The 56,357-nt window shown below is 67.4% G+C and carries 48 protein-coding genes and 1 pseudogene (1 of these 49 running past the window's edge); 25 read left to right on the top strand and 24 right to left on the bottom strand.

Translation table 11 applies throughout. The annotated features are described in order from the left end of the window. The 3 genes in view from MLE18_RS06455 to MLE18_RS18085 are tightly spaced (each overlapping or abutting the next) and all read left to right on the top strand, a layout consistent with a single transcriptional unit that may run on beyond the window. Positions 1-153, top strand: the 3' portion of a protein-coding gene (locus MLE18_RS06455; protein ID WP_243368444.1) for a response regulator. Its footprint begins 231 nt before the window's first position; the window shows 153 of its 384 coding nt (coding positions 232-384); its start codon lies off the left edge, out of view; the stop codon is at positions 151-153. After that, entirely contained in the window at positions 150-887 is a 738-nt protein-coding gene (locus tag MLE18_RS06450) for a metallophosphoesterase family protein (protein WP_243368442.1), read from the top strand. Before MLE18_RS06455 ends, MLE18_RS06450 begins: the two co-directional genes overlap by 4 nt. After that, the gene (locus MLE18_RS18085) at positions 884-2,245 is read left to right on the top strand and encodes a protein kinase domain-containing protein (RefSeq protein WP_243368439.1); all 1,362 of its coding nucleotides are present in this window, start codon (positions 884-886) and stop codon (positions 2,243-2,245) included. The genes MLE18_RS06450 and MLE18_RS18085 overlap by 4 nt, the downstream gene beginning before the upstream one ends. A gap of 136 nt (positions 2,246-2,381) precedes the next feature. On the opposite strand, the pseudogene MLE18_RS06440 reads toward MLE18_RS18085, so the two are convergent. From MLE18_RS06440 to MLE18_RS06420, 5 genes and pseudogenes are all read right to left on the bottom strand, one after another. Next, positions 2,382-2,561 (bottom strand): annotated as a pseudogene (locus MLE18_RS06440) (SU10 major capsid protein); the annotation flags it as partial. A 934-nt stretch (positions 2,562-3,495) separates the two neighbouring features. Continuing rightward, the gene (locus MLE18_RS06435) at positions 3,496-3,912 is read right to left on the bottom strand and encodes a hypothetical protein (protein ID WP_243368435.1); all 417 of its coding nucleotides are present in this window, start codon (positions 3,910-3,912) and stop codon (positions 3,496-3,498) included. 12 nt (positions 3,913-3,924) lie between these two features. Further along, positions 3,925-4,308, bottom strand: a complete 384-nt coding sequence (locus MLE18_RS06430; RefSeq protein ID WP_243368433.1) for a hypothetical protein — start codon at positions 4,306-4,308, stop codon at positions 3,925-3,927. Positions 4,309-4,359: 51 nt separating this feature from the next. Next, entirely contained in the window at positions 4,360-5,316 is a 957-nt protein-coding gene (locus MLE18_RS06425) for an SU10 major capsid protein (protein ID WP_243368431.1), read from the bottom strand. A 31-nt stretch (positions 5,317-5,347) separates the two neighbouring features. Beyond that, positions 5,348-6,271 carry a hypothetical protein gene (locus tag MLE18_RS06420; RefSeq protein WP_243368429.1) on the bottom strand — a complete coding sequence of 308 codons (924 nt, stop codon included), beginning with the start codon at positions 6,269-6,271 and terminating at the stop codon, positions 5,348-5,350. A 176-nt stretch (positions 6,272-6,447) separates the two neighbouring features. Between MLE18_RS06420 and MLE18_RS06415 the strand changes: the two genes are divergently transcribed. Then, positions 6,448-7,440 carry a hypothetical protein gene (locus tag MLE18_RS06415; protein WP_243368427.1) on the top strand — a complete coding sequence of 331 codons (993 nt, stop codon included), beginning with the start codon at positions 6,448-6,450 and terminating at the stop codon, positions 7,438-7,440. 72 nt (positions 7,441-7,512) lie between these two features. On the opposite strand, the gene MLE18_RS06410 is transcribed toward MLE18_RS06415, so the two are convergent. The 6 genes from MLE18_RS06410 to MLE18_RS06385 all read right to left on the bottom strand — a co-directional run bounded on the left by MLE18_RS06410 (position 7,513) and on the right by MLE18_RS06385 (position 12,813). Beyond that, entirely contained in the window at positions 7,513-7,905 is a 393-nt protein-coding gene (locus MLE18_RS06410) for a hypothetical protein (protein ID WP_243368425.1), read from the bottom strand. Positions 7,906-9,430: 1,525 nt separating this feature from the next. After that, positions 9,431-10,048 (bottom strand): hypothetical protein, encoded by a 618-nt coding sequence (locus MLE18_RS06405; RefSeq protein ID WP_243368423.1) that lies wholly within the window; start codon positions 10,046-10,048, stop codon positions 9,431-9,433. Between the two features lie 357 nt (positions 10,049-10,405). Next, positions 10,406-10,939: a YbhB/YbcL family Raf kinase inhibitor-like protein gene (locus tag MLE18_RS06400; protein ID WP_243368421.1), complete on the bottom strand. Its 534-nt coding sequence runs from the start codon at positions 10,937-10,939 to the stop codon at positions 10,406-10,408. A 52-nt stretch (positions 10,940-10,991) separates the two neighbouring features. After that, entirely contained in the window at positions 10,992-11,852 is an 861-nt protein-coding gene (gene folD / locus MLE18_RS06395) for a bifunctional methylenetetrahydrofolate dehydrogenase/methenyltetrahydrofolate cyclohydrolase FolD (RefSeq protein WP_243368419.1), read from the bottom strand. Between the two features lie 163 nt (positions 11,853-12,015). After that, positions 12,016-12,381 (bottom strand): Hsp20/alpha crystallin family protein, encoded by a 366-nt coding sequence (locus MLE18_RS06390; protein ID WP_243368418.1) that lies wholly within the window; start codon positions 12,379-12,381, stop codon positions 12,016-12,018. A 15-nt stretch (positions 12,382-12,396) separates the two neighbouring features. After that, a complete protein-coding gene (locus tag MLE18_RS06385; RefSeq protein ID WP_243311937.1) occupies positions 12,397-12,813 on the bottom strand; it encodes an Hsp20/alpha crystallin family protein in 417 nt (138 codons plus the stop codon). Positions 12,814-12,972: 159 nt separating this feature from the next. On the opposite strand from MLE18_RS06385, the gene MLE18_RS06380 reads away from it, so the two are divergent. Both MLE18_RS06380 and htpG read left to right on the top strand, forming a co-directional pair. After that, positions 12,973-13,188 (top strand): FmdB family zinc ribbon protein, encoded by a 216-nt coding sequence (locus tag MLE18_RS06380; RefSeq protein ID WP_243368416.1) that lies wholly within the window; start codon positions 12,973-12,975, stop codon positions 13,186-13,188. A gap of 78 nt (positions 13,189-13,266) precedes the next feature. Next, the gene (gene htpG, locus MLE18_RS06375) at positions 13,267-15,168 is read left to right on the top strand and encodes a molecular chaperone HtpG (protein ID WP_243368414.1); all 1,902 of its coding nucleotides are present in this window, start codon (positions 13,267-13,269) and stop codon (positions 15,166-15,168) included. A 58-nt stretch (positions 15,169-15,226) separates the two neighbouring features. Here the strand turns inward: htpG and MLE18_RS06370 are convergent, their stop codons facing one another. Genes MLE18_RS06370 through chrA form a run of 3 tightly spaced genes read right to left on the bottom strand, consistent with a single transcriptional unit; the run spans position 15,227 to position 18,361 of the window. After that, positions 15,227-16,006, bottom strand: a complete 780-nt coding sequence (locus MLE18_RS06370; protein ID WP_243368412.1) for a hypothetical protein — start codon at positions 16,004-16,006, stop codon at positions 15,227-15,229. Positions 16,007-16,030: 24 nt separating this feature from the next. Then, positions 16,031-17,200, bottom strand: a complete 1,170-nt coding sequence (locus MLE18_RS06365) for a chromate transporter (RefSeq protein ID WP_243368410.1) — start codon at positions 17,198-17,200, stop codon at positions 16,031-16,033. Positions 17,201-17,212: 12 nt separating this feature from the next. Beyond that, positions 17,213-18,361: a chromate efflux transporter gene (gene chrA, locus MLE18_RS06360; RefSeq protein ID WP_243368408.1), complete on the bottom strand. Its 1,149-nt coding sequence runs from the start codon at positions 18,359-18,361 to the stop codon at positions 17,213-17,215. A 144-nt stretch (positions 18,362-18,505) separates the two neighbouring features. On the opposite strand from chrA, the gene MLE18_RS06355 reads away from it, so the two are divergent. The 9 genes from MLE18_RS06355 to aroC all read left to right on the top strand — a co-directional run bounded on the left by MLE18_RS06355 (position 18,506) and on the right by aroC (position 27,356). Next, positions 18,506-19,069: a flavodoxin family protein gene (locus tag MLE18_RS06355; RefSeq protein ID WP_243368406.1), complete on the top strand. Its 564-nt coding sequence runs from the start codon at positions 18,506-18,508 to the stop codon at positions 19,067-19,069. After that, the gene (locus MLE18_RS06350) at positions 19,066-19,737 is read left to right on the top strand and encodes an NAD(P)H-dependent oxidoreductase (protein ID WP_243368404.1); all 672 of its coding nucleotides are present in this window, start codon (positions 19,066-19,068) and stop codon (positions 19,735-19,737) included. Before MLE18_RS06355 ends, MLE18_RS06350 begins: the two co-directional genes overlap by 4 nt. Further along, positions 19,734-20,717: a DNA polymerase III subunit delta gene (locus tag MLE18_RS06345; protein ID WP_243368698.1), complete on the top strand. Its 984-nt coding sequence runs from the start codon at positions 19,734-19,736 to the stop codon at positions 20,715-20,717. The genes MLE18_RS06350 and MLE18_RS06345 overlap by 4 nt, the downstream gene beginning before the upstream one ends. Positions 20,718-20,819: 102 nt before the next feature. After that, positions 20,820-21,506: a RadC family protein gene (gene radC / locus MLE18_RS06340; protein ID WP_243368402.1), complete on the top strand. Its 687-nt coding sequence runs from the start codon at positions 20,820-20,822 to the stop codon at positions 21,504-21,506. Positions 21,507-21,572: 66 nt separating this feature from the next. Next, positions 21,573-24,044 carry an endopeptidase La gene (gene lon, locus MLE18_RS06335; protein ID WP_243368400.1) on the top strand — a complete coding sequence of 824 codons (2,472 nt, stop codon included), beginning with the start codon at positions 21,573-21,575 and terminating at the stop codon, positions 24,042-24,044. 115 nt (positions 24,045-24,159) lie between these two features. After that, positions 24,160-24,432 carry a type II toxin-antitoxin system Phd/YefM family antitoxin gene (locus MLE18_RS06330; RefSeq protein WP_243368398.1) on the top strand — a complete coding sequence of 91 codons (273 nt, stop codon included), beginning with the start codon at positions 24,160-24,162 and terminating at the stop codon, positions 24,430-24,432. A gap of 6 nt (positions 24,433-24,438) precedes the next feature. Continuing rightward, the gene (locus MLE18_RS06325) at positions 24,439-24,762 is read left to right on the top strand and encodes a type II toxin-antitoxin system RelE/ParE family toxin (RefSeq protein WP_243368396.1); all 324 of its coding nucleotides are present in this window, start codon (positions 24,439-24,441) and stop codon (positions 24,760-24,762) included. Between the two features lie 159 nt (positions 24,763-24,921). Next, positions 24,922-25,905, top strand: coding sequence for an MBL fold metallo-hydrolase (locus MLE18_RS06320; RefSeq protein WP_243368394.1), 984 nt, complete (start codon positions 24,922-24,924; stop codon positions 25,903-25,905). Positions 25,906-26,300: 395 nt separating this feature from the next. Beyond that, a complete protein-coding gene (aroC, locus tag MLE18_RS06315) occupies positions 26,301-27,356 on the top strand; it encodes a chorismate synthase (RefSeq protein ID WP_243368392.1) in 1,056 nt (351 codons plus the stop codon). Between the two features lie 158 nt (positions 27,357-27,514). Here the strand turns inward: aroC and MLE18_RS06310 are convergent, their stop codons facing one another. From MLE18_RS06310 to MLE18_RS06295, 4 genes are all read right to left on the bottom strand, one after another. Then, positions 27,515-27,943 carry a hypothetical protein gene (locus MLE18_RS06310; protein WP_243368390.1) on the bottom strand — a complete coding sequence of 143 codons (429 nt, stop codon included), beginning with the start codon at positions 27,941-27,943 and terminating at the stop codon, positions 27,515-27,517. 308 nt (positions 27,944-28,251) lie between these two features. After that, a complete protein-coding gene (locus MLE18_RS06305) occupies positions 28,252-28,947 on the bottom strand; it encodes a protein phosphatase CheZ (protein ID WP_243368388.1) in 696 nt (231 codons plus the stop codon). A 7-nt stretch (positions 28,948-28,954) separates the two neighbouring features. Further along, on the bottom strand, positions 28,955-29,812 hold the full coding sequence (locus MLE18_RS06300; RefSeq protein ID WP_243368386.1) for a sensor domain-containing diguanylate cyclase: 858 nt from the start codon (positions 29,810-29,812) through the stop codon (positions 28,955-28,957). A gap of 98 nt (positions 29,813-29,910) precedes the next feature. Beyond that, complete coding sequence (locus MLE18_RS06295) at positions 29,911-31,545, bottom strand: glycosyltransferase (protein ID WP_243368384.1); 1,635 nt, start codon at positions 31,543-31,545, stop codon at positions 29,911-29,913. A gap of 167 nt (positions 31,546-31,712) precedes the next feature. Between MLE18_RS06295 and amrA the strand changes: the two genes are divergently transcribed. After that, positions 31,713-32,267 (top strand): AmmeMemoRadiSam system protein A, encoded by a 555-nt coding sequence (gene amrA, locus MLE18_RS06290; RefSeq protein ID WP_243368382.1) that lies wholly within the window; start codon positions 31,713-31,715, stop codon positions 32,265-32,267. Positions 32,268-32,448: 181 nt separating this feature from the next. Here amrA and MLE18_RS06285 read toward each other — a convergent pair whose 3' ends face one another. Continuing rightward, positions 32,449-33,618 carry a DnaJ domain-containing protein gene (locus tag MLE18_RS06285; protein WP_243368380.1) on the bottom strand — a complete coding sequence of 390 codons (1,170 nt, stop codon included), beginning with the start codon at positions 33,616-33,618 and terminating at the stop codon, positions 32,449-32,451. Positions 33,619-33,906: 288 nt separating this feature from the next. Between MLE18_RS06285 and MLE18_RS06280 the strand changes: the two genes are divergently transcribed. From MLE18_RS06280 to MLE18_RS06270, 3 genes are all read left to right on the top strand, one after another. After that, on the top strand, positions 33,907-34,374 hold the full coding sequence (locus MLE18_RS06280) for a chemotaxis protein CheX (protein ID WP_243368378.1): 468 nt from the start codon (positions 33,907-33,909) through the stop codon (positions 34,372-34,374). Positions 34,375-34,384: 10 nt separating this feature from the next. Further along, positions 34,385-35,650: a putative Na+/H+ antiporter gene (locus MLE18_RS06275; protein WP_243368376.1), complete on the top strand. Its 1,266-nt coding sequence runs from the start codon at positions 34,385-34,387 to the stop codon at positions 35,648-35,650. Positions 35,651-35,728: 78 nt separating this feature from the next. Further along, entirely contained in the window at positions 35,729-37,603 is a 1,875-nt protein-coding gene (locus MLE18_RS06270; protein WP_243368374.1) for a protein-disulfide reductase DsbD family protein, read from the top strand. A 93-nt stretch (positions 37,604-37,696) separates the two neighbouring features. Here the strand turns inward: MLE18_RS06270 and MLE18_RS06265 are convergent, their stop codons facing one another. The 4 genes from MLE18_RS06265 to MLE18_RS06250 all read right to left on the bottom strand — a co-directional run bounded on the left by MLE18_RS06265 (position 37,697) and on the right by MLE18_RS06250 (position 46,640). Further along, positions 37,697-41,512, bottom strand: coding sequence for an AsmA family protein (locus tag MLE18_RS06265; protein ID WP_243368372.1), 3,816 nt, complete (start codon positions 41,510-41,512; stop codon positions 37,697-37,699). Positions 41,513-41,598: 86 nt separating this feature from the next. Further along, positions 41,599-44,217 carry a cobyric acid synthase gene (locus tag MLE18_RS06260; RefSeq protein ID WP_243368370.1) on the bottom strand — a complete coding sequence of 873 codons (2,619 nt, stop codon included), beginning with the start codon at positions 44,215-44,217 and terminating at the stop codon, positions 41,599-41,601. Continuing rightward, positions 44,214-45,116: a LysR family transcriptional regulator gene (locus tag MLE18_RS06255; protein ID WP_243368368.1), complete on the bottom strand. Its 903-nt coding sequence runs from the start codon at positions 45,114-45,116 to the stop codon at positions 44,214-44,216. Before MLE18_RS06255 ends, MLE18_RS06260 begins: the two co-directional genes overlap by 4 nt. An 84-nt stretch (positions 45,117-45,200) precedes the next feature. Beyond that, positions 45,201-46,640, bottom strand: a complete 1,440-nt coding sequence (locus MLE18_RS06250) for an aminotransferase-like domain-containing protein (RefSeq protein ID WP_243368366.1) — start codon at positions 46,638-46,640, stop codon at positions 45,201-45,203. Positions 46,641-46,746: 106 nt separating this feature from the next. Here MLE18_RS06250 and MLE18_RS06245 point away from each other — a divergent pair, with 106 nt between their 5' ends. From MLE18_RS06245 to MLE18_RS06220, 6 genes are all read left to right on the top strand, one after another. Continuing rightward, positions 46,747-47,112 carry a hypothetical protein gene (locus MLE18_RS06245; RefSeq protein WP_243368364.1) on the top strand — a complete coding sequence of 122 codons (366 nt, stop codon included), beginning with the start codon at positions 46,747-46,749 and terminating at the stop codon, positions 47,110-47,112. Between the two features lie 63 nt (positions 47,113-47,175). Further along, positions 47,176-48,210 (top strand): GGDEF domain-containing protein, encoded by a 1,035-nt coding sequence (locus MLE18_RS06240; RefSeq protein ID WP_243368362.1) that lies wholly within the window; start codon positions 47,176-47,178, stop codon positions 48,208-48,210. A gap of 59 nt (positions 48,211-48,269) precedes the next feature. Continuing rightward, positions 48,270-51,227 (top strand): FAD-dependent oxidoreductase, encoded by a 2,958-nt coding sequence (locus tag MLE18_RS06235; protein ID WP_243368360.1) that lies wholly within the window; start codon positions 48,270-48,272, stop codon positions 51,225-51,227. 24 nt (positions 51,228-51,251) lie between these two features. Beyond that, positions 51,252-52,352 (top strand): alpha/beta hydrolase, encoded by a 1,101-nt coding sequence (locus MLE18_RS06230; protein WP_243368358.1) that lies wholly within the window; start codon positions 51,252-51,254, stop codon positions 52,350-52,352. A 64-nt stretch (positions 52,353-52,416) separates the two neighbouring features. Then, the gene (gene ftsH / locus MLE18_RS06225) at positions 52,417-54,297 is read left to right on the top strand and encodes an ATP-dependent zinc metalloprotease FtsH (protein WP_243368356.1); all 1,881 of its coding nucleotides are present in this window, start codon (positions 52,417-52,419) and stop codon (positions 54,295-54,297) included. Beyond that, a complete protein-coding gene (locus MLE18_RS06220) occupies positions 54,294-54,938 on the top strand; it encodes a VTT domain-containing protein (RefSeq protein ID WP_243368354.1) in 645 nt (214 codons plus the stop codon). The genes ftsH and MLE18_RS06220 overlap by 4 nt, the downstream gene beginning before the upstream one ends. Here the strand turns inward: MLE18_RS06220 and MLE18_RS06215 are convergent. Next, complete coding sequence (locus MLE18_RS06215; RefSeq protein ID WP_243368352.1) at positions 54,922-56,157, bottom strand: MFS transporter; 1,236 nt, start codon at positions 56,155-56,157, stop codon at positions 54,922-54,924. The two genes, MLE18_RS06220 and MLE18_RS06215, sit on opposite strands and share 17 nt — an antisense overlap. Positions 56,158-56,357 lie beyond the last annotated feature (200 nt).

Below are 56,357 nucleotides of genomic sequence, written 5' to 3'. Positions count from 1 at the left end.
CCCGCATTGTTCGTTTCGGCCTGCGCCGACGAAGCCACCCGCACCCGCGCTCAGGCGGCTGGTTGCGCCGGTTTCGTGCACAAGCCGGTGGACCTCGACCAACTGGCGGACCGAGTCCGTTCCGTGCTGGAGCTGGCCGCCACCCGCCAATGATCGTCCTGTCGGACATCCACGCCAATCTGGAAGCCCTGGAGGCCGTCCTGGCCGACATCCGCGCCACCGGCGCGCAGGGGCCTATGGTTTTCCTGGGAGACATGGTGGGCTACGGGGCCGACCCCGAGGCCGTGGTCAGGCGCGTGCGCGCCCTGGGCGCGCTCGCCGTGCAGGGCAACCATGAGGCTGGCGTCAGCGACGAGGGCAGGGCGCGGCGCTTCAACCCCGTTGCCTGGGATGTGGTGCGCTGGACGCGTGAGCATCTGTCCTCCGAAAGCCGTGAATGGCTTGCTGGGCTGCCGCGCTTCCTGAGCCTCGACGGCTGCCGCCTGGTGCACGGCATGCCGCCGCAGAGCGTCGACAAGTACCTGTTTCAGACCGAAGAAGCTGACGTTCGCGCCATCATGGGGAATCTGCAGGAGCCCGTGAGCTTCGTGGGGCACACCCACCTGCTGCGGCTGGTGAGCCTCGGCCCCGGGGATGAGTATTCCAGCAAGCGGCTGGTTTGCGGCGTGCGCGTGCTGGAGCCGGGGGCGCGCCACATGGTGAACTGCGGCGCGGTTGGCCAGCCCCGCGACGGGGATTGCCACGCCAAGTACGTGGTCTACGACCCGGCAGCCAGGGAGCTTGAGGTCCGCTACGTGGCCTACGACGCCCTGGGCGCGGCCCGGAAGATCATCGCGGCAGGCCTGCCCGCCGCCTACGCCGAGCGGCTCACGGACGAACCGCTGTGAGGCGCATCGGCCGCTACGAGGTGCTCGGGCTGCTGGGGCGCGGGGGCATGGGCGCGGTGTACAAGGTGCGCGTGCCCGCGCTGGGCAAGATCCTGGCGCTCAAGCTGTTGGCCCCCACCCCCTTTCTGCGCTCCCTGGTGGACATGGACGAGCTGCGCCACCAGTTCGAGGCCGAGGCCGTGACCCTGGCCGGCCTCAACCACCCCCACATCGCCGCCGTGTGGGACTACGGCCACGCCGGGCGCAGGCCCTTCTTCCTCATGGAGTACTTCTGCCGCGACCTGGGGCAGGTCCTGGGCGAGCGCCCCGAGGTGGAGCTGCCCAGCCGCCGCCTGCCCCTGCCGCGAGCCGCCAGCTATGCCCTGCAGACCCTCGAGGGCCTGGCCCGCCTGCATCACGCGGGTATCGTGCACCGCGACATCAAGCCCTTCAATCTGCTCATCACCGACGAGGATCAGATCAAGATCACCGATTTCGGCCTCTCGCGCGTCAGGGGGGAATCCCTCTCCCGCGCGCCCGGGCTGAAGGTGGGCTCCCCCTACTACGCCGCGCCCGAGCAGGAGCGCGACCCCGCCTCGGTGAAGCCCTGCGCGGACCTCTATTCCGTGGCCGTGACCTTCTACCGCATGCTCACCGGCATCCTCCCCGAGTGGCCGCTTAAGGGCGAGGGCCTGCCCAGCCGCGCCTCGCAGGACATGGACCCGGAGTGGGACGCCTTCTTCGCCCGCGCCCTGCACCCCGACCCGGAGCGCAGGCCCGGCAGCGCCAGGGGCATGGCCGAGGAGATCGAGGCCCTGCTCGGTGAGTGGCGCTCCCGCCTGAGGCAGGCCTGCCGCCTGGAGGAAGCCGGAAGCGTGACGCCGCTGTGCCCGAGGCCCGCCGCGGGCGAAAGGCTGCGCTCAGGCCCCCTGAAGGCGTCCGGGAAGGGCGCGGGCGGCCTGCTGGGCCTGGACGAGCTCTGGCGGCCGACATGCTACGCGACGGAGGGGCTGACCCCTCTCGGCAACACCGTGCGCGACAAGGAGCACGGGCTCGTGTGGCAGCGCGGGGGCAGCCCCTATCCGCTGGATTGGGCAGGCGCGCACGAGTACGTGGCCGAACTCAACTCCCGCCGCTTCGACGGGGCGAGCACCTGGCGGCTGCCCACCGTGGCGGAGCTGGCCTCCACCATGCGCCCCCCCGCAGAATTCACCTCCCATTGCGCCGACCCGGCGTTCGAGGCGGCCATGCGGCTGCTCTGGAGCGTGGATAGGCGCGCCTATACACAGGCATGGTTCGCGGACATGGAGCTGGGCGCGTTCGCCTGGGCCGAACACACCTGCCGAAGGTGGGTGCGGGCCGTGCGGACGGCCTGTTGAGCTGCCGGGCTGCCCTGTCCGCTTCACTTCCTCCTCTTCGTCCCGTAACAGGCACCTGCCCTATGGTGATTCGATGCCATGCTGTAGGATGGTCTATGGGGCGGGCCTTGCGGCCCGCCCCAGGTTTGTCAGTCGGTTAGTCGGTCGCGCACTTCTTGCACTTGGCCGCGGACTTCTCGCCCAGCATCACGAAGGTGGCCTCCACGATGGACTGGCACTTCACGGAGTCGCCCGTGGCGGCCAGGTCCACGCACTTGAAGGGCCGCAGGAAGGCCATGGAGCAGCGGGAGAGTTGGATCGTTGACAACTTGTTTGCTGGGAAGTATTCGGTGTCGGATGGCGATTGTAGGTATGTCTATGAAAAGGAAAAAGCCAGGCAAACTGTGGATCTGGTTTTCCGATACGGTCTTTTTGAAATAGTGCAGCAGTCTGTGTCTGCAATCATGTCTTTGTTGAAGCTTCGACAGCTATGTGTACTGGAAGGGGAAATGGTATGATTAAGCAGGGGGTTAAATATTTTGGGCAACTGTTGGGGAAGATAGTGCATCTCGAGATTCTTGATATATTGTTCAAGTTGGTGTTGTCTCTGTTTAAAAAATGGTGACTAAATGTCAGCTTGATTTTGATAAATAGTCAAAATCCCCAACTGTCGTAGGCGACTGGCCTAGGTGCGTATTGACTGGTGGCAAATAATTATATAGCCAAGAGCATAAACTGTATGGAGGGCGAATGGGCCGTGTTTTGCTAAGGATATTGAAACCTGTCTCCGCTGTGGCACTAGGCGTTTTAGGGGCTTATGGAACTTTTATTGCTTTTGTGAGGGTGCTATGAGGTTAGAATTCTTACAGTACTTTTGGTTTAATGATGATGAAGAATGCATAAGGCGGTTTGTGATGGAAGTGTATTTTAATTTTTTTATCGTGTCGTTCACCATGCTGCTGTTGCCATAATACTTATTGGCTTGGATTTTGTGTTGGGATGATTCGAGGTAGCACATGAGAAAATGGCTCGCTGATTTTGTTGTTGCCTATGTTACGGCCCTAATTTTACTTTTTCTGGCGTGGTCAAGATCTGGTGGAGTATGATAATGCAAAAACAGCATCAAGTACTTACATATCTCGCAATTGCTATTGGCACGTTTCTGGGTTTGATTTCAAGGGATAGCATAGTGCAACTAGTCAACCTGATCCGGTAGGTGCTCTGATTGGTAACGAAGCGCTGGCGACACCAACGCCTCGTTACGAGTATGGTTATTCTCTGGGAGGCAACTCTGGTGTTTTAGTGTCCTCCTGGTAAAATTGTATAGCCGCAGGAGCAATGACGCCATTAGACAGCCATCCGCCGACAATCGGTATTTTGCCGGCTACAAATCCTGCTGCGCGCCCGGCCAATCCGGCCCTCATAGCGGGGGGCAGGCGGTTGAATGGGCTGTCTGCACGGCCTTCCAAAATCGTAGGGTAGGGCTCGGCTCCGATTGGAGCATGTTCCCACGGAATCTCCGGCTTAGGCGATTCGAACTTTGGGTAGCTTTGGCCTGTGCTTGAATCTGCCTGCTCCACGCTGGTCGAGGGTTGCGGCGCGGGCGTTTCCGAGGCGTCGTGGAGACGCTTCTCGTCATCCAGCCAGGAATAGTCCGAGAAATTCGGGTCGTCGATTCTTTCGCTCATCATGTTCCTCCTTTAGAGCTTCTCGTTACAGGTTGAACCGTCTCCGGCCTGCGCGCCGTCGTTGCCATCCATCTTGGTCGTCCCGCAGGAGACCACCTTCCCCCCGGTGGCCAGGGTGTTGTTGGCCGTATCGTCGCTGGCCCTGAACTCGGGCCTTTCCCGCAGCAGCCACTCCAGTTGGTCCTGGTCCATGTTCATGGCGTGGACGTTCTCCTTGAAGTCGCCGCGCGGCATGTAGAACGGGATCACCGCCTCGATGCGGCAATCCTTGAAGAAGGCGCGCTGGTCCGCCGGGAGGCTGCGCAGAAATTTGGTCAGCATGAGGATGGGCAGGTTGTTCTGGGTGGCGCTGGCTTGCAGCTCCTCCTCGCCGAGGGTGATGCGGTGTTCGATCATAGGTTGTCCTATGGGGCGGGCCTTGCGGCCCGCCCCTGGTTCGTCAGTCCGTTAGTCGGTCGCGCACTTCTTGCACTTGGAGGCGGACTTCTCGTTGTGCATCACGAAGGTGGCCTCCACGATGGACTGGCACTTCACGGAGTCGCCCGTGGCGGCCAGGTCCACGCACTTGAAGGGCCGCAGGAAGGCCATGGAGCAGCGGGACGGGTCGTAGACGTACACGCGGTCGTACTTGGTGCCGGTGTCGTCGTCCTTGGCCAGGTAGCGGTCGATGGTCACCTTCATGCGCCCGAAGGGGGTCTCCAGGACCATCACGGCCATGACCAGGGTCTGCTCCGAGGCGTTGGTGTTCACCGTGATGCGCCCGGCCTGGTTCCAGTTGGCGATCTTGCGCGCCTGCACAGGCCCCACCAGGATCACGGAGGGCTCACCCCCTGCCTCGTAGCAGGCCTGCGACATCTCCATCAGCTTGGCCTCGGAGAAGTCGTTGGTGGCGTTGTAGCTGGCGTAGCTCTTGTCGTTGGTGGTGACGAAGCCCTCCAGGCCCTTCATCTGGCGCGCGGTGCCCGCGTCGCCCGCGCTGGCGGCGGCGTTGTTCAGGGCCGCGTATTCCAGCTCCGTGTTCAGGTAGCGGAAGCTCTTGTCCATCTCGTACTGCTTCACGCGTTGGCGGCCGAGCGGGGTCACGGCGTCCAGGGTGCCGGAGATCTTGAAGGTGTCTTCGAGGATCTGGCAGTAGTTGGAGAGCCGAACCGGCGCGGTGCGGGCCGTAGCCACGGCGTCCGCGCCCTCGATGGCCTTGTTGGAGCCGGTGGGGGTCTTGAGTTCGTCCTCCAGCCATTCGTGGAGCACGTTCTTGGCCTTGCCGGTGCCGATGGAGGCGATGAAGGGGGTCTTGTGGGGCGTGACGGTCTGGATCACGTTCTCCACGTCCGAGAAGAGGGTGTCCTTCATCTCGCGCACGCCGGCGCCGGAATTGGAGTAGTAGGAAGTCAGGGAATCAGCCATTGCGTATTGTTCTCCTTGTAGAGGTTACAGGTTAGCGGCCGGAGCCGGAATTCATGGAGAGTTCGAGGTAGCGCAGCAGGTCGCCCTCGCGGGCGCGGCCGGATCTGGCGCGGGCCTTGAGTTCGGCCAGCTCGGTGGAGCGGGCGGCCCCGCCCAGGCGTTCTTCCAGGACGCCAGCGCTCTCCAGAGCGGGGGCGGCCATGCGCCCGGCCACGGCGCGGCGGATGCGCGCGCGGGGATCGAGCTGCGAAGCTTGCGGCTGGTTGTAGGGGGGCGAGGTCTGCTGGCGTTCCGTCGAAGGCATTCCGCCCTGGAAGTGCTCGCGCAGGTGCGTATAGATCTCCAGGAACGCACCGGGGGTGCGGTCGATGCTCTCCAGGAAGGCCTGCTTGACCGGGGCCGGAAGAGACTCGACGAAACTATCGATCCACGTATACAAGCGGCCGAACAGCGGGTCGTTGGCCTTGAGCACCGCCAGCATGACCTGGTTGTTCACGACCTTGCGCTGGGCGCGGCGGACCTGACGCTCCTGCCCACGGCGCTGGCGGTTGGCCACGGCGGCCTGCCACTGGGCGCGGGCCATGGGGTTCATGGGGGGCGGCCCCAGGGGGATGTCGGGCAGGCCGTCGCCGTCCAGGTCGATGCCTTCCAGGTGTTCGATCATGCCGGGGCGCGCGGCCAGTTGGGCCAAGGCGGACCTCAGGGCGTCGGGCGCGGCGGCCACGGGTTGCGTAGAGCCCTGCGGGGGCAGGTTGCGGGGCGCGGCCTGGCCGGGCTGGCCGGCATCCTGCGCCAGCGCGCGCCTGCGCAGGATCTCCTCGTCGGGAAGCTCTGATTCGCCGGGGGCGAAACCTGCGAGCTGCTCCAGGTAGCGGCGGTAGGCCAGTTCGTTGCGGGCCTGACCGTCGGCGGACGATTGCTGCCCGGCGGGGCCGGACATGGTGGGATAGGGCATTCGGGGTTCCTCCTGTGAGGGTTGTTTGTTTCCTGGCATCCCGCGCCAAGATTCCCCGAATTGTATGCAGGCGGATTTTTATTTCACCCCACATAGGGCTATGTGGGGTAAAAAGTTGAAAAAACTTTGAGGCGGCCTTCGAGCGCTCGGGTCTAGGCGGGTCAATAGGAGTACGTATGGTGTGGCGTGTCGTGCTTGGGTTGGTTTGTCTGGGATTGGTGGCGTCCCCGTCAGCAATGGCTTCTGATGCCGATGAATTGGTGCTGTTCAGGAAATATTATGTCGATTTCGTGAAGCGTACCACGCAAGATATGGAGCCGATGCTGCAAGCCTTTTATGACGCTGGGCGCGCGATCATCAACTCAAAACATAATACTGCCGATCTTGAAGCGTATGCAAAAATGTCCATAGATGTCTGGCAGCTTAGGGCGTTGGTGGAAATTGCACAGGATACGCTGCTGGCATCTGTTGTCGAGACTGGAATAGTCATTGATACTCAGGCGAAGCCAGTCGTGTATGTGGATTCGATTAATCGATTCCCGGCGCCGGTGCTTAGTCTGACGCGAAATATTACCGCAGCGTTCGCCGCGAACAAAAATGAGATCCTTTCCGCTGCGTGGGTGAAAATGCAACCCCAGGTGACCGACCTTGCGGAAGCATTCAAGGATTGGCCCGGACCCTACCTGAAAAAGCAAATGCAGCAGGGGAAGCCAGGGAAGGGCGATCTCCCGGAAGAGGTCGTGAAATTGGCGGCGCAGGTGGATAAACTGGTTGACGTAACTCTAGAATATTCTGGGAGGATAATGGACCTCCGCGGTGAGGTCGCGAAGGACAATTCTGAGTATTGTATCGTGCTGGGTCAATATGTGAGAAATTTGACCACATTGTCAGCGGCAGCTACGGATGCATTCATGTTGGTTACAACAAGGCAGCGGCTTGAAATGACCAAAGCGAAGGCCGAAGTAACCAAAGATGATCATGAGATTGTAGATCATTATCTTGAATGGCGTTTGAAGCGTTATCAAGAGGTGCTGTCGCTTTTGGAAAAGCAATGTAATTTGCTGGTCGAGGAGCAGAAGACACAATGCGTTTCGATCCTGAGCGGGTTCAGATATCTTCATAAAAAATTTGAGGGAATTGCGTTAAGCCCCGAAGTCAATAATAAATAATTGGGTGCCTCAGGCCCTTTGGCCTGAGGCACCTTGTTGATTACTGATGCAGGATGGTTTTGCCTGCTCCGATCACCTTGTTGCCCATGTCCAAGCTTCCCACGGTTTGCGAATAGGATACGGCGCCAGCCGTGCGAAATATCCAACGCCGCCCTCAAATGCTCCGCGTTGATCCTCCGAATCGAGTGGTGTGCCGGAGAACCGTTTCACTGCCATCACCACGGCCTTCGGTGCATCCAACCCCGGATGAAGAGCCTTGGTCAGGCCACTGACCACTTCCTCCACTGGGGTGTCTGCGTCCAGGCTCGGGTGGGCCTTCAGGCCGATCCCGCGAACTATCCCCTTCGCGTATCCAGAGAGCCCTTGGACAAGTGGATTCTCCATGTACTTGTCGTAGGGCATACGGCTGTTCCATCCACCTTCGCCTTCCTTGGGGGCGCGAATGATGGCGGCATAGGGGGCCATTGGCGTGTCCATCTCGCCGTTCCCTCGCGCATTGTCGCCCAGTGCGGTCTGCTGCGGGGCCGGGGTGCCCCCAGGGGGCCGAGGGTGTGGTTCACGTCGTCCGTCCAGGAGTAATCCTGGAATCCGGGGTCATCAGTTCTCTCGCTCATCTGTCTTTCCTTCCTGTGGTTGAGGTTGACCAGGGTTCTCCAGCTATGGCGGTCCGTCACTTCCAGGCGGAGCTGTGGCGCAAGATCCGGGGCGTCCAGGCCGCGCGGGACCGCCAGCGGCGGCGTTCGCTGGTAGCGCGCGCCTCGCGCTCGATGTGGACGGAGCTTCTCGAACCGGCGGCGGGCGTGCCTGGGCCTGCATCCGGAGCTTGCTCCGGGCGGCTGTCGTCTAGACTGCGATGAGAAATAGGCTGGCGAATCGGGGTGTCTCCTGTTGGATTCCGCATCTGCGAAGGCGGAAGATCCCCGAAGCCTAGTCAGGATGGATTATTTTGCACCCCACATAGGGCTATGTGGGGAGAAAGTTGGAAAAGTTGGGGGGCACGGTGCGGGTTGGCGGCGACGGCGTGAAGCCTGGCGATGGGGTGAGCTTGAAAAGGGTTGCTTGCGAGAATGTAAGTTTGTAAGCAATGTCGCATATAGGTCGCACAGTTTGTATGGAGACGTCAGCCGAAAGGCCGGAACGAGAAAAGGGGCTGGGATATGACGTGCTGGACACCCGAGTGTTTGCTGGAAACTGTAAGGAAAGAGTTTGTATTCTACATTTTTGCGTTTTTCATTTTCTGGGTGGTGCTGTACATCCAAAAATCCAAGCGTGAGGATCAACTGTATGGTGTGTCGGTCAGGTTTGTTGTATTCTGGTGTGTAGCGATTTTTGTGGGAAGAACGCTGATAACTCATATCGTTAGATAGCGTTGGTCATGCATGTGCAATTTTATAATTCATTGTTTAAGGATTGTTTGCGTGCAATTCACTGGTTTGAAAATTTGATTTGTTGTGAGGTTGTTGATGTAACATGCAGTAAAAGTCATAATGCAGACGCTGATCTGATTTGTGCTCTTGTTGGCTTTTGATTACGTGGATAGGGTGAGAAGGCCGGGCAGGAAATATTATCTTGGGTTTTTCAAGGGGGGCTTATTGCTGTTGTGCGCTGCCTTGTTCTTCTGGTTTGCTGATGATTTGAGGAGTATGTAATTTTATATTTATATGAACATTATGTAGCGTTTAAGATCTTTGTTTGTTGGTTCATGGTGCGGAGGTGTACAATGTGTTGGAGTGTTGAGTGTCTGCTTGAAACAATCAGGAGCAGCGTGTTCTCTTACTTTGCCGTGCTGCTTTGGTTGGCTGTTTGGGCGTACGTTGTGAAGGTTAGAGGAGGCTGCAGTGGGCCAAAGTGGACTTTGTGGCGCGTTGTAACTGTAGCGGTTGTGTTATTTGCTGTGATGACGCTCATCAGCCATGTTGCAAACTGGTATTGGCAAGAAAAATATGGATGGTAAAGCCGGGGCAGAGCGCGGTTGCTCTGCCCCTGAAAGTTAAAACTCGCCTCTGTTCCCGTTGGGATAGTCGGGCGCGCTCATTTCCGGGTGTCCTCCCCCTTCGATGCGGATTCTTGGTACTGGCGCAATTTGAAGCACTTTCTCGAAGGGGTTCTGAAAGGCGGCTCCGATCATTCCTCCGGCAGCAGCTGCCCCTGCGACTGTACCAGCGCCCGGTGCGAGAAGAGTGCCTAGGCCTGCCCCAATGCCCGCTGTGATGGTCGGTGCGAGCACCTCAGCCTCTATGGGGCTGAAGGGCTCAAACACCCCCCTCGCCCCCGGGGCTATCTGGTAGCTCCCGTCATCGTTCTTCCTGGGCCAGCCTTCCTCCTGCCCCGATACCGGAGCCTTCGGCCCGGCCTCAGGCCTGAACGACGGGGCGCCATTGCCCTCGTATCTGCCGGGGAACGCGATGTGCCCATCGGCATCGCGGAATCCGGCCGCACCGTCCACCAGGCCCGTCTGGCCCGCAGGAAACTGCGCTGTAACCGGCCCAAGAACATGGTTCATGTCATCCGTGAAATCGAATCCATCGCCATTTGATTGAGTTGCCTCGAAATCCATCGTGAAGCCCTCCTTGCAGGGGTTGCTGTTGTCAATTGCGTCGGCCGCCATGCCCCGAAGGCATCGCGTCATTCTGGCAATTCTATGCAGGAGGAAGAAAAAATCACCCCACATAGGGCTATGTAGGGAGAAAGTTGGAAAGGACAGTGATTCCCTGTCTAGGGCGGCGGGTACGGGCACAAGCAGGGCAGGCGCACAAGGCGGCTGTCAGGCCGATGTTTGGGAAGGCGACTGCGGGGTGGTGGACAAGCGGCGGGGTGGCGCGTGAGGCTGTGCTAGCAGGTGGTCGGGCGCGCCTCCATGCAGATACAAAGGCAAACAGCGGGTTTGCGCGGAGCAGAGGAGGGCAGGCCGACAAAAGAAAAAGGCCGGTTTCCCGGCCTTTAGTTCCCGTCAATCCCGCTCCAGCTACTTCTTGTATTTCCCCGCCAGCTTGGCCCGAGCCAGGATGTGCCCCTCCAGCGCCAGCAGGAACTCCTGGCGCGTGGCCGATTCCGGCAGGTCCAGGCTGGTGTCCAGGGCGAAGACCTCGATCATCACGTTGCGCGTGGCCCCGGCTGGCGGGCAGGGGCCGGAATAGCCCGGCTTCCCGCCCGGGAGGCTGACCTGCACGCCCTCGGGCTTCATCTGCCGGGTACGGGGCTGGTTTTCGGCGATGGTCTGTGTCGCGGGGGGGATGTTGCAGGCCATCCAGAGCGTTGCCCTGGCCTTGCCGCCGTCCATCTCGGAGGCCAGCAGGGCCAGCGTCCGCGTGCCTTCGGGCGCCCCGGAGACCTGCAGCGCGGGTGAGCGCTCGCCTCCGTCGCAACCGGTGCTGCGCGGCATCTTGTCCCCGTCCTTGAAGGCGGGGCTTAAAAGCGTGAGTGTCCGGGCCTCGGCGGCCCCGCCCCAGAGGAGCAGGGCCAGCGCGGCCAGAAGGATTTTTGCGGTCGTTCCCGCCATATGCTCCCGCCCTTTCAACTGCCCGGGCCGGCGAGTGGGGGCCTGGGCTGGTTTACGCGCCCTTGCGCATGGTGAACGCCTTCACCGTGTTGGATATGAGCATGGCTATGGTCATGGGTCCGATGCCGCCGGGGGCCGGGGTGATGGCCGAGGCCACGTCCTTCACGGCCGCGAAGTCCACGTCGCCGCAGAGGCCGGTATCCGTGCGGTTCATGCCCACGTCGATGACCACGGCTCCGGGCTTGACCATATCCTTGGTGACGAAGCGCGCCCTGCCGATGGCAGCCACCAGGATGTCCGCCTCGCGGCAGACGCCGGGCAGGTCCGGCGTGCGGGAGTGGCAGATGGTGACCGTGGCATTGGCCAGGGGCGTGGCCCGCGCCAGCATGAGCGCCATGGGCTTGCCCACGATGTTGGAGCGCCCGATGACCACGGCCCGCTTGCCCGCGCAGGAGATGCCGTAGCGCTCCAGCAGCACCATCACGCCCGCCGGGGTGCAAGGCTCCAGGCAGGGGAGGCCGATGCAGAGCTTGCCCACGTTCATGGGGTGGAAGCCGTCCACGTCCTTCTCGGGGGCCACCAGGGCCTGCACGGCCAGGATGTCCAGGTGCTTGGGCAGGGGAGCCTGCACCAGGATGCCGTCCACGCCGTCGTCGGCGTTGAGGCCGGAGACGAGCGTCTCCAGCTCGGCCTGGGTGGTTTCGGCGGGGATGCGGTGGGCGCTGGAGCGGATGCCTGCGTCGGCGCAGGCCTTTTCCTTGTTGCGAACGTATACCTGGGAGGCGGGGTCCTCGCCCACGAGCACCACGGCCAGGTGCGGGGGGCGGCCGTGCCTGGCGGCCAGGACCGCGACCTCCTGCGCCAGTTGCTGGCGGATGCTCAGTGCTGTGGCTTTCCCGTCGAGAAGCTGCATGCCGTTACCTTCCTGAATATGGATTGCGGACGCCGGACGGGAGGAATCCAGGCGGACCCGGAAAACCCGGATAAGACAATTCGCGCGCCAATGCAAATCCGGCCCCGGGCATAAAAAAAGGCCGGAGCTTTCGCCCCGGCCTTTGTGATCATGCGTTGCCCACTCAGCCCATCTGGATGTCGATCTTGCGCGGCTGGGCCTTTTCGGCCTTGGGCAGGTGCAGCTCCAGCACGCCGTTCTTGAGCGTGGCCTTGATGCGGGACTTGTCCACGATGTGCGAGAGCGTGAAGCCCCGGTAGTATTCGCCGTTGCCGAACTCCACGTGGATCAGCTTCTCGCCGTCGGGCGCCGGGTAGGCGCTGCGCCCAGAAACCTTGATCTCGTCCTCGTTGAGGTCGATCACCAGGGCCTCCTTGGAGACGCCGGGCATGTCCATGTAGATGTAGAAGCCGTCCTCGGCCTCCACGATGTCCGTTGCGGGCTTGACCCGGGGAAAGCCCTTCTCTTCGGTCTTGCGGATGTCGCTCATGGGTGTTCCTCCAGATCAGGCGATGTCGATGGAGATTTTCTTGGGCTTGGCGCCGTCGGACTTGGGGATCACGATCTCCAGGAGTCCGTCCTTCATCTTGGCGCTCACCTTGTCGCGGTCGATGGGGGACTGGATGTTCACCACGCGTTGGAACGCGCCGGTGGGGCGCTCCTGCCTGTAGTACTTGCCCTTGGCGGGCTGGCGCTCGCCCTTGATGACCAGCGAGGAGTCGGTGAGGCTCAGGTCGATCTCGGAGATGTCCATTCCCGGAATCTCGCAATGCACCAGGATGCGGTCCTGGTCTTCCGAGATGTTCAGGGGCGGGTAGGCGTAGGGCCGCTGGGAAATGGGCAGCGTGGGGGACCAAATAGCCTCGAACACGCGCTCAAGGGGCGATTGTGCGCCGAAGAAGGGGCTGAAGTCGATGACCATGCGGATTCCTCCTCAAAACGGTGTTTCGATTGTGACGATAATCACCGACGGGGGGCCGTCAAGCCTTCATTTTACCGTAAAAAAGCGGGCCTTTGCGCCTTGACAGGCCGCTTGGGCTGGTTAGTTGCTTCTGTTGACGGAATCGATCAGGAGAATCCCATGCCCATATACGAATACCAGTGCCGCGCCTGCTCCTGCAGGTTCGAGGAAATCAGGCACGCGTCCTCCAGTGAAAAGCCCGCCTGCCCGTCCTGCGCCTCCAAGGACGTGGTCAGGCTCATGAGCGCGCCCAACGTGCAGGGCCTGGGCGGGCCGGACCTCTCCGGCCCCTCGTCAGGCGGCCTGGGCGGCTGCGGCTCGGGCGGCTTTTCCTGAGCGCCCTAGGCGCCCGGCCGGTCCGGCCGGAACATCACGAATCATCACAGAACATTCCCTAAGGAGTCAGAGACAGCCATGTCCGACAATGTGATCAAGCGCGAGTTCAAGGCTGATATCGTCAAACTGCTCGATATCATCACCCACTCCGTCTACACCAACAAGGAGATCTTCCTGCGCGAGCTGGTCTCCAACGCCTCGGACGCACTCGAGAAGCTGCGCTTCCAGATGAGCCGGGGCGACCAGGTCGCCGCGCCGGACCTGCCGTTGGAGATCCGCATCGCCACCGACAAGGACAACGCCGTGCTGACCATCACGGACACCGGCCTGGGCATGAGCGAGCTGGAGCTGGTGGAGAACATCGGCTCCATCGCGCATTCCGGGTCCGAGGACTTCATCAACGCCCTGGGCGAGGACAAGTCCAAGGCCAGCTCCATCATCGGGCGTTTCGGCGTGGGCTTCTATTCGGTGTTCATGGTGGCCCGCAAGGTGGTGCTGACCACCAGCTCGGCCACCCCGGGCGAGCAGGCCTGGGTCTGGATCTCCGACGGCCTGGGCGGCTATGAGCTGATCCCCGCCGAGGGCGAGGTGGAGCGCGGAACCTCCATCGAGATCCACCTCAAGGACGACGCCAAGGAGTTCGCCGAGCCGGACGTGCTCAAGGACGTCATCAACCGGCACTCGCACTTCATCTCCTTCCCCATCCTGGTGGACGGCGAGCGCGTGAACACCGTGCCCGCCATCTGGCGTGAGCCCAAGAGCAGCGTCACCGCCGAGCAGTACAAGGAGTTCTACACCTTCCTGACCCACGACGACGAGCCCCCGCTGGAAACCATCCACATGAACGTGGACGCCCCGGTGCAGTTCTCCTCCCTGGTGTTCGTGCCCGCCAAGGCCGAGGACTACATGGGCTTCCAGAAGCTGGAGCGCGGGCTGGACCTCTACGTGCGCCGCGTGCTCATCGCCAAGGACGCCACCGAGCTGCTGCCCGAATACCTGCGCTTCTGCCGGGGCGTGGTGGACACCGAGGACCTGCCGCTCAACATCTCCCGCGAGACCTTGCAGCAGAACGCCGTGCTGCGCCGCATCGCCCAGGCCGTCACCAAGGAGATCCTCTCCCGCCTGAAGAAGAAGGCCGCCTCGGACCCCGACGGCTACGCCGCCCTCTGGAAGGAGCACTCAAAGATCTTCAAGCTGGGCTACTCCGACTACCTGAACCGCGACTCCGTGGCCGAGCTGCTGCGCTTCGACTCCTCCGCGCTGGACGGCCCCGGCAAGCTGACCTCCCTCGCGGACTACGTGAGCCGCGCCAAGGAGGGCCAGAAGACCGTGTACTACGTCTCCGGCCCCAGCCGCGAGGCCGTGGAGCTCAACCCCTACTTGGAGATGTTCACGCGCAAGGGCGTTGAGGTGCTCTACCTCTACGAGCCCATCGACGAGTTCATGCTGGAGTCGCTGCACACCTTCAAGGAGTTCACGTTCAAGTCCGCCGAGCAGGCCCAGGCCTCCGACCTGGACCCCTTCGAGGACGTGGCCCCGGCGGCCAACGCCCCGGAGCCGCTCACCACGGAGCAGTCCGGCGGCCTGGACGCCCTGCTTTCGGACATGAAGAAGATCCTGGGCGACAAGATCAAGGACGTGCGCCGCTCCACTAGGCTCAAGTCCAGCCCGTCGTGCCTGGTCTCGGCCGAGGGCGGCAGCTCCCAGATGCAGAAGATCATGCGCCTGATGAGCAAGGACGAGTCCATCCCGCCCAAGATCATGGAGGTCAACCCGGACCACCCGCTGACCCGCAACCTGCTGGACATCCACACGGCGGACCCGGCCGACCCGTTCATCGAGCAGGCCACCACGCAGCTCTATGAATCCGCGCTGCTGCTCGAGGGGTACCTCTCCGACCCGCACAAGATGGTGGGGCGCATCAACGCCATCCTGGAGCAGGCCAGCGGCTGGTACGCGGGGCTCAAGAAAAAAGGCTAGCCTTCACGTTTGGCCATGAAATGACACACCGGAGCGCCCTAGCGGGCGCTCCGGTTTTTTATTGAGGAATGATCGAGACGAGCCTGCGGTCGAATAGCTCGCTGGCTAAGGCAAAGAGACGCAGATCATGCTGATTGCGTGCAACTAGCGTTTCGAACAGTTCACCCCCTAAGCTCTTCCGTATCTGCTCTATACGGAGCTCGAGGCTGTCGGCCCTGTCGGGATTACGGTTGATATGCCCGACATTGTAATGCTCCAGCAGAGCCGTTCTGCTAAGCGAACGCTCCAGCAGATGCACGGATTCCTTAAACCGCTCAACAAGCCCGAAAAATGGAAGACCCATCAACCGGGCGGATGCGGCGTGGAAGTCGGAGGAAAGTGCACGGGCTACACTCATGTCCACATGTGACCCCGCCAGAAAAATCGTTTGAAAATCCGATATGACGCAGCCGTTTCCGGGTTCGAGACGCCAACGGACGTAATCAGCGAAATCATACCGTTTAGCGGCCAAAACACCGGGTCCGGCTCCTTGCTCCGGCTGCCCGCGCTCAAAGGAGTAGACGGAGTAGGCCCTGTCTATAGGGTGGCGAAGGATGACTATTGGGTGAAAAGTCACTCCAGGGACGCAGGGTACCGGCAGGCGGGCGTGGTGACTCGATAGGGAGAGCACTTCCGGGTTAGCGGCGATAAATGCTCCGACCGCTTCCGGGAGTAGCGTGCTCCAGGGACGTTTGCCTTCCAACTGAGCCCACCGGGGACCATGGTTGTGGCTCAACATGCTGTCGATGCTTGACCCGGCGTTTTTGAAGATGTGGTAATGAATGATCACATGGCGCATGGTTTTACCTCACCGATCATGGGCCTACAGCAGCGCCACTCCGGCCAGGAATGCGGCGCCCAGCACGATGCCGGGGTGGTTGCGCATGAGCAGGGTGGCGAGCGCGCCCGCCACCAGGGCGATGCGCAGCGTGTCCCAGCCGGGAGCCACCTGCAGCACGGAGATCATCTGCCCGCCCAGCCCCAGGCACAGGCCCGCCAGCACGGCCGAGACCCCGCCCAGGGCCTTGGGAGCCCAGCGGGAGGCGGCCACGGCCCCGCGCACAGGCTGAACGGCCACGGCCATGAGCAGCGTGGGCAGGAAGGCTCCGGCTGCGGCGGCCAGCAGCCCGGCGACGCCCAGGGCGCGCGCACCCAGCAGCAGCGCGCCCCCGGCGTAGGGGCCGGGAATGGCGTCCACCAGGGTCATGGCCTGGGAGAAATGCACGGGGTCCAGCCACTGGCGCAGACGCACCATGTCGGCGAAGAGCAGGGGGTAAAGCCCGAAGCCCCCGAGCGAGAACAGGCCCGCCTTGCCCGTCCAGAGCATGAGCCTGCCCAGGGAGGCGTCCAGAAACACGCACAGCCCGGCGGCCGCGGCCAGGGGCAGGGCGGCGGCCAGGGCCGCGCCCCAGGGGTAGGGCTTCGATTCGCAGCAGTCGGCCGCTTCGGGGTCCGCTCCGGCCGGGTCGGGCGTCAGGAGCACCCCCAGCACCGCGCCGCCCATGAGCATGGAGAAGGGCTTGAGCCCGATGAAGAAGAGCAGGCCCGCCGCCGTGGCCAGCGCCCAGGCCAGGGGCTTGCGCCCGGTGGCGGTGAAGAGCAGGTGAAGCCCGGCGTAGAGGCAGATGGCGGGGGACACGGTGAGCACCCCGCGCAGCCCGGCCGCGAACCAGGGGGCGTCCGCCATGAAGTGCCAGAGCCAGGCCAGCAGCGCGGCGCAGACGAGGCCGGGGCCGATGTAGCCCGCGCTGGCGGCCAGGGCCCCGCCCAGGCCGCGCAGGTGCATGCCCGTCGCGCACACCAGGGTGAGCCCGCGCAGGCCGGGGAGGTTGGCGCTCATGGCGGCGTGCCGGGCGAACTCAGCCCCGGACATCCAGCCGAGCTGATCCACCAGGCAATCCCTGGCGAGGGTTTCCAGGCGGCGGTGGCGGGAGCGAAGACCCAGGAGCAATGTTATCTTGAAGAGGAGGGAGAGCGTGCAGGGGGTCGTCATGAACACCTCGAATCAGAAAAGGAACAGACTCAAGCCGGCGGCGGCGAGCACGATCCAACAGACATTCACCTTCTTGGCCAGGGCGGCCAGCGAGAGAACGAGCAGCAATCCCGAAGCCCATCCCCAGTCCACGGCCTTGGCCAAGGTGTAGCTGACCGCCACGATCATGCCGCCCAGCGTGGCCAGGACCCCGGCCAGGGCGCTCCTTGCGCGCGCCGAGCCCACGATGCTGTCCCGGTAGTGGGACGCGGCGAGCACGATGATGAACGAGGCCGCGAAGATGCCCACCGAGGCGACCACCGCGCCCGGCACCCCGCGCACGATGTAGCCCATGAAGGCCGAGGCCAGAAGGCTCGGTCCGGGCGTCACCTGGGCCAGGGCCATGCCCTCGATGAAGGTGGCGCTGTCCACCCAGGCGCGGTGCTCCACCACCTCGGCATACATCACGGGGAAGACGCCAAAGCCCCCAAAGGAGAGCATATCCACCTTTATCATGGAGACCGCAAGATCGAAGAGCAGGGGGTCCACGGCCAGCAGGAATCCCATGCCCAGGGCCATGGCCAGGGCCATGTATCCCGCCAGGCGCAGGGCCCCGTTGGCCGAGCGGCCCTCGCCGAGGTCCGGCGCGGGGCCGGGGGCCAGCGCGAACAGGCCCAGCAACGCGGCCCCGAAGACGATGGGCACTACGCCCACCCCGGCCAGGAACAGGGCGGCGGCGGCCGCGGTGAAGGCCTGGTGGCGTCTGGTGGGCGCGAAGCGCTTGACGAAATCCAGGCAGGACATGAGGCAGATGGCCAGCACCACGACCTTGAGCCCGGAGCAGATGGCCTGGGAGAAATGCGAACCCCGGGTGTGGGTGTAGAACATGGACAGCCCGAGCATGAGCAGGAAGGCCGGGCAGGAGAAGCCGAGATATCCGGCGATGGCCCCGGGCAGGCCGTCGAGCTTGAGCCCGATGTAGGCCGCCAGCTGCATGAGGGTGCCGCCGGGGATGGTCTGGCAGAGGCCCAGGCCCAGGCGGAAATCCTCGCGGGTGACGAAGCCGCGCTTCTCCACCACCTCGCGGCGCATGGCCGGCATCATGGCAGGCCCGCCGTAGGCAGTGGCGCCGACAACGAAGAAGCCCTTGAATATGTCCCAAGCTTTCACGCGTGCGGCCATGATCGCTCCTTGTTTCTGAAAAGCCGTGATACGGGCATGTCCCGGAAAAGTGAACAGGGCGGACAGTATTTTGTGCGGCAGGCTCCGGTTGGATGGAAGCGATAAGGCATTGACGAACCCTGCCCAAGCGGCAACAACCTGCCCATGCGCACTATTCTCTTCGACGCGGCCCCCCCGGAGGACGACGCCTGCCGCCAGGGGCTGGACGCCCTGCGGCGCGCCCTCACGGACGAAGGCTGCTCCGTACGCACCTTCACCCTGGGCCGCATGGCCATTTCCCCGTGCAGGGGCTGCTTTGCCTGCTGGATAGGCACCCCGGGGCGCTGCCCCTTCGAGGACGCCTCCCGCGAGGCGGCGCAGGCCGTGGCCGGGGCGGACCTGCTGGCGGTCTATTCCCCCGTGGACTTCGGCTGCTGGAGCTCGGAAGCCAAGAAGGCCCTGGACCGCATGGTCTGCCTGGTGTCGCCGCATTTCGCCTTTTCCGGCCTGACGCGCCACAGGCCCCGTTACGCGTCGCTGCCCGCGCTGCTGGGGGTTGGCTGGCTGGCTGAGCCGGACCCCGAGGCCGCAGGCGTGTTCGCCCGGCTGGTGGAGCACAACGCCTACAACCTGCACGCTCCGGCCCAGCGCGCCGTGCTGCTGGAGCGCGACGATTGGAGCCGCCAGCGGCAGGTGTGCCGCAGCGCCCTGAGGGGGATGTTCCAATGAGGCGGGTGCTGCTGCTGGCGGGCAGTCCCAGGGCCGGAGGGGTCTCCCTGATGCTCGGGAGGGAACTGCTGGAGCGCATGGCCGGGCAGGGTCCCGCGATGGAGGCGCAGACCCTGCGCGTAAGCGGCCTGCTGGACGCGCAGGAGGGCAGGGCCAGGCTGCACGCGGCCTTCGCCTGGGCGGACACGGTGGTCCTGAGCGCGCCTGTGTACGTCGATTCGCCCCCGGCCCAGGTGCTCAAGGCCCTGGAGTTCCTGGCCGCCGAGCCCTGGCGGGGGGAGCAGCCCAAACGCTTCTGCGCCCTGTTCTGCTGCGGTTTCCCTGAGGCCTCGCACACCGACATCTGCCTGGACGTGAGCCGCATCTTCGCCCGCAAAGCCGGGATGGAGTGGGCCGGAGGGCTGGGCTTCGGCGGCTCGGGGGCGCTCGGGGGCGAAACCCTGGCCGCTCGCGGCAGGATGGCCGCACCGGCGGTCCGCGCCCTGGACCTGGCCGCCCGGGCTTTGGCCGACGGGCGGCCCGTGCCGATCGAGGCGCGGGAGCTGGCGGCACGGCCCCTGATCCCCAAGCCGCTCTACCTCCTCCTGGCCGAGTCGGGCTTCCTGGCCCAGGCCTGGAAGAGCCGGTCACTCACGCGCCTTGGCGCACAACCCTTCGCGGAACAATGAGCCAGCGCCCAGGATTCACCTTTCTCGTCTGCCCGGACCCGGAGATGGTCAAGCGCCGTCTGGAGCAGCTCATGGCCGCCTCCGGCGGGGGCTTCGCCCGCCAGGTCTTCTGGGGCGACGCCGACGAGTTCGACCCGGCCTGGTGGCAGGCCCTCTCCACCGTGAGCCTCTTCGCCCAGCCCAAGGCCGTGGTGCTGCGCCGGGCCGAGGGCCTCGGGGCCGACTTCTGGGAGAAGCTGGCCCGCCCGCTCTCGGGCTTCAACGAGCACGCCTGGCCCGTGATCTGCCTGGAAGGCCCGCACGACCCCAAGAAGGGGCCGTCGCTGCCCAAGGGGCTGGCCGACAGGCCCTACTGGAAGGTGGGGCAGCAGAAGGGCTGGGTCTGGATATCCCCCGGGCTCACGGAGGAGACCCTGGGCCCCCTGCTGCGCCAGTGGGCCCAGAGCCGCAACCTGCGCTTCGGCAAGGGGGCGCTCTCCGAGCTGACCCGGCTGCTGCCGCGCAACATGGCCGCCGCTTCGGCGGAGCTTGAGAAGCTGGAGCTGGCCGCCGTGGACGGCGAGATCGGGGCCGACCTGGCGGGCATGAACCAGGTGGAGGCCGACCTGGACATCTTCGGCTTCCTCAAGGCCTTGGAGGAGGGGCGCGACCCGGCCGGGGTCTGGCGCACGGTCTTCGGTCACCAGCTCTCCAGCGACGACGGCTTCCTGTTCCAGTTCCTGGCCATCCTGGCCCGCGAATACCGCCTGATGTGGCAGCTCCTGCACGACGACCCGGAGTGCAAGGCCCACCCCTACGTGCGCAAGCTCAAGGCGCCCATGGCCGGGCGGCTCGGCCCGGCCGGGCTGGCCAAGATGTGGGACCTGGCCATGGAGGCGGAGTGCTCGGTGAAGTCGGGGCGCAAATCCCCGGATCAGGCCCTTGAGATGCTTGTGGCGGAGCTGCATGTGCTGTTCGCCCGGGTCAGGGGCCGCAACTGAGCGTCCTATTCATGAAATAACCCGGGCATTGGCGGCTCGAACGGGTCAAATGCGCCCGCTACGGCCGAAAAACGCGCGAGGGGCTTGCGCATGGGCACTTCTATGCTTAAACAGAAGAATCAACCCCACTATCTGGGCCACCGCAGCCGCCTGAAGCAGCGTCTTCAAGACGGCCCGCGTGCTCTGGCCGACTACGAGATCCTTGAACTGCTGTTGGGCTACGCCAATCCCCGCCGGGACGCCAAGCCCCTGGCCAAGGCCCTGCTGGAGCGTTTCGGCTCTCTGCGGGGCGTGTACCAGGCCCGGCAGGCCGACCTGATGGAGGTCGAGGGCTTCGGCGATGGGTTGAGCGTGTTCTGGGCGCTCTGGCGGGAATTCCTGGCCCGCCTCGGGGAGCAGGACGTGCGAGAGCGCGTGCTGGTGGACGACCCCAAGGTGGTGGCGGACCTGGCCCGGGAGCGCCTGGGGCACCTGACCGGCGAGGAATTCTGGGTGCTCCTGGTGGACGCGTCCAACCGGGTGCTCGGCTGGGAGTGCGTGAGCAAGGGCACCGTGGACCAGACCCCGGTCTACCCCCGGGAGGTGCTGGCCCTGGCCCTGAACCGCCAGGCCGCCGGGCTGGTGATGGTGCACAACCATCCCAGCGGCGACCCCAAGCCCTCCAACGCCGACGTGGAGATAACCCGCCAGGTCAAGCTGGCGGCCCACGGCCTGGGGGTCAAGCTGCTCGACCACGTGATCGTGGCGGGCAAGAGGTTTTACAGTTTCAGGAAGGCATCATTGCTGTAGCGCGATTTCGGCCCTCGACGGATCGGGAATCCATCCCGGACAATCGAAGCCATCAAGGAGTGATCCATGACCACCGAACATAACGACTTCCCGCAAAACGCCGCGCCGGAGGAGCCTTCGGAGCATCCCGTCTCCGAGGAGCCCATCGTGCCCGGCCCCGAACAGGCCAAGCTGGACATCCCCGCCCTGCTGCCGGTTCTGCCCGTGCGCGACATCGTCGTTTTCAATTATATGATCCTGCCCCTCTTCGTCGGCCGCGAGAAATCCGTGGCCGCCGTGGACGCCGCGCTCAACTCCAACCGCTATATCCTCATCCTCACCCAGAAGGACGAGAAGGTCGACGAGCCCAAGCCCGAGGACCTCTACGAGACCGGCACCGTGGGCATGATCATGCGCATGCTCAAGATGCCCGACGGCAGGCTCAAGGTGCTGGTGCAGGGGCTCACCCGGGCCAAGGTGCACCGCTTCGTGAAGACCGAGCCTCACCTGGAGGCCCTGGTCACCGTGCTGGAGGAGCCCGAACACCCCGAGGTGGGCGTGGGCGAGGAGGCGCTGATGCGCGCCGCCCGTGAGCAGAGCGAGAAGATACTCTCCCTGCGCGGCATCTCCGCCACGGACATCATGAGCGTGCTCAACTCCGTGAACGAGCCGGGCCGCCTGGCGGACCTCATCGCCTCCAACCTGCGCATGCGCGTGGAGGAGGCCCAGAAGATCCTGGAAACCCTGGACCCCGTTCCCCGCCTGGAGCTGGTCAACTCCCAGCTCAACAAGGAGGTGGAGGTGGCCTCGGTGCAGGCCAAGATCCAGTCAATGGCCAAGGAAGGCATGGACAAGGCCCAGAAGGACTTCTTCCTGCGCGAGCAGATGAAGGCCATCCGCCGCGAGTTGGGCGAAGGCCAGGAGGAGGGCGAGGAGCTCGACGAGCTGCGCAAGGCCATCGCCAAGGCCGGGCTGCCCAAGGACGTCAAGGCCGAGGCCGAGAAGCAGCTCAAGCGGCTCTCCACCATGCACCAGGACTCCTCCGAGGCCTCCGTGATCCGCACCTACCTGGACTGGATCACCGAGCTGCCCTGGAAGCGCATGTCCAAGGACCGGCTGGACATCAAAGAGGCCAACCAGATCCTCCAGGACGACCACTACGGCCTGGAGAAGGTCAAGGAGCGCATCCTGGAGTACCTCTCCGTGCGCAAATTGAACCCCAAGATGAAGGGGCCCATCCTCTGCTTCGTGGGGCCTCCCGGCGTGGGCAAGACCAGCCTGGGCCGCTCCATCGCCCGGGCCCTGGGCCGCAAGTTCGTGCGCATGTCGCTTGGCGGCATGCGTGACGAGGCCGAGATCAGGGGCCACAGGCGCACCTACATCGGGGCCATGCCCGGCAGGCTGATCCAGTCCATCAAGTCGGCGGGCACCCGCAACCCGGTGATCATGCTGGACGAGATCGACAAGGTCGGCTCCGACTACCGGGGCGACCCCACCTCGGCCCTGCTGGAGGTGCTGGACCCGGAGCAGAACTTCTCCTTCCAGGACCACTACCTCGGCGTGCCTTACGACCTCTCCAAGGTGATGTTCATCTGCACGGCCAACATGCTCGACACCATCCCCGGCCCCCTGCTGGACCGCATGGAGGTGATCCGCATCCCGGGATACACCGAGCAGGAGAAGGTCAAGATCGCCCGCAAGTACATCCTGGACCGCCAGATCAAGGAGAACGGCCTCAAGCCCGCGGACGTGGAGATGAACGACGCCGTGCTGGCCAAAACCATCCGCGAGTACACGCGGGAGGCGGGCCTGCGCAACCTGGAGCGCGAGGTGGGCACCATCTGCCGCAAGCTGGCCCGGCGCAAGGCCGAAGGCGAGGAGCCGCCCTTCAAGGTCACGGCCAGGCTGCTGCCCAAGCTCCTGGGCATCCCGCGCTTCCTGGACGAGCAGACCGAGCGCGAGCTGCCCCCCGGCGTGGCCGTGGGCCTGGCCTGGACCCCCGTGGGCGGCGAGATCCTGCACATCGAGGTGACCACCATGCCCGGCAAGGGCGCCCTGATCATGACCGGCAAGCTGGGCGAAGTGATGAAGGAGTCGGCGCAGGCGGCCATGTCCTACGCGCGCTCCCGCTCGGACAAGCTGGGCATCGACCCGTCCTTCCTGGAGAAGCACGACATCCACATCCACGTGCCCGCGGGCGCCACCCCCAAGGACGGCCCCTCGGCGGGCGTGACCCTGGTCACGGCGCTCATCTCCGCACTGACCAACACCCCGGTCTGCAGCGACGTGGCCATGACCGGCGAGATCAGCCTGCGCGGGCGCGTGCTGCCCGTGGGCGGCATCAAGGAGAAGATCCTGGCCGCGGTGAGCGCGGGTATGAAGCGGGTGCTCATCCCGGCCCGCAACGAGAAGGACCTGCAGGACATCCCGGCCGAACTGCGCGGGCGCATCAAGGTGCAGCTCATCGAGATGATCGACGAGGTCTGGCCCCTGGCCTGCGCCAAGAAGCCCGAAGAGAAGGCCGAAAAGCCCGCGAAGAAGGCAGAAAAGAAGGCCTAACCCGAGATTGGCGAAGAATGATGAACGGCCCGGAAGGAGCGAACCTTCCGGGCCGTTTTCTTTTGACTCGTCCCAAATTCAGTCTTAATTTGGTCCTGCCCCCCAGGAGGCCATCATGAAACTCTCCGAAGCCGTCAAGCCAATCAGCTATTTCAAGGCCCACGCCGCCGACATCGTCCGCGAAATATCCGAGGGCGGGCAGCCCGTGGTCATCACCCAGAACGGCGAGGCCAAGGCCATGCTGGTGAACATCCAGGAATACGAGCGCCTGCAGGAGAGCCTGGCCATGCTCAAGCTCCTCTCGCAGAGTTCCCGGAGTATCGAACAGGGGCAGGTCCACCCCATGGAGCAGGTTTTCGACGAACTGCTCCAGGATTCCCAGGGCTAGCCCGGCATGGCCCAAGCGGTTCTTCTAGCGGAAGAGGCCAAGGGAGACCTCCAGGCCATTGCCGCCTTCCTCACCCGCAACGACTCGCCCGAAGCGGCCCGCGCCGTGCTCACGCGCATCCGCGAGGCCATGCGCACTCTCGCCACGCTGCCCGGCAGGGGCCACCTGCCGCCCGAACTGGAGGGCCTGGGCGGGCACCCGGTGCGGGAAATACACTCCGGCCCCTATCGTATTCTCTACGAAACGCGCGCCCAGGAAGTTTTCGTCCATGCCGTGCTCGACGCCCGGCGGGACCTGCGCGACCTCCTGCTGGAACGCCTCGTCCGCTGACCCCGCCCCTGAACAACTCACGGCCCGGAAGGATCACTCCTTCCGGGCCGTTTTTTCGTCCGGTAACGCCCAGGTGCCTGCTCGACATCGAAGATCGAAGACGGCACAGAAGGACCATGCCGGTCCTCTCCGGCCCAAACGACCACGCAGGAGGAATCCATGCCCGTCCAGGCTCGCAAACACCCGTTGAGAAACATCACCGTCCTGAGCCTGCTCTGCGCGGCCCTGGGCCTCGCCCAGTTGGCCGTCGCCGGGCCGCCCGCGCAAGTCAAAACCCAGACTCCCGGCTATTTCCGGATGATGCTCGGGGATTTCGAGGTCACGGCGTTGCTGGACGGCATGACCAAAATCCCCGTCGAATACCTCAAGGGCGTCAAGACCGAGGAGGCCCAGCGGACCCTGGAGCGGGTCTTCGCCCCGTCAGACGGCGGCATGCAGACCGCCGTGAACGCCTACCTGGTGAACACGGGCGCAAACCTGGTGCTCATGGACGCGGGCGGCGGCTCCTTCATGGGGCCCAAGGCCGGGCACCTGCTGGAGGCCATGCGCGCGGCTGGCTACTCCCCTGAACAGGTGGACGCCGTGCTGCTGACCCACGGGCACCGCGACCACCTGGGCGGCCTGGTGAACGCCCAGGGCGAGGCGGCGTTCCCCAACGCCACGCTCTTCATCGGGGCCCCCGAGGCGGCCTACTGGGTGGAAACCGACCCCGCCTCCCAGCCGCAGGACAAGCGTCCCCGCTTCGAGCTGGCCCGCAAGGCCACCGCCCCCTACAAGGCGGCCGGGAAATACAGGACCTTCGCCACCGGCGACGAGATCGTACCCGGCTTCACCGTGGTGGACCTGGCCGGACACACCCCGGGGCACTGCGGGTTCATGCTGCGTTCAAAGGGCCAGGCCATGCTGGTGTGGGGCGACGTGATCCACAGCCACGCCACCCAGTTCGCCAAGCCCGGGATAGCCCTTGAATTCGATACGGACCAGGCCAGGGCCGTGGCCGCGCGCAAGCGCGTCCTGGCGGATGCGGCACTGGAGGGCTACTGGGTGGCGGGGATGCACCTGCCCTTCCCGGGCATCGGGCATGTGCTCAAGGCTGGCGGCGGCTACGCCTGGGTGCCGGTGGAGTACGCGCCCTTGCCCTGAGCGGGACGGATGGCGGCAAAAAAGCCCGGGGGGACGAACCTTCCGGGCTGTGGGTGGCTACGATGAGGGCTTGGGGGCGGTAAGAACCCGGGCCATCTGGATGAACGCTCCCGGCGAGATGTGCGCGCAACCGCTGGAGCAAAAACGTCCATATGACCCGGGTCCGATGCCTGCGGCGCGGAGGTCGCCTCCGCAGCCCGGTGAAAATGTCTCGGATACGGGCGGTTTCTGTCTGCGTCAGGGCTTCAAGGGCCGTGACATAACCGCGAAAGGATGATATAGGTGAAATTTGGCCCTGTAAACACTCCGCACGGTGAGCTATCAATGATGTAATCTTCTCCCGTCCGCTGATTGCGCCTTGCCGCGTCCCCTGCTCTGGGGTACCTTGCCCGCCCATGAGCGGAAATACCTTCGGACGCCTCTTCAGGCTCACCACGTTCGGCGAATCCCACGGTCCTGCGCTCGGCGGCGTCATCGACGGCTGCCCCGCCGGGCTCCCACTGACTGAAGAAATGATCCAGCAGGGCCTGGACAAGCGCAGGCCCGGCCAGGGTACGCCCGGCTCCACGGCCCGCAAGGAGCCTGACGCCGTGCGGCTGCTCTCCGGCGTGTTCGAGGGCGTGACCACGGGGACGCCCATCGGGTTCGTCATCGAGAACAAGGACCAGCGCTCCAGGGACTATTCCGACATCAAGGACATTTTCCGCCCCGGACACGCGGACTTCACCTACCAGGCGAAGTACGGCGTGCGCGACTATCGCGGCGGAGGACGGGCCTCCGCCCGGGAGACCGCCGCGCGCGTTGTGGGCGGCGAGGTGGCCCGCCAACTGCTGGCCCGCCACGGGGTGCAGGTGTCATCCTACACGAAGGAACTGGGCGACATCCCGGCCCATTGCATGGACATCCCCGGCGCGCCTTCGCGGCCGTTTTACGCTCCGGACGACTATGTGGTGGACATCTGGGAGGACCGCGTGCGCCTCGTGCACGCCGAGGGCGACTCGGTGGGGGGCATCGTCTGCGTGAACGCTGTCGGCGTCCCCGCGGGGCTTGGGGAGCCCGTGTTCGACAAGCTGGACGCCCGCCTGGCCTACGCGCTCATGGGCGTTGGCGCGGTGAAAGCCGTGGAGATCGGCGAGGGCATCCAGGCCGCGCGCAACTACGGCTCCAAGAACAACGACGCCCTGACCCCGGAGGGCTTCGCCTCCAATCGGGCCGGAGGCATCCTGGGCGGCATCAGCTCCGGGCAGATGATCGTGGCCCGCTGCGCGGTGAAGCCCATCCCCTCGGTGGGCAAGGAGCAGCAGACCGTGAACACCTCCGGGGAGGCCGTCACCGTGCGCATCCCTGGCCGCCACGACGTCTGCGCCATACCGCGTATCAACCCCGTGCTTGAGGCCATGACGCTCCTGACCCTGGCCGACTTCTGGCTGCTCTCGGGGCGCGGCGTCTAGCAGACTGTTGATAAAGCCCCGCCCGCAGCGTTGCGGCGAAAAAAAGCCAACCCCTCGCGTAGGAGAACTACGCATCGGGCTTGGCTTTTTTTGCGTCCTGCCGGCGAGCTTATTGAGCAGGCTGCAAGAATCGACTCCCTCAGCGGTCAGCCGTTTGGCTACACGCCCTCTGGGGCGCGCTTCTTGGCCAGGAAATAGACCGCCATGGAGGCCAGGGCGGTGCAGAGCAGCTCCGGCCACAAGGTGATCTCGTCGCGCGCCGTGAACTCGGCCGCGCACTGCAGGAAGTAGGTCACTCCGCCGAAGGCCCAGGCCATGCGTTCGGGGGCCACCCCCTTGGCCAGGCGCAGCAGGGCCGCGCCGTAGAGCACTGGGAAGAGCAGCCACCCGGACAGGATCAGCCAGGCGCCCTGGCTGGTGGGCGGGGAGGGCAGGCGGGCGAAGGTGCCCTCCGCGAAGGGGAACAGGGTCCAGCCCAGCCAGGCGGCCGCGTAGGCGGCGGCCATGGAGCCGAAAAGGATAAAGGCCCCGACGCTGGGATCCACCGGGCGCTGCGGCACCTCGTTTCGTTCGTTCGCTTCGCTCACTTCCGTGTTTCCCTTCTCACGTCCGGGGCAGGGCAAGCCGTGGCCCATCCGGGCGTTTGTCCTGGATTATATGGGATTCCAAAGGGAGGAACTCCCTTTGGCCGCCGGAGGCGTCCCGTTTGTCTAGGCTCCAGCCCTGGAGGGGCCACAGCCGGAGCCTCTACGGCTCATCGCGTCTGAAATTTGGCGATCATAACGCCGTTCTTCCCCAATGGGAGGGCCGGTGCGGGAGGGCCTCCGGCGGCCAAAGGGCCTTCGGCCCTCTGGACTCCCTTTCCGCTTCGCGCCTTGCGCGCGGAGTCTGCCCGCTACAGGTTCAGCTGGGCCAGCAGGTCGTCCACTTCGGACTGCGACACCTTGGCCTTGGCGTCCTTCTTGAGCTGCTCCAGGGGCTGGTCCGGCTCCTTCTCCTTGGCTTTCACCAGGATGCCCGCCGAAAGATAGAGGTCCGCCACCATGTCGCGCACCTTGCCCAGCATGTCGATGACGCGCTTGATGCGCTGGCCCGTCAGGTCCTGGAAGGAGAGGCAGGTCATGATGGCCACCATGTCATTGGAGAGCTTGGCGCACAGGGCCTCGGCCTTGTCCTTGCTGGCCGGGTCGCACTGGCTCTGGCGCAGGATGGCGATCATCTCGTCCGGGACGTGCATGTTGCGCTCCACCAGCTCGATGATCTCGAAGGTGGCCTTCTCCGTGGCCTGGATCACCTGGTCGAGGCGGTGGGAGGCCTCGGCCATGAGCTCGCCCGCCTGGGCCACGTGCTCGTGGTTGCCGTTCGCAGGCGTGGGCGGGCTCTGGAAACTGGAGATTTCACGGTAGATGTCGCCAAGACGGCCCATGATCTCCTGGTTGAGGCGCTGGAAAAAATCCTCTTCGGTCATCTCGGGCTGCTGGCGCTGGGCCAGCTCCTCGCGCACGGCGTCGCGCGCGGCGTCCCTGATGGCCGGTTTCAGCGCCAGGGCCAGGCGTGCAGCCAAGGCGTCTAGTTCAGCGCCATCCAACATGTAAGCCTCACTCGAAGTAGCTGGACTCGTTGGCGAAACAATAACCGTTCTTGCCGGACTTCTTGGCCACGTACATGGCCTCGTCGGCCTGTTTGAGGAGCTCCTCGGGGACGATGCTGTCCGTGGGGGCAACGGCGATGCCCAGGCTTGCGCTCACGACCACAGTCGCCCCGCGCCAGGAAATGGGCTGGGTGACGGACTTGATGATCCGGTTGGCGGTAAGCCCCGCGTGCAAGCCGTTGCGCAACTCGCCCAGCACCATCACGAACTCGTCCCCGCCGATGCGGGCCGCCGTGTCCGCGCCGCGCACGACGTCCTGCAGGCGGGTGGCCACCGTACGCAGCACATGGTCGCCGCAGTCGTGGCCGTAGGTGTCGTTCACGGGCTTGAACCCGTCGAGATCGATGAAGATGACGGCCGCGAAATCGTTGTGGCGGGCCACCCTAGCCATGGTCTGGCGCATGCGGTCCAGCAGGAGGACCCTGTTGGGCAGCCCGGTAAGGGCGTCGTGCAGGGCCATGTGCTCGGCGTCGCCGGTCTCGGCGAAGCCGAGTCTGTGCCGCAGGAAGATGACCGTATTCCCGCCGCCCGGCAGGCACATGCCCCGCGCTTCAATCACCACCTGTTCGCCGCCCGCGGCCGTGATCTCCAGCCGCTTGAGCACCCTCGGCCCCAGTCCGGCGCCGCCGAGCAGCTGGTCCGCCCCGGACTGCCCCAGCACGTCGGCGAGGGACCGGCCCTCCGCCTGGGAGGCGCCGCAACCGAACAGGTCGCCGAAGGCGTCGTTCACGTGCAGCAGGCGGCCGGCCGAGTCGGTCAGGCAGGCCGGGTCGAAGCTCAGATCGAGAACGTCCCTGGTGGACATGACAGCTCCAGCCGGAGACATCCGGCGGAGGGATGATGGCTTATTTTCCCACCGGTCGCAATCAGGGAATGGTTATTTGCTATAACGTGTCGAAATCGTCATGTATTTTTTCCAGGTCTCGCCTCGGCCGCTTTGGCCTCCAAAATGCGCCTGACGCGCCTGGCCTTGAGGTTCAGGTCGGTCAGGAGGGCCGCCGCAGTTGCCGCCACCACGCTGCCGAGGCGCTCGGGCGGATGTTTGACCGCCAGCTTGAGCATGTTGCCCTCCCCGTTGGCCGTGGCCACCGCGTCTCGGTGGGCCAGCGACCCGGAGAGCCTGGCGTGGCGTACGCGCAGGTGGGCCTGGCAGGCCGCCAGGGAGCCGGACTGGGCGCGGCGCAGGTCGTGGTCCAGGTCGTCGTACTGGGTGGGGGAGAAGCGGATGTCGAAGTCCCCCGCCTCGAGCAGGCGTTCGGTGCGGAACAGGTGGAAGCAGCCCGTCACCGAGAGGCAGGGGCGCAGGGCGTCGAACTGGCCGAAATCCAGCTCCTGCGCGCACAGGGCCGCGAACTCGGGCCGCGTGCCCTGGCCGGGGGGGAGCAGGTTCACGTCCGCGTGCTGCACCCGGCAGGGCGCGGCCAGGTCCACCACCTTGCAGCCCCAGACACCGGCCTGGGGATAGGCGCGCACCGCGTCAGCGAAGCTGGCCTGCCAGTCGGGCGGCACCAGCGCGTCGTCGTCGAGGTAGGCCGTGAAGGCGCAGCCCGATTCCCCGGCGAGGCGCTTGAGCCAGTTGCGCGCAGCCGGTGCGCCGATGTTCACGGGCAGCTCCACAAGCTCCAGCCGCCCGGCGGAGCGGTCCCTCCAGGCTTTGAGCACTCCGGCGGTTTCGGCGGGGCTGGCGTTGTCCAGGGCCAGCACGCGCGCTCCCTCCAGGGAGGATTCGAAGAGGGCGGCCAGGGTGGCGTCCACCTCGGGGGCGCGCCCGCAGGTGTAGAGGCAAACGCAGACCCCGCCGGGGAGGGAGTCCCGGCCGGGCCGGTCCAGCCCGGTCAGGCTGTCGTGGAGCCTGAGAAGGATGCTTGAGTTCCAGGGGGCGCGCTCCAGGGCCTGCCGCCATAGTTCCTGGGCCTGGTTGTCCTCCCCTTGGAGAAAGCGGCAGGTCCCCAGTCTGAACAGGGCCGGGCGCAGCCGCGCCACGCCCTGGTAGAGCTTCGCCGCCACGGCGTGCTCGCCCGTCTGGAAGTGCATGTCCGCCCGGACGAGGGTGCGGGCCGGCTCCAGGGGCTCGGGCCAGCGGGAGTGGAGCATGCGGCCGGTCCAATCCCAGTCGGCCAGCAGGTAGGCCAGATCCAGGGCGTGCTGCCGCCAGAACAGGTTGGCGGGCTCGGCGGCCATGCGCCGCTCCAGCAGGGCGCGCAGGCCGTCGTGGTCGCGTCGCTCCGCAAGGGCCGCCAGGGCGGAGACGTCCGCCGGGGGGTGCCAGCCGGAGGCCGCGGCTCGAACGGCCTGGCGAACGCCGCGCTCCAGGAAGGGCATGCGCGAGTCCATGTCCTGGAGGAGGCGGGCCATGGCCCCGTCCAGTGGGGCGGACTCCCAGGCGGCCAGGGCAAGGTCCAGCCCCAGGCGCGCGGTTTCAGGCCGGGCCAGGGCGGCGCGGGCCATGTCCGTGAGGTGCCTGCGGCCAGCGCCGCCAAGGGCCAGCCCGTAGCGCAACGGCTCGGGCAGGGTGTCGAGGTCGAGGATGTCGTGCATGCGCTCCCCGCGCGGGTGCGGTGTGGCGGACCGGGTCAAGCGGGCCGCCCGGGCCACGATAACCGGCTTGCGTCCGCCGCGCCAGCCTCCTGCGCCCGTCTCTTGTGTCACCCGCTGGCAAGAAGCCACGCGAGGTGCTATGACCGCCCCTAAACAAGGAGCTGCCCATGGAACCCTTCCGCTTCACGCTGAGCACCGTGGAAAAGAACGCCCTGAAGCACCTGGTGCGTGAGGCCATCGCCGCCAAGCTCAACTCCCAGGCCTGCTGGAACCCGCCGCTGCCGCCCACGGAGCGCCTGAAGGAGCCCTTCGGGGCCTTCGTCTGCCTGAGCATCGCCGGGGGCCTGCGCGGCTGCATCGGGCACATCATGGCGGACAAGCCCCTGTGGGATACCATCGGCTGCATGGCTGTCTCCGCCGCCTTCGAGGACCCGCGCTTCCCGCCCCTCTCCAAGAGCGAGTTCGAGGAGGTGGAGGTGGAGATCTCCATCCTGGGGCCGGTGACGCCCTGCCCGGACCCGGAGCTGGTGGAGGTGGGCCGCCACGGGCTGATCGTGGTCCAGGGCCACAGGCAGGGCCTGCTGCTGCCCCAGGTTCCGGTGCAGTGGCGCTGGGACAAATACACCTTCCTGGCCCAGACCTGCCGCAAGGCCGGGCTGGAGCCCGAGGCCTGGCGTTCGCCCAAGACGCACATCTACTGGTTCGAGGCCGAGGTGTTCTAGGATTTCCCGGACTGGGCCGGGGATGGCTGAGGGGCGCGGGCGACGGGCCCGCGAGCGGCCGTCACCGGCGCGGAGCCGGACAGGATGTCAGGACGGCTCGATGCGCCGCTCCGGGCGGCCTGCACGGTGCGGGTGGGGCGCTTCACGCGCCGGTCTGGCTGAAGGGTCTTGTTGCGGCGGATCAGGCGGCCCAGGTGGCGGCCTTGCCGCGCAGGGGCGAACACCAGGAGAGGGCCATCTCGTAGGCCTGGTTCACGGCCTTCATCATCTCTTCGTCGCCGCCCAGGTCCGGGTGGTGGCGGCGGGCCTGCTTGCGGTAGGCGGCCTTCACCTCGTCGGCGGAGCAGGGGTAGGTCAGGCAGAGCAGGGCGCAGGCCTGGGTCAGCGTCATCCTGCCGTTCCCGAGGGGCGACTTGTGGTTGCGCTGCCTGTAGTCCTGGTAGCTGGAGCCTCCGCCCGGGCCGGTGGTGCGGTGGCGGCTCTCCTGCTCGGAGCGGGCCTGCTGCGCGCGCTGCTGGCCGTCCTGGGCCGAGCCGCGGGCCTGGTGGGACGATCCCTGCCGCCCGGCACCGAAGTTCGTGCCTCCCGAAGCCTGTCCGCCAGAAGAGCGCCCGCCCGAAGCCTGCGCGCCAGAAGCCTGCCCGCCAAATGTCTGCCCAGCGGACCGCTGCCCCGAGGATGCCGTCTGCTCTTTGGAGCGCGTGCTCCAGGAGAAGCCTGAACCGGCCTGCCGGTCCTGCCCGGTGGTGTAGTAGCGGGCTCCCGCGGCGCCTGCCCCCGAATCGCCCGTGAAGCTGGTCCCGGCCTTGCCGTTGAAGGCCGACCCGGCCTGCCCCGCCCGTGCGGACTGGCCGGACTGTGCGGCCTTGGAGGACTGATACGGGCCGGACGCGTCCGCCTTGGCGGAGAAGCCCGCCCCAGCGCCGCCGGCTGCCGAGCCGGGATTGCCGCCGCTTGCGGCGCCCCTGGCGGAGGAGAAGGTGGTCTGTCCGGTTGTCTGCTGGCTGTTCTGGGCGGTGCGGAAAGTTGTCTGGCGGGTGGTGGAGCTTTGAGCGGACTGCGCGCGGGAGCCGGCGGCTCCTGTGGTTTTACGGGCACCGGCGGCGGAGCCGCTGGTCCGATGCCCAGGCCGTCCGCCGGACTGGGCGGACCGCCAGGCGCGCCCGGCGCTCTGGTAGTGTTCCCCGGCGGACCGGAGGTTGTCCAGAACCTTGCGCAGGTGGTGCAGAATGTCGCGCAGCATGTCCCGGGTGTCGGTGAGGCGTTTCTCCAGCACACCCCAATCGGCGTCGGAATACCCGGTGGCCCGGTTCCTGGCGGATGTGGAGGTATGTTGGCTGGTATGCTGCATGCTGTTCGGGCCGGGCGCCGGTATGCACCGGCCTGCTGGGGTGATCGCGCGACAGGAAAGTACGCCGTATTGCCGCTTTATGTTTCGCTACAACACATGAGGCCGGATGGCAAGGACGGCGGGCCATCTCGCCGGCCCCCCCCGGCCAGGGCGGGGACTCAAAAATGCCTTGAACCGGCCACGTTCAGAGGGTAATATTCTCAATTTGAGGGGGCGGTCCGGCCGGTGTTGCCAGCCGGGTACTCGCATGGCGCCGCCCCGATGCACCCCCAGAGCCAAGGACCGCTCATGAGCACCCCCGACGCAGAGATCGCCAAGCCGTTCGTGCAGGCCACGAAGCACGTCCTCTCCACCATGGCCATGCTCGACCCGGCCCCGGGCAAGCCCTACGTGAAGAAGAACAACAACGCCGCCGGCGATGTGTCCGCAGTGGTCGGCCTCACAGGCGACAAGCACGGCAGCATCTCCATATCCTTCAGCAAGAAGTGCGCTGTGGCCATCGTCAAGAACATGCTCGGCGACGACGTGCAGGACATCATCCAGGACGCCAAGGACGCCGTGGGCGAGATCACCAACATGATCTCAGGGCAGGCCCGCGCCGGACTCTCCCAGATGGGCCTGACCATGCAGGCCTCCACCCCCACCGTGATCTTCGGGGACAACCACACCATCACCCACGTGACCACCGGCCCCGTGATCGCCATCCCATTCAGCACACCGCACGGCGATTTCACCGTGGAGTTCTGTTTCGAGTAGCGGCAGCCCCATGCAGCTCTCCTTCCTGGCCACGGCACTGGGCACGGCGGCTTTCGCCCTGGCGGTCTCGCACACGTTCCTGGCCGGGCGGTGCATGGCCAGGGCCAAATGCGGCGGCCCGCACCACGGGGTGTGGCATCTGCTGGGCGAGGTGGAGGCGGTGTTCGGCTTCTGGGCCGGCGTATTCCTGGTGCTGCTGGCGGTGTTCTCCGGACCTTCCGGCGCCGTGGACTACATCGAATCCATTTCCTTCACGGAGCCGGCCTTCGTGTTCGCCATCATGCTGGCGGCCTCGGCCAAGCCCGTCGTGAGCATCTCGTCCCGGGTGATTTTCGCCCTGGCGGCCCGCATCCCGCTGCCCAGGGGGCAGGCCGTGTGCCTCACCGCGCTGACCGTGGGCCCGCTCATGGGCTCGTTCATCACCGAGCCCGCGGCCATGACGGTCACGGCCCTGATCCTCTACCTGGCCTATTTCCGCCACCCCCTGCCCGATCCGCTCAAGTACGCCTTGCTGGGCACGCTGTTCGTGAACGTCTCCATCGGCGGCGTGCTCACCCACTTCGCGGCCCCGCCGGTGATCATGTGCGCCCCCGCCTGGGGCTGGGGCACCGGGCACATGCTCGCCAATTTCGGCTGGAAGGCCGCCCTGGCGGTTGTGGCCAACGCCGTGCTGGTGACCCTGCTCTTCGCCAGGCGTCTGCGCACGGTGGAGATCCAGTTCTCCGCCGCCAAGGGCGAGGAGATTCCCGGGTGGATCACCGCCGTGCACATGCTGGTGCTGGTGCTGCTGGTGGCCCTGCTGCACCACCCGACGGCCTTTATGGCCGTCCTGGTGCTCTTCCTGGGGTTCATGGCCGCCTACGCCGAGCACCAGACCGAGCTGATGCTGCGGCCCGCGCTCCTGGTGGGGGTTTTCCTGGCCGGGCTGGTGATTCTCGGGCCGCCGCAGCGCTGGTGGGTGCAGGCCCTGATCGAGCGCATGGACACCTCGGCGCTCTACTTCGGCTCGGCCCTGCTCACGGCAATCACGGACAACGCCGCCCTGACCTACCTCGGCACCCTGGTGCCAAACATATCCGACCCCAGCAAGCACGCCCTGCTGGCCGGGGCGGTCACCGGCGGCGGCCTGACGGTCATCGCCAACGCCCCCAACCCCGCAGGCTACTCAATCCTCAAGTCCGGTTTCAAGGGCGGGGCCATCAGCCCGATGTGGCTGTTCGTCGGGGCCCTTGTCCCTACGTGCGTGGCGGCCGCCGCCTTCCTGATTCTTCCCTGAGTCCGCCCGGCCCGCCCCCGAAGGGTCTTTGCCTTGCGGGCGCAGCTGGCGTATGAGTGCGGACAACCGGAGCCCACCATGTTCAAGATATGTGCGATACTTCTCCTGGCGCTGATCCCCGCCCAGTTCTCCGCCCTGCCGCTGCGCGCCCAGGCGCCAGCCCCGGCTTCCGTGCTGGCCCAGCCCGAGAGCCAGCCCTCTCCCGTGGCCCTGAGCTGGGAGCTGGCCACCGTGCCAGGGCGCGGCAACGTGGCCGTGCTCTGGCTGACACCGGCCCCCGGCTATAAAACCTATGGCAACGACCCCGGCGAGACCGGCCTGCCCACCCGGGTGCAGGCCGTGGCCACGCCTCAGGGGGTCCCGCTCCCCGTGCTCTATCCGCCCGGCAAGTCCGCGCGCGATCTCTTCGAGCCCGACAAGACTGTCAACGTCTACGCCGGGCCCACGCCGGTGTTCATCCTGCTGCCGGAGCCGCTGCCCGAGGGCTACGGGGTGGACGCCCGCGTGACCCTGCTGGCCTGTTCCGACTCCAGCTGCTGGCCCTTGAGCCTTGAGAACAGCTTCTCCTCCAGGGAGGCTCCCAACCCGCCGCGCGCGGATTCGCGCCCCTGGTGGCCCCTGCTGGAGAGCCTGGTGAACAGCGGCGGCGGGGTGGTGCAGGCCACCACCGGCGAGCCCGAGGCCGCCCCCGGAGAGGCCCCGGAGCAATGGAGCTTCACCCCGCGCTCGCCGCACCCGGCTCTCGAGGTGGACAGCATCCTCAAGGCAATCCCCCTGGCCCTGCTGGCCGGATTCCTGCTGAACCTGATGCCCTGCGTGCTGCCCGTGGCCTGCCTCAAGCTCTCCGGGCTGCTGGCCACCTGCCGGGAGGGCGAACAGAACTGCGACCGCCACGCCGTCATCCGCGAGCACAACATCTACTTCGCCCTGGGCGTGGTGCTCTACTTCACGGGGCTGGCGCTCATCCTGGGGCTGGCGGGCCTGGCCTGGGGCCAACTGTTCCAGCATCCGGGGCTGATCCTGGGCGCGGCCGTGGTGCTGTTCTCCATGGGGCTCTCCCTGTTCGGGGTGTTCCACCTGCCCGTGGTGGATCTGAAGTTCGCCTCCCACCATGGGCGCAGCCCCAAGGCCCAGGCCCTGGTGACGGGGCTGCTGGCCACGCTGCTGGCCACGCCGTGCTCCGGGCCCTTCCTGGGCGGGGTGCTGGCCTGGACGCTCATGCAGCCGGTGCCGGTGGTCATGGCGGTGTTCATTGGCATCGGGGTGGGCATGGCCTCGCCCTACCTGGCCCTGGCCCTGCGGCCCGAGCTGGTGCGCTTCGTGCCCCGGCCGGGCGACTGGATGACCCGGCTGGAGAAGATCGCGGGATTCGTGATCATGGCCACGGTGCTCTATTTCCTCTCCATCCTGCCCGCCGGGCTGCTGCTGCCCGCCCTGGCGGCCCTGCTGGCCACGGCCGTGGCCTGCCACGTCTGGGGGGCCTGGACCAGCCTGAACCAGTCCGCGCTCACCCGCTGGAGCATCCGCGCGGTGGCCTTGGCCTTCGCGGTGGCCGCCTGCGTCTGGGCCCTGTCGCCCCCAGCCCCCAAGGACGCTGGCTGGGCCGCCTTCAGCCCCGCCGCCTTCGACAAGGCCCTGGGCAAGGAGTACCTGCTGCTCGACTTCACGGCGGACTGGTGCCCCACCTGCAAGGCCCTGGAGAAGACCGTGCTGACCCCGGACAAGCTCGCCTCCCTCCGGGCACGCTACGGCTTCACGGCCATGCGCGTGGACCTGACCCGCGAGGACCCGGCCGCCATGGCCCTGCTGCGCGCCCTCGGCTCGGCCTCCATCCCCGTGGCCGCGCTTTTCCCCAAAGGCGAAGGCGCGCGGAGCCCCGTGGTGCTGCGCGACATCTTCACCGCCTCGCAGTTGGAGCGAGCCATGGGCGAGGCGTTCGGGAAGGGGAAATAGAAGAGGGGAGAGGGCGGAAGAAGACCGGAGAGTCAAGACTCCTCCGGCGGGCAAAGGGCCTTCGGCCCTCCGCACTCCCATTCCGCTTCGCGTTCAGTACAGCTTGCGGAACTGGTTCACGATGGCGGCGGGCAGGGTGATGACGCCCTTGAACATCTTCATGATCGTCTCCCCGAGTATGCGGGACTTGTCCACGTCCACCCTGGGGTCGTAAAGCGGCCCGCTGATGCGCACGGGCAGCTCGCCCACGTCGCGCACCACGGCGATCAGGTTCAGGTCGATGCGCTCGTCGGAGAGGCTGACCCATCCATCGCCCTTGGCCGTGATGTCTGGGCCGAGCATGGCCACGTCGCGGCTGATAGCCAGGCCCTCGCGGGCGGTGAAGTGCGCGCCCAGGCTGTCGAAAGGCAGGCTCTCGGCGTCGGTGGGCGGAGGAAGCTGGCGGCTGGCGGCCCCGGGTTCGCGCAGCACCAGCCTGCCCCCCTTCACCTCGAAGCGGGCAGTCCCGGCGGCGTGGCGGCGCAGGGCCTTTTCCGTGGCGCCCCAGGTCTCCACGTTCACGTGGAATTCGCCGCTGCCCCTGGTCATTGTTTCTGCTCTAGCCACGGCGCGCAGCAGGGGCGAGGCCTCGAAGCCCACCAGGGCCAGGTCGAACTGGGCTTTGAGCTCCTGCCCGCGCGCATCGCCGCGCACGTCCATCATGAACGACCCCCCGTAGAACTGCTGGGACGAGTGCATGATGCGGAAGCGCCCGCCCTGGGCCGTGACCGTCAAGAGCGAGTTTTCCCAGACCAGCTTGTCGCGCACCAGCCTGCCGAAACGGACCTTGGCGTCCATGTTCAGGGCGCGCAGCTCCTGCATGGGCAGGGTGGAGTCGGGGCGCTTGTTGGGGTCTTCGTCCTGGACGATGGGGAACAGGCGGTCCAGGTCCAGGTTGCCGACCGCCAGGTCCGCGCGGGTGGTCTGGCCGGTGAGCGTGGCCGAGCCCGTGATGGTGGTGTCGTCCAGGGCGGCCTGGATGCGGGTCAGGCGGACGTCCTTGAGGTTGCCGCCCACTTCGGTCGAGAACCGGGCCTTGCGCCACAACTCCGGCGCGGCCTTGGCCGGTAGGGCGATGCCCGTGCGCTGGGCCGCATCGCGCGGGGAGAACTCCGGCACCTCGACGGAGCCCGAGAGCTGCATGCCCCCCTGGCCCGGCTGCCCGGTGAGGGAAGCCTTGCCGGTGACGCCTTCCATGTTCAGCTCCACGCCGGTGACGCCGAAGGAGCCCTTCTCGAAATCCGTGTCCAGCTTGCCAGCCCAGGTGGCCCGCAGGGGCTTGCCGGGGCGCAGGGGCACGTCCACGGCCAGGCTGCCTTCAAGTTTCGGCTGGCGGAACCAGAGGGGCTTTCCGCCCACGCCCAGCCCGGCCTGCCCCTTGAGCTCGGTCTGCAGGGAGCGCAGCTGCCCGGGGGACTCCATGCGCAGCGAGCCGGTCACGTCGGCGAGGGCCGATTCGCGGGGTTTCTCCCCGCCAGTGGCCGGGGCGGGCTTGGAAGCGACCTTGAGGCTGAGGGACGTGCGGGTCAGCGGCCAGGCCTGGTTGGGGGTCTGCTCCTGGCTGAAGGCCACGGTGCCGATGCCCATCTGAAGGTCGGCCTGGCCGTGCATGGACCGCCAGAGCGGCTCGCCGGAGCGGGCCGAGGCCTCCAGGCTGAGGCGGCCTTCGAGCGGCCCGGTAAGGCGCGGAGCCTGCGGGGCCAGGGCCGACAGCTGCGCCCCGTGCACCCCGCTGGCGGCCAGGGTCAGGCTGCCGCCGTGCCTGCCGCCGGAGTGCTGGTATTCCAGCGATCCGTTCAGTTTTCCGCCCAAGCCCGCGGCCGTGAGGGTGCCCAGGTGCAGGGAGTCGGGCCCGGCTTGCCCTGCGAGCTGGACGTCGTCGAACTCGCCCAGGGGAGTGGTCAGGCGCTTCACGGCCACGCGGCCGTCCAGGGTCAGGGGGGGCAGGGGGTTGTCCCCCCCAGGGCCGAACAGGGTCGCGGCCTGCTGCAGGCGCTCGGTGTCCAGCCGGTCGGCGGCGAGGTCGAGGCTGAGTCGCCCGGCGGCGATTCCCGCCCGGCCCGTGACGCGGGAGCCGCCCGCGCGCAGGTCCAGGTCGGTCAGCTCGGCCAGGCGGTCCTCCCCGCCGGGCAGGCGCAGGCTGAAGGAGGCGCTGCCCCCGCCAAGGGCGCGCCAGGCCGCCGCGAGGTTCTCCGTGAGCCAGGGCGGGTTCCAACCCTGGGGCATGTCGCCCAGGGCGAAGCGCACCGTTGCGCCCAGGGCGGAATCCTTGGCCGCCCCTTCCAGGGACAGCTCGGCGGCCTTGGCCGGGGCGGCTTGCCCGGGGGCAAGGGCCTGCAGCACGGCCTGGCAGGAGAGGCCGGGGGGGCCGGGCGCCAGGGAGGCGCGCAGATCCGCCGTGAGCAGGGCCTGGGGCGTGCGCGCCGTGAAGGGGTAGATGCGCAGCGCGCCGTTTTCCGCCTTGGCGCTCAGCTCCGCCTCGGAGATGTCCACCCCGTCCAGCCTGAGATGTTTGCCCTTGAAGTGGCCGCGCACGGACTCCAGGCCTGCTCCGGGCGCGCTGCCCATGAAGGAGCCGCGCAGGGCGTCGGTCAGGGCGGGCATGCGCGCTGGGGTCCAGAGAGCCAGGTCCACGCCGTCGGCGCGAACGTCGAAATCGAGCTCGCCCCCGATGATCCCGGCCCAGCCGGAGACGCGGCCCTGTTCGTGGCGCAGGCTGAACGACTCGGCCTTCCAGCCCGCCGGGCCGTAGTTGAGCACCAGCGCGGCCTCCACATCGGCTTCGTCCGGGGGGCGGCGCAAGGCCGGGGTTTCGCGGCCGTTGGGGGCGCGCAGGGCCGGGCCGGAGGCCGGGTCCACGCCCAGCAGCGAGGCCCAGGCTCCGTGGCGGCTGGCCGTGGCGGAGAGGTTCAGGGCCATGTAGGGGGTCTGCTCGTAGATGCCCGCCGCGTTGACCTGCCCGGTCACGCGCGCGCCCAGGCCCTCCAGCACCAGTTGGGAAATCTCGAAGGCCCCGGCCTCGCCGTGGAAGCCCACCCGGCCGGAATACTGCATCCTGCCGCTTGGCCTGCCCTCTGCCTCGGGCAGGTCCAGCCAGCCCGCGGCCTGGGAGCTGCGCACGAACACGTGGCCCCCCGTGGGTCCGTAGCTGCCTTGTCCCTGGGCGTGCAGCTCGCCCTTGAGGCCCAGGGGCAGCACCGTGAAGTCGCAGGAGACGGAGAAATCAAAGGGGCTGGCCGGGGTGGTGTTCAGGTTCAGGCGGCGCACGTCGATGTTGGAGCCGGTGAGCTGGTCGGTGAAGTGCACGCTGGCGTTCCACAGGCGCAGGCCCGTGGGCAGGCGCTGGGCCTCCCAGCCGCTCGGGGCTGGCGGCAGCGGGCGGGAGGAGATGTCCACCGGCTGTGGCGTGCGCCAGTTCTCCTGGCCCTGGGCGTTGCGCTCCAGGTTGAGCGTGGCGCTGGAGAGCGAGACGGAATCCACCACGACGCGCTTGCGGATCAGGGCCAGCAGGTTCAGCTCGATGGTGGAGGAGTCCACGCTGACCAGGGGCTGCGGGCCGAAGCCCGGGCTGTTGGCCACGGTGACGGGGCCGGTGCGCAGGCCGAACCAGGGGATCATGGTCAGGCGCACCTCGCCCTTGATGTCCACCGGGCGGTAGAGCGCGCCCTCAAGGGCGGACTGGGCCTGGGCGCGCAGCACATCCTGCCCGATGAGCCGGGTCAGGGCCAGCGGGGTCAGGTAGGCCAGCAGGCCCGCAAGGAGGACCACGGCCAGCGTCAGGCGCAGGGAGGAGAGAATCCGCCGGGCCTTCGGCGGGGTCGGGGCCGCCGGGGCGTCCGGGTCATTGGTCGGGGTGGTGTCGTTTCTCATGGCGCGAGGGTCGAGCGGGGCTCGAACAGTGAGCAAGCATAGACCCTTACCGCGCCCGGTTCAAGGGGCGCGGCATGAAGGGATGGTTACAGTCCCAGCAGGGCGTGGACGGCCTCCATGTCCAGGTTACGGCGCACCACGGCGGCCAGGCGGTCCAGGGCGGCGTCCACGGCCGCGTCCTCCCCGTCGCCCGAAACGTGGCGCTCCAGCGGAGCGAGGCCCTTGCGGGCGCGCAGGGCGTCCAGCCACCAGCCCCGAAAACCGTCCGCGTCGAAGAGCCCGTGCAGGTAGGTGCCCCACACGCCGCCCATGCGGCCCCAGCCCAGGGGGCGGCCGTCAACACGGGTGAGCAGCGCGGGCGCGCCGCTATCCTTGGCGGCCACGGCGTCGGCCATGGTCTCGCCGTGGTGGATCTCGTAGCCGCGCAGGGTGTGGCCCGAGGCGGCGTGGAGGGCCGCGGTGCGCAGGAGCGTCTTCTCGGGCATCAGCTCCGTCACCAGGGGCAGCAGGCCCAGGCCCGCCTCCTCGCCCCGGTCCGACTCCAGGCCCAGCGGGTCCAGGATGCGCGCGCCAAGCATCTGCAGCCCGGCGCACACGCCCACGATCTCTACGCCGCCCAGCCGCGCCACGGCGTCGGCCAGGCCCGCCGCGCGCAGGTGCGCCAGGTCCGCCAGGGTGTTCTTGCTCCCGGGCAGGATCAGGGCGTCCGGGCGGCCCAGCTCCTCGGGGGAGCGCACCACGCGCAGGCCCACGTCCGGTTCGCGGGCCAGGGCGTCGAAATCAGTGAAATTCGAGATGTGGGGCAGGTCAAGCACGGCGATGTCCAACGCTGAGATGCCGGGTTCGCGGGGGCCGCTTAAGCCGAAACCGCCCTGCTTGAAGCTGACCGAGTCCTCCTCGGGCAGGCCCAGGGGCTCGATGTTGGGCACCACCCCGAGCACGCGCTTGCCCGTGGCCGCGCGCATGTACTCCAGGGCCGGGTCCAGCAGGCTCGGGTCCCCCCGGAAGCGGTTCAGCACGTAGCCGCCCACCATGGCCCGCTCGGACTCGGAGAGCAGCTCCATGGTGCCGCACAGGGCCGCGAACACCCCGCCCCGGTCGATGTCGCCCGCCAGGAGCACCCTGGCCCCGGCGTGGGCGGCCATGGCCATGTTCACCATGTCGTGGTGCTTGAGGTTCACCTCGGCCGGGCTGCCCGCGCCCTCCAGGATCACGGCCTCGAACTCCCCGGCCAGGGAGTCGTAGGCCAGTTTCGCGGCCGCGAAGGCCGTGGGCTTGTAGGCCACGTACTCGCGCACCCGCATGTTGCCCACGGGCCTGCCCATGACGATCACCTGGGAGCCGGTGTCCGAGCAGGGCTTGAGCAGCACGGGGTTCATGCGCGCCTGGGGGGCCAGGCCGCAGGCCTGGGCCTGGAGCACCTGGGCGCGGCCCATCTCCTCGCCCCAGGGGGTCACGCAGGAGTTGAGCGACATGTTCTGGGACTTGAACGGGGCCACGCGCACGCCGTCCTGCTTGAGAATCCGGCACAGGGCCGCCGCCAGCACGGACTTGCCCGCGTTGGAGGTGGTGCCCTGGATCATCAGCGCGGGAGTGCGCCGTTTCCGTATGGCGCGCTGCCGCGCCGGGGCCAGCTCGGCCTCCAGGGCTTCAAGCAGGCGCTCGCTGTCGGCTCGGGCGCGCACGGCCACGCGGAAGAAGCGGGTGTCCAGGCCCTCGAAGTTGGAGCAGTCCCGGATGGCGATGCGCCGGGCCAGCAGCCGGGCGCGCAGGGCAGGGACATCTCCAGGCGCCAGGGGATTTTCCAGGCGGCAGAGCAGGTAGTTGGCGGCTCCGGGGAAGACCTCGACGCCCGGGAGCGCTGCCAGCCCGGCCGACAGTTCGCGGCGCAGGGCGGCGGCGTTCTCCCGCGAGCGGGCCTCGAACTCTTGGTCGGCCATGGCGCGCAGGCCCACGGCCTGGGCCAGGGTGTTGACCGACCACGGGGAGAGCTGCGCCCGCACCAGCTCGGCCAGCTCGTCCCCCGCGCAGAGCAGGCCAAGCCTGAGCCCTGGAATGGCGAACATCTTGGTGAGCGAGAGGAGCACCGCCACGTTGGCCGGGCGGTCCCGCACCAGGCTCTCGAAGCCCTCCACGAAGCTGCCGAAGGCCTCGTCGGCCACGAACAGGCAGTCCGGCCGGGCGGCGGCCATGCGGCGCACCATGTCCGCCGGGACGTCGCGGCCGGTGGGGTTGCCGGGCCTGCCCAGGAACGCGGCGCTCCCCGGGCGCAGCATCGCAAGCAGAGCGGCCTCGTCCAGCCGGAAGCCGTCCTCGTGGCTCAGGATCAGGCTCTCGGCCGTCAGGCCAGCGCGTTCGCAGGCGGTGCGGTAGTCCACGTAGGCGGGCGCGGGGATCACGGCGTGGGTGGCGCCCAGGCCCGCCATGGCCCGGGCCAGGGCGAAGAGCAGGTCGCTGGTGCCGTTGCCAGCCACAAGTTGCGTTTCAGGAACGCCGTAGCGGCCCGAGGCGGCGGCCAGCAGCGCCCGGCAGTGCGGGTCCGGGTAGTGCGCCAGGGAGGACACCGCCGAGGATATAGCGGGGCGCAGCCACTCGGGCGGCCCCAGCGGGTTGATGCTGGCGGAGAAGTCCAGGATGTCCTCTGGCGCGCATCCGGCGGCTTTGGCCAACTGCGCCACGTCGCCGCCGTGGTGGGACTGGGTCATGCGCGCCAGGCCTCGTCGTCCAGGCCCCAGGTCCGCGCGGCGGCTCCCATCAGGGCCTTCACCTCCGGTTCGGCCATGCGCCGGGTGAGCGCCACCAGGTTGATGGGGATGCCCAAGGCCCCGCCCGGCCACACGGCCAGCTCCTGCCCGAGAACCTGTGAGCGGGCCATGTCGTCGCGCAGTAGGGAGAGGCCCTTTCCCGCGGCCACCAGGGCGCGGATGGTGCTTTCGTCGTTGATCACGGCGGCGGTCCTGGGTTCGCAATCCGCGTCCTTGAGCAGGCCCTTGGCCATTTCCACGAAGGGGCAGCGCTCGTGGAACCAGACCCAGGGCAACGCGGCCAGGTCGGCCACAGTGGCTTCGCGCAGCCGTTCGCTCCAGGCGGAGGGGCCAACCACGCGCACGCAGGCCATGGCCAGGGGCAGGGCGGTGAGCTGGGGGTCGCCGGAGAAGTCGCCGTAGGCGAAGCCCGCGTGGACGTTCCCTGCTTTGAGGGTCTGGGCCACATCGTAGGAGTCGCAGCAGTTCACGTGCAGCAGCGCCTCGGGGTGGTTGGCCGCGAGCTGGGCCACCATGCCCGGCAGGCGCAGGAAGTCGGGGTCGGTGTTGCGTGTGATGACCACGTCGCCCACCACCTCTCCGCGCAGGGCCCGGGCCTGGTCCACCAGCGCCTGGGTGCGGGCCAGGGCCTCGTGGGCCGTGGCGCACAGCCGCCTGCCGCAGTCGGTCACGTCCATGCCGCGCGCCGAGCGCGAGAAGAGGTTCACGCCCAGCTCCTCCTCCAGGGCCTTCACGTGGGCGCTGACCGCGGGCTGGGAGAGGTGCAGCCGCTCGGCCGCGCGGGAGAGGTTGCCCTCCTCGGCCACGGCCACGAAAGTGCGCAGGTGGTAGAGTTCCATATCCTTCACCGATCCTAAAGGGTGCCTTCAGGCATTGCGATTGGCGCGGCAACGCCGGGCCGGTCTATACGTGCGGCCATGAACTCAGGCGATCATATCCTTTGCCAGGGATCCGAGCAGGGCCACGGCCGCCTCCACGCGGGCGGCGTCGGGGATGCAGTAGCTGATGCGCAGGCAGTCCCCGAAGCGGTCCTGGGAGGAGAAGATTGCCCCCGGGGCCACGGTGATGCCGTGCTCCAGGGCCCTGTTCATGAAGGCCACGGTGTCCACCTGGCCGGGCAGCTCCAGCCACATCACGGAGCCGCCCTGCGGCCGCGTGGCGCGGGTCCCCTGGGGGAAGTGGCGGCCCACCAGGGCGTACATGGCCTCCATATGGGCCTTCACCGCCGGACGCAAGCGCTTGAGATGGCGGTGGTAGTGCCCGGAGCGCAGGTATTCTGCCACGGCCATCTGGGTGGGCGTGGCGGTGGAGACGTTGATGGTGGCCTTGATCTCCAGCGCCTTGTTCATGAAGCGCCCGGGCAGCAGCCAGCCCACGCGGTAGCCAGGCGAGATGGTCTTGGAGAAGGAGGAGCAGTGCAGCACCATCCCCTCCCGGTCGAAGGCCTTGCAACACTTGGGGCGCTCGGGGCCGAAGTGCATGTCGCCGTAGACGTCGTCCTCGATGAGCGGCACGCCCCGCGCCGCCAGCAGGGAGACCACCTCGGCCTTGGCCTCCTCGGGCATGAGCGCGCCGTCGGGATTGTTGAAATTGGGCGTGAGCACGCAGGCGGCCACCCGGAAGCGGTCCACGGCCTGGGCGATGTCGGCAGGGCGCACGCCCCCGTCCGGGCGGGAGGGCACCTCCACCACGCGCAGGCCCATGTTCTCCAGCATGTGCAGGAAGCAGTAGTAGCTGGGCGTGGCGATGACCACCGTGTCCCCGGCGCGGGCCACGCAGCGCAGCGCGATGTGCAGGGCCTCCATGGCCCCGGCCGTGATCATGGTGTCGGCCACGCCGCACTCGGCCCCGGCCTCCATCATGCGCAGGGCGATCTGGCGGCGCAGGGGCTCGTGGCCCTCCACCGAGCCGTAGAAGCCCACGCGCTCGCCCTCGTCGCGCAGCACCTGGCCCAGGATGCGGTTGAGCTGGTTCAGGGGCAGCAGGGTCTCGGCGGTGCGGGCCACGCCCAGGGGCAGGGTGTCGCGGCGGGACATGTTGGCGAGCACCGTGCGGATGAGCTCCGCGCGGTTGAGCGGCGCGGGCGGGGCGGACGGGTCCGGGCCGGAGCTCACGCCCGTATCGGGGATGGGCAGGCTGGACTTTGCGCCCCGGATGAAGAAGCCGGACTTGGGCCTGGCCTCCAGCACGCCCTCGCTCTCCAGCCGGGCGTAGGCCTGGGAGGCGGTGGAGAGGCTCACGCGCATGGCCGAGGCCAGGCGGCGCAGGGAGGGGGCCTTGTCCCCGGGGCCAAGCGCCCCGGAGGCGATCATCTCCAGCAGGCTTACGCGCACGGTCTCGTAGAGGTAGGCGTCGGAGTTCATGGCCTCGTCCCGGGCGAACTGTATTGGTTGAAATCGACGTATTCTGTGTCTGTACTGGTAACAGATTCTATGGCGTAAGCAAAGCGTCAAAAGCAAGGAGGACACCATGGCGAAGGACACCACACCCATGCAATGGCCCCAGGAGCAGGCGGGCCTGCTCGACGACCTCTGGGCGGCCCTGGCCGGGACCGCGCCCGTGAGGAGGATGCTCGGGTTCTTGAGGGGCGGCCGGAGGGCCGCCCGGCCCGCCGGAGGGATGCGCATGGCCCTGGCCGAAGGGCAGAGCGCCATGCTTACCGGCGGAGCGAAACTCAGGGTGGACTGCCTGCAGGGCCGGGCCCTGGTGGCATGTCCCGCCAGGAGTTCCGGCGAGGTGCTCGAACCCGGCGAATGGCTGTGCATGGAGGCGGGCGGCGGCGTGAGCGTCACGGCCCTGGACTCGCCGGCGGAGTTGAGCTTCGGCTGGCGCTGACGGCGGCGGAAGGATCGGCCAAACCCCTTGGCAACAGGGGGAAAACTCGGCTAGTAGTGTCCCATGCAGTCCAAGAGTTTCAACGGGTCCAAAACCCGCAAGCCCTGCTTCGAGGGCACCTGCGAGGCGATGGACCGTCTGGGCATCCCGCGCGACTCCAAATGGCGGGCCCTGATCCTGTTCATGCGCTCAATCCGCGACTACGACATCTATTCTGACGACCAGAAGCGCAAGATGCAGGAGCTGGTGGTGGACGTCCTCAAGAAGGGCGACCTCACCGAAGAACGCTTCATGACCGCCTCCCAGCGCTGCGAGGAGATCCTCGCGGCCAAATGGCGGGAGAAGCTGGAGCGCTCCCTGGCGGACATGGCCTCCGCCATCGCCCACTCCAAGGAGATGATCCTCAAGCGCAAGGGCGACCTGCAACTGCTGGAGGTATCCACCCTCACCCAGGTGAGCAGCGGCAACAACCTCGACGAGATGCTCGAATCCATTCGCGGCGGCTTCCAGGACGTCATCCGCTACATGGAGCAGGACGCCAAGGACCTGGAGCGCCTGAGCCGAACCGACGCGCTCACCGGCCTCGCCAACCGCCGCGCCTTCGAGGAGGAGCTGTCCCAGGCCGTGGAGCGGGCCAGAAAGGGCGGCGCCACGCTGTGCGTGCTCATGGCCGACGTGGACCATTTCAAGAAGTTCAACGACGAATACGGCCACATCATCGGCGACCAGGCCCTCTCGGCAGTGGCCTCGGTCATCCGTGAATGCCAGCGCCAACTTGAGGAGGAGGGCACCACGGTCTTCGCCTCGCGTTTCGGCGGCGAGGAATTCACCGTGATCTGCGAGACAAAGGACTCCAGCGGGGAGGAATCCCTGCTCCTGGCGGAGATGATCCGCAAGCGCGTGGAGGCCTACAACTTCGTCATCCGCAACCTCGACGGCGGCATCATGCACACGGGCGTGAAGCTGACCATCAGCCTGGGCGTGGCCTGCCTCAATCCCGCCTGGAAGGACTCCCTGCCCCTGCGCCTGCTCAACGCCGCCGACGAGGCCCTCTACCAGGCCAAGCAGACGGGGCGGAACAGGGTGGTGGCCCGGTAGGGGCATTGCCTGAAAGACCGCCAGCGGGTACACCCACGCAAACACCGTGGGGGGTCTTCATGCCCGCTTCCAGAGTTCTCTGCGCATCCGGCGATACACCGCTCCTGAGTTGGAAAGAGGCCCGCAAGGGCCAGACCTGGCAGGATTCGCTCCTGCCCTCCGCCTGGACCCTGGACCCGAGCGACGCCCTGCTGCGCCTGCGCGCCTCGGGCCTGCGCGACTCCAGACAGCCCTGCCTCCCGGTCTACCTGGCCTGGGCCGCCCAGAACGCAGGCTCCGGCCTGCTGGTGGTGGACGCCTCCGAAGCCTTCGCGGGCGACCAGCTCCCCCTGCACCTGCTCCAGAATTTCTCTTTCGCCCTGGTCGAGGGCCTGGTCACCGCAAGCGCCCTGCTCGGGCGGACCAAGGCGGTGCTGCTGGTGTCTCCCGGCCGCGAGGCCATGGGCCTGGCCCTCGAGGAGTGGCTGGCCAACTCCAGGAGCATGGACGCGGCCGTGCCCGCCATCTCGGTGGAGGTGCGCCCCCACACCCGCGAGCCCGAACGGCCCCCCCTGGCCGTGAACCCCGGGGAGCTGCGCCTCTCCCTGGAGACATGGTGCCGCCTGCCCCTGGCCTTCGAGGCCGCCGAGAACTTCAGGCAGGCCCGGTGCCTGTTCGCCGGTGGAGCCTTCCGGGAGCTTGCTTTGGGTGCGGACGTGCGCGCGCTGCTGGACGGCGGCAAGGGCGGGTCCGATGGGGCTCTCGTGCTGGACGGCGGCCTGGGCGGATTCGCCGCCCCGGGCCAGCCCCTGCGCCTGGACCCCGAACTGCTGCGCGCCCAGGGGCTCGACCCCGGCCTGGACTCCGTGGACGTGCTCGCCCCCGGGCAGTGCCCGGTGGACATCACGCGCCAGGCCCTCTACGCCCACTGGCGGCAGGCCGCCGTGCGCGACGGGCATCCCCGGCGGGGCCTGCTGGCCCGCGCCGCGCGTCTGGCCACTGAGCTGGCCCTGGGCCGCGGCGACAGGGAGCAGCTGGCCGACCTGAACCTCTCGGCCGGTCTCCTTGAAGAGGCCGGACTGTCGGCTGCGGGCACGCTGGCCACCTCCCTGAAGGTCTTCGCCGGGGAGTGGCTGGAGCACGCCGGAGGCGAGTGCGCCACCGGGGCCTGCCGCCGCCGCAGGGTGGCCCCCTGCCAGGAGCGCTGCCCCGCGGGCATCGACATCCCCAATTTCCTCTCCCTCACCGGGCGCGGGGAGCACGGCGCGGCCGTCTCCATCATGGTGCAGGACAACCCCCTCCCCTACGCCTGCGGCCTGGTCTGCCCAGCCCCATGCGAGAAGGTCTGCCTGCGCGGCAAGGTGGACAAGCCCATCCACATCCGGGCCATGAAGGCCGTGTCCGCCAAGGCGGCCATGGCGCAGTCCGGCGGCTATCCCCCGGTGTGCAGCCCCCGCCCGGCCTCGGGCAAGAAGGTCGCCGTGATCGGGGGCGGCCCCGCGGGCCTGGCCTGCGCCTCATACCTGGCGCGTCTGGGCCACGGTGCGGCCATATTCGAGGCCATGCCCGCCCTGGGCGGCATGATGCGCTACGGCATCCCCGAATACCGGCTGCCCAAGGCCATCCTGGACAGCGAGATCGCCACCGTGACCGGCCTCGGGGTGGAGGTGACCACCGGCAAGGCCCTCGGGCGCGACTTCACCCTGGACGACCTGGCCGCCCAGGGCTTCGACGCGGCCTTCCTGGGCCTCGGGGCCTGGTCCAGCCGGGCGCTGGGGCTGGAGGGCGAGGCCCTGCTGACGGGCGTGGTCTCGGGCACGCAGTTCCTGGTGGAGCTGGGCCTGGGGCATAAGCCATCCGTGGGCGAACGGGTGATCGTGGTGGGCGGCGGCAACACCGCCATGGACTGCGCGCGCACGGCCGTGCGCCTGGGCGCGAAGGAAGTCCGCGTGGTGTACCGGCGCTCCCGCACGGAGATGCCCGCCGCCGCCGAGGAGGTGGAGGAGGCCGAGCACGAGGGCGTGCACTTCACCTTCCTGGCCGCGCCCACACGCCTGGTTGGCAAGGGCGGGCGGCTCACCGGCATGGAGGTGGTGACCATGGCCCTGGGCGAGCCCGACGCCTCCGGGCGGCGCAGGCCCGAGCCCAAGCCCGGCTCGGAGCGGGTCATCGCCTGCGACATGATCATCTCGGCCATCGGCCAATTCTGCGACGAGTCCTTCACCAAGGGCGCGGACGGCACCCTGGGCGAGGTCTGCCTGACCAAGTGGCGCACCATCCAGATCAACCCGGCCACCATGGCCACGGACCGCTCCGGCGTGTTCGCCGGCGGCGACGCGGCCCAGGGCCCGGCCACCGTGGTGGAGGCCATCCGCGACGGCAAGCGCGCGGCCTACGCCATCGACGCCCACCTGCGCGGCCAGAGCTTCGATCCCGCCCAGGTGGAGCCGCGCCCCCGCTGGGAGCGCGAGCTGCTCTGCTCGCCCCACGGCTGCGGCTGGAGCGAGCACGCCCGGCCCGAGATCCCCATGGTTCCCGTGTCGGGGCGCAGCCTGAACTTCGACCAGGTGGAGCTGGGCCTGAGCCAGGAGATGGCCGAGAACGAGGCCCGGCGCTGCCTGCGCTGCGACGTGTGCATCGGCTGCGGCCTGTGCCAGCTGGTGTGCTCCGAGGCGGGGGGCGACGCCCTGCGCTTCAAGGAGGTCGACGGCCGCCTGGTGTTCGAGGATTTCGACCGCCCCACCGACAAATGCGTGGGCTGCGGCGCGTGCACGCGCATCTGCCCCACCGGGGCCATGCGCCTGGTGCTGGAGAAGGGGGAGACGTCCATCTCCTTCACCGGGCACGCCATCAGCGAGCTGCCCACGCCCACCTGCCCCGAGTGCGGCAAGCCGCTCCCGGCGGAACAGTACCTGGAGCAGCTGCGCCAGCGCATGGGCGACAAGCTGGCCTCCTCGGCGGGCATGGAGCAGCAGCTCTGCCCAGAGTGCTCCCACAAGCGCAGGGGCATGAGCTTCGTGCGGAACATGCTGCGCTGAACCGGAAAAGCGTGAGGTAGAACCATGGCGCGCCCGACCAAGGCAGGCACGCCGCGCCCGGGCGCGGCCAGGCTCCTCTGGGCGTTGGCCTGCGCCCTGTTGGCGGCCGCGCTGCCCGGGTGCGCCAAGCGCCCCTCGGCCCGGCCCGAGTCCATGCCGCCGGCCGTGCTCCTGCCGGCTGCCCAGGCCGGGATCACGGACGGCCGCGCGCGCTTCCGCGAGATATTGACGGCGGTACTGGCCGCGCGGGGCGGCCCGGCCCAGGGGGAAGCCCCCCTGTGGCGGCTGGCCGGGGAGGGCGGCCCCACGGGCCTGCCGGTGAACCTCGAGCTTTCGCGCGCCGGGCTCACCGTGGTCATGGTGCCGGGCCTGATGGCCGAATGCGTGGCCGACGTGGCCCCCCTGTTCGGCGACGCCCTGGCGGGCCTCGAAGCCCAGGGCTACCGCACGGCGGCCATCCGCACCGAGGGCCGCTCCGGCTGCGAGCGCAACGCCGGGATCATCCGCGACGCGCTCCTGGCCCTGCCCGAGGGCACGCGGGCCATCCTGCTGGCCCACTCCAAGGGAGTCCCCGACAGCCTGACCGCCCTGGCCGCCCACCCCGAGCTGGCCGGGCGCGTGGCGGCGCTGGTGAGCGTCTCGGGCGCGGTGAACGGCTCGCCCCTGGCCGAAGTCATGCCGGATCTGCTGGTGCGCCTGGCGGAGACGCTGCCCTTCTCAGGCTGTGCGCCCGGCCCGCCCGGCGAGGCCCTGGCCAGCCTGCGCCCGGACGTGCGCCTGGCCTGGCTGGCGCGGCACCCCTTGCCGGCCGGAGTGCGCTTCTACAGCCTGCCCGCCTTCGCCGCGAGGGAGAACACTTCCGCCGCGCTGCGCCCGTTCTTCGACATCCTCGCCGCCACGGACCCCTTGAACGACGGCCTCATGGCCTGCCGGGACGCAATCATCCCCGGCTCCACCCTGCTGGGCTACCCCGACGCCGACCACCTGGCCGTGGCCATGCCCTTCGACAAGTCCCGCAACCCGCTGTGGCGCACGGCTTTCAACCGCAACGCCTACCCCCGGGCGGCCCTGGCCGAGGCCGTGGCCCGCTTCGTGGAGGAAGACATCACCCGCAACGCGCCTTGACCCGGCCGCCCGCCGCGCGTATCTGATCGACTAGCCAGGAAATTTTTCACGCAAGCGGGCACCCATGGAACAAAAGCACCACTTCACCATCTGGTACGTCATCGCGGCCTTCTGGGCCCTCATCATCGTGCAGGACTACTACGTCCGGTCCTATGGCCCCAAGACCATGGACTATTCCGAGTTCCTCAAGGAGCTCAAGAACGGCAACATCGTCGAGGTGGCCATCGGCCAGGGCTCCATCCAGGGAAAGATGAAGGTCGTAACCGACGGCCAGCCCACTGAGCAGCGCTTCGTGGCCCTGCGCGTGGACCCCGAACTTTCCGACGAGCTCTCCAAGTACAATGTGACCTTCCGGGGCCAGGTCGAGTCCACCTTCCTGCGCGACATCCTGAGCTGGGTGCTGCCCGCGGTGATCTTCTTCGCCATATGGATGTTCGTCATGCGCCGCTTCAACCCCGGCGACCAGCTGCTGGGCGTGGGGCGCAGCAAGGCCAAGATCGTGGCCGAGTCGGACCTGACCACCACCTTCGCCGACGTGGCCGGGTGCGACGAGGCCAAGGAGGAGCTCAAAGAGATCGTGGACTTCCTCACCGAGCCCGGGCGCTTCCAGAACCTGGGCGGGCGCATGCCCAAGGGCGTGCTCCTGGTGGGGCCGCCGGGCACGGGCAAGACCCTGCTGGCCCGCGCCGTGGCTGGCGAGGCCCACGTGCCGTTCTTCTCCATCTCCGGCTCGGAGTTCGTGGAGCTGTTCGTGGGCATGGGCGCCTCCCGCGTGCGCGAACTGTTCACTCAGGCGCGCGAGAAGGCCCCCTGCATCATCTTCATCGACGAGCTGGACGCCATCGGCAAGGCGCGCGGCGTGGGCGGCTTCGGCGGGCACGACGAGCGCGAGCAGACGCTCAACCAGCTCCTGGTGGAGATGGACGGCTTCGACCCTCGCGTGGGCGTGGTGATCATGTCCGCCACCAACCGCCCCGAAACCCTGGACCCGGCCCTGCTGCGCGCCGGGCGCTTCGACCGCCAGGTGCTGGTGGACAAGCCCGACCTCAAGGGCCGCCTGGAGATTCTTGAGGTCCACGCCCGCAACGTGAAGCTGGCCCCGTCGGTTGACCTCAAGGTGCTGGCCCAGAAGACCCCCGGCTTCTCCGGGGCGGACCTGGCCAACATCATCAACGAGGGCGCGCTGCTTGCCGCCCGGCGCCGCAAGGACGCCGTGGACATGGAGGACCTCTCCGAGGCCGTGGACCGCGTGATCGCCGGGCTGGAGAAGAAGAACCGGGTCATCAACCCCAAGGAAAAGAAGATCGTGGCCTACCACGAGACCGGGCACGCCTTGGTGGCCGCCTTCACCCCCGGCACGGACCCGGTGAGCAAGATATCCATCATCCCGCGCGGCCTGGGGGCCCTGGGCTACACCCAGCAGCTCCCCACGGAGGACCGCTACCTCATGACCCGCCAGGAACTGCTGGGGCGCATCGACGTGCTGCTGGGCGGGCGCGTGGCCGAGGAGAAGATCTTCGACGAGATCTCCACCGGCGCCCACAACGACCTGCAGCGCGCCACGGATATCGCGCGGGCCATGGTGGCCGAGTACGGCATGGGCAAGACCCTGGGCCTCTCCACCTACCCCCGGGGCGCGAGGCCAATGTTCCTGAGCCCGGAGCAGGCGCCCCTTGTAGGCAAGGAGTACAGCGAGGCCACGGCGGCCAGCCTGGATGCGGAGGTCAAGGCCCTGCTCGACGAGGCCAAGGGCCGCGTGCGCACCCTGCTGGACGCCCACGGCAAGGACCTGGAGACCGTGGCCCAGGAGCTTCTGAAGCTGGAGGTCATCGACGCGGAGCGCTTCGGCGAGCTCATCGGCAAGCCCATGCACGCCGCCCCGAAGGCTTCCGCCGGTGAGGAGACGACCGACGCCGAGCCCCGGCGGGAGGGCTCCGCCGAGTGAGCCCCGCCGACATCTGGGAAACGCTCATGCATCTGGACGGGCACCTGCTGGCCCTGTCCCGCGATTACGGGGCCTGGGCCTACGGGCTCATGTTCCTGGTGCTCTTCGCGGAGACGGGGCTGGTGGTGGCCACGGCCCTGCCCTCGGACACGGTGCTCTTCGCCGTGGGGGCGCTGGCGGCCCGGGGCGCGGCCTTCGACGTGTGGTGGACGCTCGTGCTCATGGGGCTGGCCGCCTTCCTGGGGGACAGCCTCAACTTCGCCATCGGGCGGCTCCTGGGCAGGCGCTGGCTGGCCGGGCACCGCATCCCCTTCGTCTCGGACGAGGCCCTGGCCCAGGCCCACGACTACTACGAGCGCCACGGCGGCGTGACCATCATCGCGGCGCGCTTCGTGCCGGTGCTGCGCTCGCTGGCGCCCCTGGCGGGCGGCATGGTGGGCATGGGCTGGCGGGAGTTCCTGTACTACAACGCCGTGGGCAAGCTCATCTGGACCCCGCTCTACCTGTTCGGGGGCTACTTCTTCGGCCAGATCCCCTGGGTGCGGGACAACTTCTCCGTGGCCATCTTCTTCGCCCTGGGCGCTCCGCTCATGGGCGTGGTGGCGCGGATGCTCTACGTGAGCGTCAAGAAAGGTCTTTGACCGGCCCCGCCTTGCAGGCGGCGCGACCCACCGCACGGCCAGGACCCAGGGCCCCGGCCAGGCAGCAGGCCCCCAGAATCCCCACCGTCACGGGCGCGCCCAGCCATTGGGCCAGCCCGCCCGCCAGCAGCGCCCCGAAGGGCGCCATGCCCATGTAGAGCATGGTGTAGAGCGACATCACCCGGCCGCGCATGTCGTCGGGAGCGCAGAGCTGGAGCATGGTGTTGCAGCTGGCCATGAGCGCCATGAACCCGAACCCCGTGGGCACGATGCACACGGCGGCCAGCCAGAGCGAGGGCGCGTTGGCGAAGAGCACCAGGGCCGCGCCCATGAGCAGCCCGCCCCTGAAGGCCAGCCGCCCGAACCCTGCGGCCTTTCCCCGCCCGGCCATGAACAGCGCGCCCAGCAGGCTCCCCGCCCCGGACGCCGCCGTGAGCAGGCCCAGGCCCTCCGGCCCGTGACCGAACACGTCCCCCGCGAAGACAGGCAGCAGGATCAGATTGGAGGAGCCCACCAGGCTCACGATGCTGATGAGCGCCAGGATGGCGCGGATCAGGGGCGTCTTCCAGGCGAAGGCCAGCCCCTGGGCCAGGTGCTCGCGCACCCCGGCCGGGGCGGGCTTGGGCGGGGCGTGCTCCAGGCGCATGGCCGCGAGCCCCGCGATCACCGCCAGGAAGCTGACCGCGTTGACAGCGAAACAGGCCCCTTCGCCCACCCAGCCCAGCACCGCGCCAGCCGCCAACGGGCCGAGCACGCGCGCCAGGTGGAAAATGGAGGAGTTGAGCGCGATGGCGTTGTGCAGGTCCTCCTTGCCGACCATCTCCACCACGAAAGAGTGGCGCGTGGGTAGTTCCACGGCGTTGACCACGCCCAGGCAGGCCGCGAAGGCCACCACCTGCCAGACCTGCACCTGTTCGGAGAACGTGAGCCAGCTGAGCGCCGCTGCCTGGAGCATAGCCAGGGCCTGGGCCGCGATGAGCAGGTTGCGCTTGGGCAGCCTGTCGGCCAGCACCCCGCCGAATAGCCCCAGGACCAGCACCGGGATCAGGGAGGCGAAGCCCACCATGCCCAGCGCCATGCTGGAGCCCGTCAGGCGGTAGACCAGCCATCCCTGGGCCGTGCTCTGCATCCAGGTGCCCGTGAGGGAGACCAGCTGACCGCTGAAATAGAGGCGGTAGTTGCGGTGGCGGAAGGATCGGAACAGGTCTGAACGGCTCACGGTGGGAAGGTAGGCCCGGCGGGCTGGGGCGTCAAGGCGGGTGGAAGGGGAGCGGGGGAGAGTGGATGAAGAGCGCCTCCGGCGGCCAGGGGGATGATCCCCCTGGACCCCGCAACAGGATGCCGGGGAATGTTTGGATTGTCGTCTGGGGAGGAGGCCCCCGCCCGGGGCGCGCACCCGATATATTTGAAGAATATCGG

Source organism: Fundidesulfovibrio soli (genome assembly GCF_022808695.1).
GTDB lineage: Bacteria > Desulfobacterota > Desulfovibrionia > Desulfovibrionales > Desulfovibrionaceae > Fundidesulfovibrio > Fundidesulfovibrio soli.
The sequence above is the reverse complement of the archived record's forward strand: the minus strand, read 5'-3'. Positions and strand labels throughout refer to the sequence as shown.

Excerpts from the sequence above, each read along its gene's own strand:
- MLE18_RS06450 (WP_243368442.1), top strand. The coding sequence starts at position 150 with ATGATCGTCCTGTCGGACATCCACGCCAATCTGGAAGCCCTGGAGGCC.
- MLE18_RS06435 (WP_243368435.1), bottom strand. The coding sequence starts at position 3,912 with ATGAGCGAAAGAATCGACGACCCGAATTTCTCGGACTATTCCTGGCTG.
- MLE18_RS06430 (WP_243368433.1), bottom strand. The coding sequence starts at position 4,308 with ATGATCGAACACCGCATCACCCTCGGCGAGGAGGAGCTGCAAGCCAGC.
- MLE18_RS06425 (WP_243368431.1), bottom strand. The coding sequence starts at position 5,316 with ATGGCTGATTCCCTGACTTCCTACTACTCCAATTCCGGCGCCGGCGTG.
- MLE18_RS06420 (WP_243368429.1), bottom strand. The coding sequence starts at position 6,271 with ATGCCCTATCCCACCATGTCCGGCCCCGCCGGGCAGCAATCGTCCGCC.
- MLE18_RS06415 (WP_243368427.1), top strand. The coding sequence starts at position 6,448 with ATGGTGTGGCGTGTCGTGCTTGGGTTGGTTTGTCTGGGATTGGTGGCG.
- MLE18_RS06410 (WP_243368425.1), bottom strand. The coding sequence starts at position 7,905 with ATGGCCCCCTATGCCGCCATCATTCGCGCCCCCAAGGAAGGCGAAGGT.
- MLE18_RS06405 (WP_243368423.1), bottom strand. The coding sequence starts at position 10,048 with ATGGCGGCCGACGCAATTGACAACAGCAACCCCTGCAAGGAGGGCTTC.
- MLE18_RS06400 (WP_243368421.1), bottom strand. The coding sequence starts at position 10,939 with ATGGCGGGAACGACCGCAAAAATCCTTCTGGCCGCGCTGGCCCTGCTC.
- folD (WP_243368419.1), bottom strand. The coding sequence starts at position 11,852 with ATGCAGCTTCTCGACGGGAAAGCCACAGCACTGAGCATCCGCCAGCAA.
- MLE18_RS06390 (WP_243368418.1), bottom strand. The coding sequence starts at position 12,381 with ATGAGCGACATCCGCAAGACCGAAGAGAAGGGCTTTCCCCGGGTCAAG.
- MLE18_RS06385 (WP_243311937.1), bottom strand. The coding sequence starts at position 12,813 with ATGGTCATCGACTTCAGCCCCTTCTTCGGCGCACAATCGCCCCTTGAG.
- MLE18_RS06380 (WP_243368416.1), top strand. The coding sequence starts at position 12,973 with ATGCCCATATACGAATACCAGTGCCGCGCCTGCTCCTGCAGGTTCGAG.
- htpG (WP_243368414.1), top strand. The coding sequence starts at position 13,267 with ATGTCCGACAATGTGATCAAGCGCGAGTTCAAGGCTGATATCGTCAAA.
- MLE18_RS06370 (WP_243368412.1), bottom strand. The coding sequence starts at position 16,006 with ATGCGCCATGTGATCATTCATTACCACATCTTCAAAAACGCCGGGTCA.
- MLE18_RS06365 (WP_243368410.1), bottom strand. The coding sequence starts at position 17,200 with ATGACGACCCCCTGCACGCTCTCCCTCCTCTTCAAGATAACATTGCTC.
- chrA (WP_243368408.1), bottom strand. The coding sequence starts at position 18,361 with ATGGCCGCACGCGTGAAAGCTTGGGACATATTCAAGGGCTTCTTCGTT.
- MLE18_RS06355 (WP_243368406.1), top strand. The coding sequence starts at position 18,506 with ATGCGCACTATTCTCTTCGACGCGGCCCCCCCGGAGGACGACGCCTGC.
- MLE18_RS06350 (WP_243368404.1), top strand. The coding sequence starts at position 19,066 with ATGAGGCGGGTGCTGCTGCTGGCGGGCAGTCCCAGGGCCGGAGGGGTC.
- MLE18_RS06345 (WP_243368698.1), top strand. The coding sequence starts at position 19,734 with ATGAGCCAGCGCCCAGGATTCACCTTTCTCGTCTGCCCGGACCCGGAG.
- radC (WP_243368402.1), top strand. The coding sequence starts at position 20,820 with ATGCTTAAACAGAAGAATCAACCCCACTATCTGGGCCACCGCAGCCGC.
- lon (WP_243368400.1), top strand. The coding sequence starts at position 21,573 with ATGACCACCGAACATAACGACTTCCCGCAAAACGCCGCGCCGGAGGAG.
- MLE18_RS06330 (WP_243368398.1), top strand. The coding sequence starts at position 24,160 with ATGAAACTCTCCGAAGCCGTCAAGCCAATCAGCTATTTCAAGGCCCAC.
- MLE18_RS06325 (WP_243368396.1), top strand. The coding sequence starts at position 24,439 with ATGGCCCAAGCGGTTCTTCTAGCGGAAGAGGCCAAGGGAGACCTCCAG.
- MLE18_RS06320 (WP_243368394.1), top strand. The coding sequence starts at position 24,922 with ATGCCCGTCCAGGCTCGCAAACACCCGTTGAGAAACATCACCGTCCTG.
- aroC (WP_243368392.1), top strand. The coding sequence starts at position 26,301 with ATGAGCGGAAATACCTTCGGACGCCTCTTCAGGCTCACCACGTTCGGC.
- MLE18_RS06305 (WP_243368388.1), bottom strand. The coding sequence starts at position 28,947 with ATGTTGGATGGCGCTGAACTAGACGCCTTGGCTGCACGCCTGGCCCTG.
- MLE18_RS06300 (WP_243368386.1), bottom strand. The coding sequence starts at position 29,812 with ATGTCCACCAGGGACGTTCTCGATCTGAGCTTCGACCCGGCCTGCCTG.
- MLE18_RS06295 (WP_243368384.1), bottom strand. The coding sequence starts at position 31,545 with ATGCACGACATCCTCGACCTCGACACCCTGCCCGAGCCGTTGCGCTAC.
- amrA (WP_243368382.1), top strand. The coding sequence starts at position 31,713 with ATGGAACCCTTCCGCTTCACGCTGAGCACCGTGGAAAAGAACGCCCTG.
- MLE18_RS06285 (WP_243368380.1), bottom strand. The coding sequence starts at position 33,618 with ATGCAGCATACCAGCCAACATACCTCCACATCCGCCAGGAACCGGGCC.
- MLE18_RS06280 (WP_243368378.1), top strand. The coding sequence starts at position 33,907 with ATGAGCACCCCCGACGCAGAGATCGCCAAGCCGTTCGTGCAGGCCACG.
- MLE18_RS06275 (WP_243368376.1), top strand. The coding sequence starts at position 34,385 with ATGCAGCTCTCCTTCCTGGCCACGGCACTGGGCACGGCGGCTTTCGCC.
- MLE18_RS06270 (WP_243368374.1), top strand. The coding sequence starts at position 35,729 with ATGTTCAAGATATGTGCGATACTTCTCCTGGCGCTGATCCCCGCCCAG.
- MLE18_RS06265 (WP_243368372.1), bottom strand. The coding sequence starts at position 41,512 with ATGAGAAACGACACCACCCCGACCAATGACCCGGACGCCCCGGCGGCC.
- MLE18_RS06260 (WP_243368370.1), bottom strand. The coding sequence starts at position 44,217 with ATGACCCAGTCCCACCACGGCGGCGACGTGGCGCAGTTGGCCAAAGCC.
- MLE18_RS06255 (WP_243368368.1), bottom strand. The coding sequence starts at position 45,116 with ATGGAACTCTACCACCTGCGCACTTTCGTGGCCGTGGCCGAGGAGGGC.
- MLE18_RS06250 (WP_243368366.1), bottom strand. The coding sequence starts at position 46,640 with ATGAACTCCGACGCCTACCTCTACGAGACCGTGCGCGTAAGCCTGCTG.
- MLE18_RS06245 (WP_243368364.1), top strand. The coding sequence starts at position 46,747 with ATGGCGAAGGACACCACACCCATGCAATGGCCCCAGGAGCAGGCGGGC.
- MLE18_RS06240 (WP_243368362.1), top strand. The coding sequence starts at position 47,176 with ATGCAGTCCAAGAGTTTCAACGGGTCCAAAACCCGCAAGCCCTGCTTC.
- MLE18_RS06235 (WP_243368360.1), top strand. The coding sequence starts at position 48,270 with ATGCCCGCTTCCAGAGTTCTCTGCGCATCCGGCGATACACCGCTCCTG.
- MLE18_RS06230 (WP_243368358.1), top strand. The coding sequence starts at position 51,252 with ATGGCGCGCCCGACCAAGGCAGGCACGCCGCGCCCGGGCGCGGCCAGG.
- ftsH (WP_243368356.1), top strand. The coding sequence starts at position 52,417 with ATGGAACAAAAGCACCACTTCACCATCTGGTACGTCATCGCGGCCTTC.